Here is a 57,671-nt window from a genome sequence, read left to right on the forward strand (position 1 = left end):
AATCTTCTGGAAATGCTGCCATCCAAAGATTTCGCACAGGTCAACAAAAAAGAGATTATTGCCCTGTCTTCCATCAAAGTATTTTCAACCAACGAAATTATTACAACCATTCCTTCGGAAGACCATACTTTTCTGAAACTCCAGATCGGAGATGCCTACAAAAATTCTCTGATGGAGCGATTTGGGAAATAAACATTTCTTCAGATATTCTCTGTTTCATTACAGAATATCCTCACTTCATTACAGCTCAACTTTTTCAATATACAATCCGGTTACTTTTGCAGAGAATTAACTGATTTTATAATGAAAAATTGTTTCTATGCTGCAGGAATCCTCATATCCGGATTGTGTTTTTCCCAGGAGACTTCTTCAAAATTTAAGGCTTCTTTTTTGACGGAATAGCCGCTGCCGGATATGTAGACCATGGTGCGTTTATCAACTTCACAGGCCCGAATCTGAACTTTACTTACAAAAATGCAAAATTTATACTGGGAATGCTTCCTTCGCTAAGAATTAAAGAAGACAGATCTTCCGGAACCCAAAACAGTCCCATTATGCCTACTCTGGGAGCTGGACTGACAATGGTTTATAAAAAGATTGCCGTTCAGATCCCTGCTTATTATAATTCAAAAACGGCAGATCAGAATGGCAGCTGGAAAATAGGAATTGGGCTTGGCTGCTCTTTCAGATAGATTTTATTACATTTTTTGGAACATTCATTACATTTTAAAAAAAAGAGTATTTAACATAACTATATTCTTATGAACTTTGCATCAAAATTGGAATCATGAATTTGGGGAAATACAAAAATTTAATTTTCTATATTACGACCATTGCAGTCTTTTCCGGACTGATGTATTACTTCATTATAGAAGGACAGACGCTGGAGGTAAAGGAAAATATCGTTGCCAGCACCAGCAGTGGCTCTACCTGGGAAAATTTCCTGGAATCATTCAAGACCAATCTCCACCATCCGCTTGCCTTATTACTGGCACAAATTGTCACGATTATTATGACCGCAAGGCTTTTTGGATGGATTTGTATGAAAATAAAACAGCCTACGGTAATCGGGGAAATGATTGCAGGGATTGTACTGGGGCCGTCGCTTGTCGGAATGTACTTTCCTGAATTTTCAGCATTTCTTTTCCCGAAAGAATCTTTAGGCAACCTGCAGTTTCTGAGTCAGATAGGTCTTATCCTTTTCATGTACATTGTAGGAATGGAACTGGATCTGAGCGTATTAAGAAAAAAAGCTCATGATGCCGTGGTCATCAGCCATGCCAGTATTATTATTCCTTTTGCACTGGGAATAGGTCTTTCCTATTTTGTGTACCAGGAATTTGCCCCGGACGGTATTCAGTTTACTTCTTTTGCTTTATTCATAGCCATTTCTATGAGTATTACTGCGTTTCCGGTACTCGCAAGAATCGTACAGGAAAGAAATCTTCAGAAAACCAAACTGGGAACCATTGTTATTACCTGCGCTGCCGCAGATGACATTACGGCATGGTGTATTCTTGCGGCCGTAATTGCGATTGTAAAAGCAGGGTCTTTTGCCAGCTCTATTTATGTGATTATCATGGCTATTGCCTATGTATTTCTGATGATTAAAATTGTAAGACCTTTCCTGAAAAGGGTTGGAGACCTTCAGGCAGGAAAAAATACCATCAGCAAACCAATGGTGGCTATTTTCTTCCTGACATTGATCTTATCCGCATATGCTACTGAGGTCATTGGTATTCACGCTTTATTCGGTGCTTTTATGGCGGGAGCTATTATGCCGGAAAATGCAAAGTTCCGTACTCTTTTTATTGATAAAGTAGAAGATGTGGCTTTAGTACTTCTGCTGCCGTTATTCTTTGTATTTACAGGTCTTCGTACACAGATCGGTCTGCTTAATGACAGCCATCTGTGGATGACCGCAGGATTTATTATTCTGACAGCCGTTCTCGGAAAATTTGCAGGAAGTGCCCTTACAGCAAGGTTTGTAGGTATCAACTGGAAAGAAAGCTTAACCATCGGAGCCCTGATGAATACTAGAGGGCTTATGGAACTTATTGTACTGAACATCGGGTATGACCTTGGTGTTTTAAGCCCCGAAATATTTGCTATGCTTGTGATCATGGCTCTTTTTACAACTTTTATGACGGGTCCTGCTCTTGACTTTATTAATTTCATTTTTAAATCTAAAAAAAATCAGGACGATCCTATTCAGGATAATGATTCCAAGTACCGTGTTCTGCTCTCATTTGATAAGCCTGAATCAGGAAGTACCCTTTTAAAACTGGCCCACAACTTTACCCATAAAATGAATGGCAATAAAAGCATCACAGCCATGAACATTGCACCGGTAGATGAGATGCATGCCTATGATAGTAATGAATATGAAAATTCACAGTTTCAGAATGTAATTGAAACCTCCCAGGATCTTAATCTGGAAGTCACCACCCTCTTCAAAGCGTCTACTGATATTGAAAGTGACCTTACCAGCATTACCAATAAAGGACACTATGACCTTCTGCTGATCATGCTTGGTAAATCTATGTATGAAGGAAGTTTATTAGGAAGGTTATTAGGTTTTACAACCAAAATCATTAATCCTGAAAAACTGCTGAACACAGTAAAAGGTAAAGGAAATATATTCAATAATTCTCCTTTTGACGATTTTACCCTTCAGATTCTAGACAAAACGAATATTCCTGTGGGAGTTCTGGTGGAAAAGGATTTTAAAGCAGCAGACAAAGTATTTGTCCCGATCTTCAATCTGAGTGATTTTTATCTTCTGGAATATGCGAAAAGGCTGATCAATAACAATAACTCCCAGATTATCATTCTGGATGCTGCAGGACAGATCAGAAATAATATTGAAGTAAAAGAACTTATCAGAAGTATTGAACAGGTGGCTCCCAATCATATCACGTTGTACAATGAGAAAAAAATTGAGAAAGAATTCCTTAATGCTCAGGACCTGATGCTGATCAGCAGTAAAAGCTGGAAAAACCTGATCGATACAAAGAGTCTTTGGCTGTCTGATATCCCGTCTACATTAATAATTTCAAACCCTTAGACCAAAATAACACACCGATATTTCTATTTCTACAGGAAGCTGTAAATATTATCCGTTGTCTGTAAAGAAAAAACGGGTATATTTATGGCTTCAATTTTTGGGACATGCTGATTAACAGTGAAAATGGAGTTATAGAACTGGAAGCCTTTGCTACCAGTCTTTATAAGGGAATGGGTCTTGACCGGCTGAAGCAGTCTGATTTTTATAAAGAAAAGTACTCTGATATGTGGGATGTAAAAACCGGGTATTTCTGGTATTATTTTAAGAATATAGAGGCACAGGGATACCAGTTATCTTTCAGTCTGTGTTTTTTTAAAGATCAGCTGGACACTATCCATATGAACACATGGGAAAATGGTGATGCCAAAGACTGGAATGAATGGACGGAGGAAAAAGAAATGAATGTCTTTCACCGGAACAACACTTTTCTGACAAAGGTTTTGAACAGGTCTCCCACCCAAAAAAAGAAAACCCCTTATCCCAGCTGCACCTTCAGATTTTCCTGGGGAAATGTATGGTCGGTCTACGATCCGCGAAGTGCCGGCAGCTTTATGGGAATTAATTTTAATGAAGAAAAAACAAATAACTTATAACCAAAGATTAAGATTGTAATATGTGCCGATATGCCATGATGGTTTACAAAGGTCATTATGCCTGTTTCAACTGCCGGAAAACATTCAAACGCCGCCACCTTAAAGATGTGGACCGGGACGCTCTGGTTTCGGTGGAAGCCAAATGCCCCGAATGCGGAAATCTGATGGCTAATATGGGACTCGACTTCAAATCACCACCCAAAAATGATGATAAGCAATGGGCCCATATCCGGGATTTGTATACCGTCGGGATTACTTTTCATTCGTGTGGATGCTCCGGCCCCGGTTATATACCGCAGGACCGGAAAGCAATTATTGAATATCTGGAAAAAATCAGATCAGAATATATGAAATCTCTCGTATTCTGGAGATACCGTATTGAGCCTGAAACAAAAAAAGAAAGGGAACTGGATTATCAGAAGAACAGCTCGCATTTATGGGCCGTCAACCGTAATGCGTTTAAGGAAACCGTCACGAATCAGGAAGGAATCAATTATTGGCTCAAAAGAATCAATGAGGTTGAGGAGAGACTGAATATCATTAAGGCTGATCAACCATAACGCTACTCCTCTACTTTACAAGCTTCAGAAGCTTTTTAAAATCTTCTTGGATCTCTTTCTCCTGCTCAGCCGGATAATCCGCACTGATACCTGATCCGTGTAAGTCATTATTGCTGATCAGAATGATATTTCCGTTTTCAAAATAATTGCGGGTCATTGTAATCTTTGATTTTTTCAAATCAAAGGCTTCCATGTCATTATTTTCTTTCATTGTTTTAGCATCATAGAAAAGCGGTCGGTTATACCTATACTCTTTCCCGAAAACAAAAGAAAGCTGTCCGTTAAGAAGATAATATTCTGTCAGCTTCTGCCCCATTTCGCCATAATGTTTCGCAATTACTTTTTGCAGACCTTTATCTGTGTAATAAAATGTGGCTTCCCCGCCTTCTGCAGATTCTCCTTCAATATCTTTCTTTTTGACAGAAGCCCATTTTGTCACGGAATTGATACTTTTAAAATTAGCCTGAATAGGTTTTATCTTATTTTTTAAACTCTTGCTGCCCGTAGTATCTTTGTCGATCAATGTTTCTCCAATCTTTACAGTATCCTGCGCTTTGGTATTGAAAAAAACAGACGCCTGATCGCCGGACTTCTGAGGATATGCAAAACTCAAACTGATCAATATTATGAAAACTCCGTGCAAGAATCTATTCTTCATATTTTGTTTTTTATAGCTTTAAAATTAATAATAACTTTTGGTTGTACTGCATATAATGAAACCACAAAAGTCACAAAAGTTTTTTTGGGGTTGTTTTAAGTCACAACTAACTGTTTTAGCTTTGAAACCCTTATAACAGCTTAGATTCCTGCGGAATGAAACAATCGGAGTGATTGTCTTACCATACAGTTTGTCATTCCGTAGCAATCATCCACATTAAACCGACAAGAAAAGCATCAACAAAAACTCCAATCCTTACCAGCATCAACTGAAGACGCAATATTCCCCTCGTCCTGAGGTGGCGAAAATTCAAAGAATTTTTGACGGGGTGGTTTTCTATGCTTCATCAATTCATGTCGTAATTCTACTACAATTTTTAAAATTTCACTCCAAAAATTAATTTCAAATACAGTTTTTTAATAGCTTTATAGGATAATTCACTTTGGATGGAAATTGATTTCTTACAATATCAGGTACGGAATGGAGATACGCTGACCTCTATCGCTTCCCGGCTAGGCATGACCGGTGAGGAACTGAAGCTGTTTCATAATTCCCACTGCGAAAAAATGGACAGGGTTTGGTTTGAAAATCTTAATAAAGTGAAAACGATCTTTGTCCCTATACATCATAAAACAGAGGCACAAAAAGACCAGGAAAGGAAAAATACCCTTCCGTCACAATTCTCCCCTTCCTTTTTTGCCACAACATATACTGTTTATGAAAGTTTTGAAAGTCCGTTTGAAACTCCGGTTAACATCGGTTATACGATTGATCTTAATCTTCACAAAGAAAGAAAAACAGGACAATATATTGTAAGTTATGTCCAAAAAGATTTTACGTCTGATGGAAACGCGCCTGATGATAAAGTAAGCAGTCTTTCCATTGCCTGCATGAAAAGTATTATGCCCCTTGAATTTATTATGAATGAAAAAGGCAATATCACAGGGTTTGCAGATCATAAAAAAATCACTGACACTTTTATCCATCAGCGAAAAGATCTTGAAGAGTTCTATGTAGGCGAAGTCTCTCAAAATTATATGAACATTTTTGAAAGAAATATTAAAGATGAATCATTTTTATTACAGCAGTTTCAGAGCACACTCCTGTTTCAGACACTGTTTCCTGGAATAGACTGGTTTCAGAAGAAAGCAAAGTGGAAAGAACCTTTTTATTTTTTACAGAATTCTTTTCCGGTACAATGTGAAATCAATATAGAACAGGAAAATGAGGATGAAAACGCAGTCTCAACCATTTTAAATGGCAAAATCAGGGAATTATGTACTTCACAGGAGATCCTGCGTGGGATTAAGCTTAAAGAAAAGACGTCGGAACCTGCCTCAGGCAATATTGTATTAGAATACACCACCAACATAAAAAATAAAAATCTTCTACAGGCAAAAGCTTCGGTTTCACTGAGCCATGAAGGGGTATTGATACACCAACACCATATCAACATAACACAAGGATAATATGAAAAATTATGTCATACAAAAAGGCGATACGTTCAGTTCACTCGCCGGGCAGTTTAAACTGAAAGATGAAGGTATTTTAAAAACCTACCACAATCTTCACTGCCCGCCGGAAGATGTTATGCAGGAACCTGTTCCCGGAAAAACGATTTTAATTCCGGAAGATCCACAGCTTATGACTGAAGAAACAGAACTTCAAAATACCGCTTCATCTTCTGGAGAAGAGTCTACAGAAAATACCGCTTCCGGGGAAGAAAATCCGGCAGGAGAACAGTCTCAGAATGAAGAACAGCCATCTGAAGAAGCTGAAAAATCCAATAAAGAACAAAAAAACGAAGAGCATAAGGAAGACAGTGGTTCTACTCCTCATGAAGGAAAATATTTCGTTGTACAGAAAGGAACCGTACAATGTAATCAGGGATTTAAATTTCCAAAATTTAAGGTAACAAGCCACAAGAAGCATTACTGGAATGATGAAGAAGGAAATGCTGATTATCTGGCTGTAACGGAAGATGATCTGCAGCTTGATCCGGCAGCACAACCGTTCGGACAATGTAAACTTAAACCGACTTCAGGAGGCTATCTTCCCTGCGCTTACGCTCCTGCCGGAAAATGGCAGAAAACCTATGAAAAGGTAAAAGTGATGGGAAAAAGCTGTCTTACTGAAATTTCAGAACTGATGTGCAGCACGGGAGGGAAAATTACCATTCTCAAGCACGGACAGCAAAGTGAAACGGGCAAAAGCCATGTAACCCAAGCCAATACGCAGGAACAGCAGGTTTATAACCCCGTTGTTGATTTTGATGAATTCAAGGAAGATACAAAAGGAACAGACGAACTTTATTACAGCTAAGCCATGACAGGAAATATTATCGGAAATCAGAATCCTTTGGCAGGAACAACTTATTCCTACGAAGTAAAACCTTCCCTCCTATCATTCGGACTGAAAGGTGAATATGAATGGTATCTTTACAAGAAACAGAAAAACGGAACCTGGAAAGACATCACCGGAAAGCCTAAAACCGGTGAAAAGGTAACTTACCGGTTTGGAGAAATAGCCGTAGGAATAGAGTTTCAAATGAAAGTCTATGAGATTAAAAAAGGTATTTTACCAGGGCTTCCTGCCAGCAAGGAATTGGCTGGCACTCTTATCCTTATTCCAACCAGCAACAAAGTTTCAAAAATAGATAAAGTAGTTCTCTTCAACCGCGGAGCAGCTAACGTCAATAAAGCCAGTTATCGTGATACTCTTATTGCCCAGGCTCATTGTATTGGCATGTTTAATAAGGAGATCGAATTCCATCTCTGGGAAGATGATGCACCGGGAAAAGGCCACGACCCTGTTATTAATAAAAACAACCGTCATCCCCGCAGCTACAAAGCTCTGGTTAATGCAAAGGGTATTGCAGAAGTACAAATTCCCCTGATGTCTGATGAAAAAATCCTTCGCCAGATGGCCAATCAGTTTATGATGAAAGGTGACAAAAATGAAGGAGCCAATCATGAGTATTATGTTACAGCAAGTTATTCGGGTCAAATTCAGGGAGCAAGCCAGGTCAACGTAGATGTAGCTAATCCGGATTATAAGGGACAATCTCAAAATCAAACTAAACCGCAGCCTCAAGGAAATACTCCAAAGTTCACACCAGGACAAAAAGCTCCCAAACAGCCGGATCCTAAAGGCAATATTATAGAAGCTGTTTTCATTGATGATAAAGGAAATGAACTTTCCAAAGTTGCTGTAGGAGATAAAGTAAGGGTAAGAATCCACTCCAAAAATATGGTGGGAAAACATATTCAGTATGTGGTTTGGGAATATGATACCACCTCCAATGATGAAGTTTACAGAAGCGGAAACATTAAAATTCCTGCCGATGTATGTGACACATCAGGGTTTGTCATTACAAAAGCTATTTTTGAAAAAGGAATAGACTCTCCTGTTGGCGATCCGGATTCGGATAAACAAAACTATTTTATTGAAATTATTTCTAAGGATCTTTCTGCAGAATCTCAGAAATTCGGGGTAAATCCGGAAGGTCTGATGCAGGTGGAGAAATTGAAGAGTGCGGCGGTGGTGCAAAATCAGCCGGAACCTGCAGTTCCAAAAACCGGGAAATGTTTTTGTAATAGAGATTTCACACCAGAAGAGTTTGAGAAAATAATTCATGGGCTTCGTGATAGCGAAAAGCGAGTCAAACAAAGTAGCGGATATAATTTATTTAATGCTCCAAATTGCAATATTAAAGCAGAAGATAGAACCATCGAAAAACTGCGATCCCAAATAAATAATATTTTCAATAAATATGGTATCAATACCTGCCTTAGAAAATTACATTTCTTATCACAAATTTATCACGAAACTGATCGTCTAAGAACTGCAAAAGAATATGCTGATGGAATTAAGTATGACCCAGGTAAACATCCAGATGCAATAACAAGTGGAAATACAACAATAGGAGATGGTGAAAAATACAAAGGTAGAGGGTTAATGCAATTGACATGGAAAAACAACTATAAAATATATAAATATTATTCCGGAATTGATGTAGTAACAAATTACCAAAAGGTTTCCGACACTTTATCAATCGCCTGTGAATCAGCCGGCTGGTATTGGAAACAAGGAAAAATATTAAGTGTTGGTACAAGATGGAAAGGTCCCGCAGATGCACCATCCTATGTAAAAACCCACAAACCTGACTACCCTAAAGATACAATTATATGGGAAGAGAATGGCAAAAAAAAGAAATACGGAACGGTAAATATGGGATTGATAGCTGATGATGATAAAGTAGATTTAATAAGCTACTTAGTAAATGGAGGAGCAAATGGATTACAAGAAAGGAGGAACTATGTAATTACATTAAAAGCTTTATTTGAATATCCACAAAAATGTGTAAATAAAACCCAAGTCTCACCACCTGTAAATAATGGATCAGCTAGTTCTGTAACGATAAGATTAGTTAGGAAGTGGCAAACTAAAAAATCAACAATTGGAGAATTCACTATTGACAATACCCAGATCAAAGGTTTCATCCTTGAAGAAAAAGGGCCGGATACAACTGAGTCAGGTAAAGAGCAACGTGTTCCTATTGGGACATATAATCTAGAATGGCATTCGGGTACAAAAATTAAAAAAGGCCTCAAGCTATTCAATGATGTTGTATCTAAGGACAGAGCAATATTAATTCATTCTGGTAATACAGCAGATGATACTGAAGGATGTTTATTACCCGGAACAACCCGATCTACAGATTTTGTTGGTGGTAGTAAAGATAAATTAAAAGAAATATTTACCTATGTGGAAGAAATAGGAATTAAAAACGCTAAAATTATAATTACTCAGGCATATGAATAAATTACTTTTATTAATACTAGCTATATTAATATCGTGCAAGAGCCCTTCGCAAGAGGGTAAAAGCATTAATGTTACAAATCTTGAACAGTCATTTTCAAATAAAAATGAAAAGGAGTTCTTAGAAAATTTTCCAAAGGATTTTCAAACCTTTAAAAATACATTTGGCTGGAACGATGAAAAAGATTCAGCTGAAATCCTTTATAAACAAGCCACTCCATACATTGATTACTGGTTTTCTCTAATCCAAAAACCTCAATATAAAAAATATGAAAACTCAATAACAGAAATTTCAAAAAATGGAAAATGGGAAGCCGATGCTGTTAATTATTTTAAAATAAAGTCAATAGAATATATTAAAAAAAATAAAAAATATGATCTGATCAACTCTTTATCAAAAGATGATGCAAAATCAGTTTTAACATTTTTGCTTGATTCTCCTCATTCAAAACCTGATGATACATTATTAGCCAATTTAACAGCTGAAAAACAAAACTTAGCAAAAGAAATATTATCTGCGAATCCTTCAAGCGAAACTAAAAGAAGCTCGTTTGAAACCTATGTCAACAATGAAGATTATTTCATAAAAACCTTTGATGTCAATAAGGATGGCATCTCTGACAAAATTGTAAGTAACAAACCTTATCAAGGAGAAAATTTATTTGTTTTTTTAGGGGATAAACAGGGTAAATACATATTAGCACTGGAAACAAGAAACTTCTCTGAGGATGGAGGTAATATTATCAATGATATCATTCCAATCTCTGGAAACAAAGGATTCACTATAAAAACATCATTCCCAGATCGTGGATACTATGAAAAAGAATATAATATTGTCTTAGAGAATAATACCTGGCTTCTTAAAAATATTATCTATAAAACAATGTCAGATACTTCTCAGGATGCAGTAAAATATATTTGCGATGTTCCCCAAAATATTGATATCCAAAAATCCGGATGGACAGATAAAATAATACCCATTCCTGAAGAAAATGTAAGAGCCAAAAAATGCAGAGTAGAGAAAAGTCAAAATAAAACTGCTTTTTACATTCAGGACAGTGATGGTTTTACCAACCTCAGAAAGGAGAAAAACTCTTCTTCCCAAATCCTGCAAAAAATCAACACAGGTGAACAAGTTGAGGTTTTAGATCAAAACGGAGATTGGTGGTTAGTAGTTTCTAAAGAAGGTAAAAAGGGATATGTTCATAAAAGCAGGATAAAACCTGAATAATAACCCTCTGATTGACACAAAAAAACAACTTGCTAAAATATGAAGCCTACCACCAACTATTAATCCCATGTATACAAATTTAAAAAAGAAAATTTCATTTCATTTAAAAAATATTTATACCTTTGCTCTGTGATTTTTAACAACGGAACATATTATTATAGAATTTTTACCTCAGCTCTGGGATAGGATTCTTATGAATATAATTTAAAACCTCGTCCTAGGGACGAGGTTTTTTTATTTTAAAAAATGTAAAAAGATGAAAATAAGTATTATTGGAGTGGGATTGATCGGAGGTTCGATGGCTTTGAAATTAAGAGAGAAAAACCTGGCCAGCTTCATCTACGGAATCGATAACAATACACAGCATATCAGTGAAGCATTGGATCTTAAGATCATTGATGCCGGAACAAACCTTGAAGAGGGAATTAGAAATTCGGATCTGATTATTCTTGCTATTCCTGTAGATGCTGCCCGAAAACTGTTGCCTTCTGTTCTGGATCTTGTGTCTGATCAGCAGACGGTAATGGATGCAGGCTCTACTAAAGCAGGCATTGTACATGCGGTAAAAAACCACCCAAAACGTGCAAGATTTGTAGCGTTTCACCCGATGTGGGGAACAGAAAACAATGGTCCGAAATCCGCTATTGCAGAGAGTTTCTCGGGAAAAGCAGGCGTGATATGCAACAAAGAAGAATCGGCAGACGATGCTTTGGCTACCGTTGAAAAAGTAGTCAATGCTCTGGATATGCACATGATTTATATGAATGCAGAAGATCATGATGTTCACACTGCTTACATTTCTCATATCTCCCATATTACATCTTACGCTCTTGCCAATACCGTCTTAGAAAAAGAACGTGAAGAAGAAACGATTTTCCAGCTTGCCAGTTCCGGGTTTTCAAGTACTGTCCGTCTTGCCAAGTCGCATCCGGAAATGTGGGTTCCTATATTTAAACAAAACAAAGAAAATGTGCTGGACGTTCTGAACGAACATATCACTCAGCTCAGAAAATTCAAATCTGCGCTTGAAAAAGAAAACTATGAATATCTGGAAGAATTGATTTCCAATGCCAACAGAATCAGAGGAATTTTAAGATAGGTATTATTTAAGATACTAAAAGCCTCAACAGCTTTTACTTTTATTTTATTAAGAAACCCTTAGTCAGTAATGCCTAAGGGTTTTATATTTTGAAATAAAATGATTTCTATTAACATTCCGGAACATTGACTGCAATGGCCAGGCCTCCTTCCGAAGTTTCTTTAAAACGGTCACTCATCGACTGAGCGGTCTCCCACATGGTCAGAATCACTTCATCCAATGTTACTTTTGCTTTCGTAGGATCACTTTCCAGTGCAATATTGGCTGCCGTAATGGCTTTCATAGCACCCATCGTATTTCTTTCAATACATGGAATCTGCACCAGCCCTTTAATTGGATCGCAGGTTAAGCCAAGATGATGCTCCATCGCAATTTCTGCCGCCATCAATACCTGCCCTACACTTCCCCCTAAGATTTCTGTAAGTCCGGCAGCTGCCATTGCAGAAGATACTCCGATTTCCGCCTGACAGCCTCCCATCGCTGCAGAAATAGTCGCGTTTTTCTTGAATAACGTCCCGATTTCTCCAGCTACAAGCAGGAATCTTACAATATCCTCCTCACTCGTAAATGGTGTAAATGCCTGAGAGTACATCAGTACCGCCGGAATAACTCCACTCGCACCATTGGTAGGTGCGGTAATAATCCTTCCGAAACTTGCATTCTCCTCATTTACTGCCAGGGCAAAGCAGGCAATCCATTTGTTGATATTCGTGAAGTTCTCTTCAGCATCTACCACCTGCTGAAACCATTCATCTTTATTTTTATAGATTTTATCTCCCAGAAGCTTTCTGTTGATTCCTGCAGCTCTCCGGGAAACATTCAGTCCGCCCGGAAGAACCCCTTCCTTATTCACCCCTTTATAAATACATTCTTTAATCTGCTGCCAGATATAAAGTGCTTCTTTCCTCGTTTCTTCCTGAGTTCTCCAGCTTTCTTCGTTGATCAGAATCAGGTCAGACATTTTATTAAGCCCAAGTTTCTCACAGTATTTTGCGATATCAGAAGCTTTATGGCAAGGATACAAGGTTCGTACACACTGCTTTTGGATAGAATTTTTTTCCTGGCTGGCTATGAAACCGCCTCCTACAGAATAAAAATCCTGCACAAGCTCTGTTCCATCCTCAAAAACGGCTCTGAAGATCATCCCGTTCGGATGAAAATCAAGGCTTTTTTTCATGTTTAAAACCAAATGGTGCCCGTAGATAAACGGAATTACCTTTTCACCGCCAAGGTTAATAGTTTGAGTGCTTTTAATGTAGTTTATTTTCTCATCAATTTTTGAAGTATTGATCGTTTTAAAATCCTCTCCGTTCAAACCAAGCATTCCCGCAATATCAGTTCCGTGCCCAATCCCCGTTTTTGCGAGTGAGCCAAAAAATTCAAGAAAAACCTCTTTTACTTCTTCTATTGATCTTTCTCTTTTTATAATCCTGATAAATGCAGCAGCGGCATTCCAGGGTCCCATTGTGTGCGAACTGGACGGGCCAATTCCTACTTTAATAATTTCAAAAACCGATATTGATTCCATAAATGATTCGTCATTTTCCTCAAAAACAAAGATACATGATAAATCCCAAAATCAATCTTCAAATCTTTAACGAAATTGACATCTGAATAGAATATAAAAGCTACTGCAGGCATTCCTCATGCTGGGAAAGATCAAGGCCTTTATTTTCAGACTCTTCGGAAACCCTTAGAGTGATCATAGCGTTCGTAATTTTATACAAAAGCAGCGAACCAAAGAAAGTGAAAACAGAAACAAGAACCAGGGCAGCCATATGATGGAGAAAGACCTCAATTCCGCCATGAAGCAGACTTGCCTTTTCACCATGGGCAAAAACAGCAGTAAGGATCATCCCCATAATTCCTCCTACTCCATGGCAGGCAAAGACATCCAGTGTATCATCTACTTTCTTTAAAGCCTTCCAGTTAACCATTATATTGGAAACAATTGCTGTAATAAATCCGATAAAAAGACTTTCCTGAATACTTACAAAACCACATCCGGGAGTAATCGCCACGAGCCCTACTACAGCACCGATACAGGCTCCCAAAGCAGAAACACTTCTCCCGTTGATTCTGTCGAAAAAAATCCATGTCATCATTGCTGAAGCAGAGGCAATAGTAGTTGTACCAAAAGCTGTTGCGGCAGCAGCAGAAGCACTTAATGCTGAACCTGCATTAAATCCGAACCATCCAAACCATAACATTCCGGTTCCCAGCAGTACGTAGGGAATATTGGAAGGCTCATGGTGAGGATTTTTTCTGTTTCCAACTACCATAGCCCCTGCAAGGGCTGCAAAGCCTGCGCTCATATGCACTACTGTTCCACCGGCAAAATCTTTCACCCCGAAATATTTGTTTAAAAGACCATCAGGATGCCATACCATATGGCAAAGCGGTGTATAAATAAAAATACTGAAAAGAACAATAAATAATAAATAGGAAATAAAACGAACCCTTTCTGCAAAAGATCCTGTGATGATCGCAGGAGTAATCACTGCAAATTTCATCTGAAACAGGGCAAAGAGAATAAAAGGTATGGTGGGAGCCATTATTTTATGCGGCAGATTCCCTACTCCACAGAAAAACGGATAGCTTAACGGATTTCCGATAATACCGTAATGTTTTCCGCCAATGGTAATCCCCAGTGAATTTCCAAAAGATAAGGAAAAGCCTACAACTACCCATACCAAAGAGATAACACCCAGGGCAATAAAGCTCTGCAGCATGGTAGAAATCACGTTTTTCCTGCCAACCATTCCTCCATAAAAGAAGGACAACCCCGGTGTCATCAGCAGAACAAGGCCTGCCGCCGCCAGAATCCAGGCAACATCCGCGCCTACAATTTTATCTTCACTTAAAAATTCTCCTGTATCAGGAATATCGGCAACCGGATTCCAGAATAAACCTCCGATTGCAACCAGTGTGATGACAGAAAATGAAACGATCCATTTTAATCCTACTTTCATAAAATTTATATTTAACCCTATCAAATTTAAACATAAATTTCATAAAAATGACATTTTTCAAACAGTACCCCTATAAAAAAATACTATTTACAAGATAATATTTCTAATTTTCACAAAATACTTCCTTCAGTATTTTGGATACTTCTTTAGATTTGGTAGCAGGAAAAAGATGGGTTCCTCCCTTTACTACATAATCGGGCTTGGAATAACGGATGGGAAAAACGATATCTTTATCTCCTAATATCTGAATTACATTGGGATTTTCTTCAAACTTCCATTCAGCAACTTTTTCTACAGACCATTTCAGGTAATAAGGATCCCTTACTTTAAAATATTGCAGAAGTTTTGGATTTTTAGGATCAAAAAGTTTCCTGATAACAGCATATACATTGGCAGCCCTGTCATTGAATAATCCTACAGGTAATATTCTCGGGATTTTGGTAACCTCTCCTGTCCTTATAAATCTTGATTTTTCTTTGTCAGATTTGATACTTCCAAGGATTACTACCTTCTCCGCAGGTTTCAATTGATTGATCTCCTGCACAATAATTCCTCCGAAAGAATAACCCAGGAGACAGAATGGCTCTGAATCATCTATTTTCTCCGCCATTCTTTTAACGTAAGCATCGAAGGGCTCATTTTTTTCGGGGATGAGCCAGTCTATAAAAATCAGTTCACAGTGTTTGGGAAATTCTATTCTTTCAAGAACCTTGAAGTCTGCTCCCAGACCGCTTACGATATAAATTTTCATACCACTAATTTATAAAAAATACGAAAATAAAGAAATGCCCTCCTGATTTAACAGCACTAAAAAAGAGCAGCTCCTGAGAACTGCTCTTCTATATCAATAGAATATATTTTACTTTTTCTTTTTCGGAACTCTGTTCTCGTTATCCAGCATTTCTGTAGAAACTTTGAACTGAATATCCATTTCGTTCTTGATGAAATAATCTTTCAGTGAAGACTGATAGAATACTTTAAAGTCTCTTCTGTTCAGAGAGAACTTGGCAGATTCAATAGATGTGGTGAACTGAGTAACATATACATTCGCAGGGAATGAGATTGTTTTTCTTACACCTTTAAGGGTAAGATCACCATATACTGTAGAATTGTATTCACTGTTTGCTAAAGGAATGATTTTAGTCAAATGGAACTTTGCAATAGGGAATTTTTTCACTTCAAAAAAGTTCGAGCTTTTCAGATCATTAGTAAGCTTGATCTGATCTTCATCTGAAACATCTCCTGCCATCAGGCTTCTCATATCAATTATAAATTCTCCGTCTACAAGAACCGTATGGTCAAAGTTGAATTTTCCGCTTTTTAGCTTTACTGTTCCTGAGTGGGAAGTTTCCTGGGTTTTTACCACCTTATACCCCCACCATCTGATCTCTGATGAAGTCACCTTTGAAACCTTATCAAATTTCTTTTGGGCAGAAACAAATGATATGCTTGCGCACACCATAGCAAACAATAGTAATCTTTTCATTCTTTTTTATTTACAATTCAACAAAAATAAAAAAAAGTGTAGAACTTCTACACTTTTAATAATCTTTTTTTGATTAATTTATTGAGCAGTTACCTTTACAAGCATATCAATATCATCTTTCACAAAAACATCCTGCATGGTAGACTTGTAAGCAACATCAAACTTCTGTCTGTCGAAAGAGAATTTGTTGGAAACTAAACTTACTACTCCTTTGCTGTAAGAAATTTTGGCAGGGAAAGAAATAGGATTTGTTTTTCCTTTTACAGTAAGGTTTCCTGTTACAAGAGAGTTGTAGATCTTATCGTTGTTTTTCTTTACTCCTGTAATTTTGAAAGTTGCCGTAGGGAATTTTTCAACTTCAAAGAAGTCACCATTCTTAAGGTGTCCGTTTAATTTTTGCTGATATTCTCCTGTAAGGTCAGTAGAGCTGATGGAAGTCATGTCCAATACGAAGCTTCCACCTACCAGTTGGTTTCCTTTCATTACCATATCACCAGACTTTACTTTTACAGTACCGTCATGAGAGCTGGCCTCAGATTTTGCTACTTTGTATCCCCACCAGTGTACATCAGACGCTACTACTTTTTTTGACTGTCCGAAAGCTAGACCACCAGCTAAAACTGCTAATAAAAATATTTTTTTCATTGAATAGAGTTATTTACTTATTTAACGATACAAATGTAGGTATCTTCTTCAATAGATTTCATTGATGTATATCAATAAATTTTATTATTTTCATGAATAATATCATCCCATAAAAAACTCCGAATTTCTTCGGAGCCTTTATTTATACCTGATAGTACGCTGTATAAAGCGCTATACCATTTAGTGCCGTATGATTTTGCTTGACCAGATAAATAGGAATATTTTTAAGCATTTCTTCCATTTTGTCACTGATCTTGAATTTTTCGTAGAATTTTCCTTTGTCGATATACTCTCTTACAGTCTGTGCAATATCTCCGGCAATCAGCAATCCTCCGGTAGCTTTGAGCTTTAGTGTAAGGTTGTTCGCTTCTCTTGCCAGGAATTCAAGGAAAGTATCCAAAGCTATTCTGCAGATAAGTACATTTTCTTCCACAGCTGCTTTATACAATTCTTCTACGAAGTTTCCCTGTGCAAGGCGTTCTCCCAGCCATTCCGGCTCAGGATGCCTTTTCACATCTCTCAGGAATCTGTAAATATTGAATAATCCTGACTTTGAAAGTACGTTTTCCCAGCTTACAATACCATAGATATTATTCAGAAACTGGTAAAACTCAACTTCTACATTGGTTCTTGGTGAAAACTCTGAGTGTCCGCCTTCTGTTGCGAAAGGTCTCAGGTATTTTCCGTCAAAGAAATATCCGGCCTCACCCAATCCGTTTCCGGGAGCAAGAACGGCTACATTTCCTTTTTCAAGGTGTCCGCTGGTGTAGATCGCTTCAAGATCATTATCTTCCAACAGAGACATTCCGTAAGCGGAAGCTTCAAGGTCATTCAGCATGTCTACTTTTTCAAACCCGAAATCGCGGGCATATTCAGCAACATCTAAGTGCCATCCCAATCTTGCAGGGCTGCTCTTCCCGTCCAGTACAGGACCTGGTACAGCCATTCCCAGACGTTTTACATTCTGCAATTGATTATCCTGGATAAACTTCTTCAGAATATCTGAAAAAGAAGAATATTCCTTGGTTGCATATGTATTTTCTAATTTTATCTCAAGACCTCCGTTCCCGGAAACGAAATAGCCTAAGATTGTTATATCTTCACGGAGGCTTGCTCCAATGATAGAAACATTATCATTATTACTGTTCTCTACTCCTGGTAAATAAAGTGGAAATTTTGGATTCAGAATCATAACCTCAAATTTTACCAAATATAATAATTGTTTTTGTAAATCCTGCACAGAACAAAAAAACCTTTCCACTTTCGTGAAAAGGTTTTGGTTAATAATTGTTTATATATTAAATCTAACTACTTTCCTAATGGAATATTGTAACCGAATCCTACCCCGATATTCCCCACATTATAATCCTGACCTGGCAAATCTCCTTTTGTTCCTACAAAAACCTTTTGGTATTGTACAAAGAAGTTCCAGTCTCTGTTGTGGTATCCGATCTCCGGTTTAAGGTAAAAACCTCCGTCTGCTCTTTCAACATTGGTATTTGATGCCACTGCTTTATCCCCAACCAGGAAACCGTATCCTAAGTCTGTTCCGAAATAGAACCCGGTTTGTTTTGGATAAATTCTGATTAAAGCAGCTACAGGAATTACTCCCACATCATTATTTTTATATCCGTTATTGTCTTTTCCAAAATAGTGAGTATATCCTGATGCGATACCTAGCCCAAACCCTGGTGTAATCAGGTTCTGATAAGATACATCCACTCCTACTGCAGCGGAAAGATTATCTGCGGGAACTGCTAAACCAACATTCGCACCTACTTTGATCATATTGTTCATTTGAGCACTTTGGGCGCTTGCTATACCTGCTGTTAAAATACCAGCCAGTACTATTGCTTGTTTAAACATTTTCATAACTCTAATTTTTAAATTTTACTAAACAAAAGGATGTAAAAATCATGCCAAGCAAGGCTTTCTCTTTGATTTTAACAGTCAAACAAAACATAAAACAATGAATATCAACTCATTAATTTTAACAAAATTTAAATGTTTGTTTAACAAAAATTATCAAAAAATGATCCCGAAAAGTGAATTAAAGAAAGGAAGCCAGAAGATGGAGGCTGGAAGCAATATTCGAAAACCAATTCAATTTTATCTCCTTTAATAACTCCCAACTTCATTCTTCCGGCTTCCAGCCCACATAACAATATTAACAATCCTTAACCCGTTACTATTTTAACCTTCTTCTTTGAAATACATCAAAAAAATAAATTCTCCATGATGGCTGATTCATTAATAAAAAACAAACATCTTCTCTGGCGTGCGGGTTTTGGTGTGGGTATTAATCAAATTGATGATTTGAAAAATAAAAACATTAAAACGATAATGAATGAATTATTTAAAGAAGACAGCTTTAGTGAGATTACCTATGATACTCCTGATCCTGATTTGGCAGCAGACTACATGAACAGCACAGCTCCTGCTGAAAAGAAAAAAGAAATGCAGCGTATCAGCAGGGAACAAAACAATGAGCTGAACCTAAATTTTTTGAATACCATCGTCAACAGCAAAGAGCAGATGAGGGAAAAGATGGCATTTTTCTGGCATGGGCATTTCGCTTCAAGAGTGATCAACCCGAAGTTCAACAGACAGCTTTTAAATACTATCAGGAAGAATGCACTGGGAAATTTCAAAGATCTGCTTTTTGAGGTAAGTCAGTCACCGGCCATGCTTAATTTTCTTAACAATCAACAGAATAAAAAGGATCATCCTAATGAGAATTTCGCCCGCGAAGTCATGGAGCTTTTTACCATGGGAAGAGGCAATTATACTGAACATGACGTGAGAGAAGGCGCCAGGGCATTCACAGGATGGAGTTATGATAAGGAAGGCAATTTCAAAGAAAGAAAAAATCTTCATGATGAAGGCAGCAAAACTTTTCTGGGAAAAACAGGCAACTTTGATGGAAATGACATCCTCAATATTATTCTGGAACAGAAGGCTACTGCACAGTTCATTACCACAAAGATTTATAAATTCTTTGTTAATGAAAAGCCAGATCAGGATATTGTAAACAGACTCAGCACAAATTTCTACAATTCAGGATATGATATTAAAAAACTGATGACTGAGATATTTTCCAGCACATGGTTTTATGATCAGAAGAATATCGGCAACCGGATAAAATCTCCGATAGAACTGATGGCTGGTATGATGAGGATCCTTCCGATGCATATTCAGAATCCCGAAAACCTTATCGTGTACCAGAAATTACTGGGCCAGATGCTCCTTTATCCTCCTAATGTTGCAGGATGGCCCAATGGAAAATCCTGGATCGACAGTTCCACACTTATGCTGAGACTCCAGGTTCCGCAGATCTGGTCCGGGCTCCGCCCTTTAGAATACAGCCCCCGCCAGGATGATGATATCGATATGGGAATGAAATCCCGGGAAACTGCTTTGAACAAAAGCTTTAAAAATCCTAATATTACCATCGACTGGGACCGGATCGAGAAAATTTTTACCAATAAAAACTGTGAAGATTATCTTTTACAGAATACTCAGAGCCTTGATATGAACTCCGTAAAGAATTTTTCTGACAAGAGTATCAAAATGAATGTCATCAACCTGATGTCTACTCCGGAATACCAGCTAATGTAGGGAGAAGGTTTTAGGTTGCAGGTAGCAGGTAAGCTGTCGCAGTATAACTTGCCTATCCATGATTTATTTTACTGCTATAAATAAAATGCAGCCAGCCCTATAACTTACAACCTTCTGCCTGCAACCTATCATCTGCCACCTTAAAACCCTAAAAACGAAATTATGCTAATCAAAAGAAGAGAATTTCTCAAAATAAGTTCACTGGCTACAGCCTCTATGCTGATGCCTAATTTCTTAAAAGCTATGACGCTGGATGAAGCTTTGAATCCCAGTCAGAATATCCTGGTCGTTCTTCAGTTTACGGGTGGAAATGACGGGCTGAATACTATTATTCCGGCTAAAAATGACATTTATTTCAGGGAAAGGAAAACACTGGCTGTTCAGGATTCAATACCTTTAACAGATGAGGCGGGGATCAATCCGTCTCTCTCCTATTTTAAAGAGCTTTTTGATAATGGAGAGCTTTCTGTGATGAATAATGTAGGATATCCCAATCCGGACAAATCTCATTTCCGAAGCATGGATATCTGGCAGTCAGCCAGCAGAAGTGATCAGTTTCTGGAAACAGGATGGCTGGGACGTTTCCTGGACGAAGAATGCTACCGGTGCGACCATCCTACCCAGGCACTTGAGGTGGATGATATGCTCAGTCTTGCCCTGAAAGGGCAAAATAACAAAGCTTTCGCATTTAAAGATCCTAAAAGGCTCTACCAGACGAGTCAGGAAAAATATTTCAAGTCTCTTTATGACCACCATCATGATGATGAAACAGTGTCCTATCTTTATCAGACTTTAGGCTCCACCATCAATAATGCCGATTATATTTTTGAAAAAAGCAAAGCTAAAAAGACAGAGCAGACTTATCCGAATTCCCAGTTGGGAAAAGACTTTAAGACTGTAGCTTCTTTAATAAAGTCAGATATCAATACTCAGGTTTACTATCTTTCAATAGGAAGTTTTGATACTCACGTGAATCAGAATGACCGGCAGAAAAAATTGTTCAATGATATCAATGAGGCGGTAAAATCTTTCGTTGCCGATATGAAAAGCAATGGACTCTTCAAGAATATTTTACTGATGACATTTTCTGAATTCGGACGCCGTGTGGCTCAGAATGCCAGCAACGGAACTGATCACGGAACAGCCAACCAGATGTTCTTTATCGGCGGAAGCCTTAAGAAGAAGGGACTGTTAAACACCCTTCCCGATCTGCAGAATCTGAATGAAGGCGATCTGATCTACAAAGAAGACTTCAGGAAAGTATATGCTACGATCCTAAAAAACTGGCTAAACGCAGACTCCTCCAAAGTATTGGGATGGAAAGACGGGATTTATGATTTTGTGTAAACAAACCGCAAAGTCACAAAAGCTTTTTTAAACGCTTAAGTTGTTTCAGATACTATTAAATGCTTGAGAAGTGCACTTAAGCTTTTGAAACCTTACATTCACATAATTAATAAACAATTTGGATTCCTGCGGAATGACATACTGTGTGAATAGGCCATCATTACAATTGTGTCATTCCGTAGAAATCCAGCCACAATCTCGCAAAAAATTACAATTCTGACCAATAACTCAACTGAAACATAAGAATTCCCCTCCTCTGGAGGGGTGGCAAAAATTCATAGAATTTTTGACGGGGTGGTTCTCAGCGTTCATCAAAAAAGTCCATTAACAATAAAAAAAGAGACTGTACCTAGTTATGACAGTCTCTTTTCAATAATTTTAAATTTTAACTACTTTACGTTTAAGCCGTAATCTGCTTTGGTTCTTTTTCTTTCTGATCTTCTTTTTTATCAAGTTTCTCAGATATTTTTTTAACAATATATTCTATTGCTATGGGTGCTATGATTGCAATTAATGCTTTAAATATTCTTGATTTCATACATATAATTTTGTGATTATAAATAATGCAATTTCCAAGCCAAGATGGAATAAAGAAACAAACACATCTTTATAACCTGATGATAATAAAGCATTTAAATCAATCAGATTTCTTCAGGGATGATCAGGTTCTGATAATTTTTATATCCAGCACTGAACTTTTCCTCCATTTTCAGCCTTAATTTCTTTGGCTTATGCACAATCAGAGAATCTCCGAACCCTAATAACAGTCTTTCCAGCTCAAAATTGATCTGGACACAGATTTTAAAAAGTGTACCCTCATGGTCTTCTCTGATAACCTCCTGACTTTTATGCAGCGGCTTGGTTTTCACATACGGTGCATTTCCTGCATCTACCCAGAAGATCACGTTTCTCGGATCCATTGATTCTGATACGGTAACTCCTACAATATCTTTGAAATATTCATCCCCATCCAGGTTTTTATCAATATACCGGAGATTGTCATCCACTTCAATACTTTCCATTCTGTCCAGTGCCAGATTGTACATTTTCTGTTTGTAAAGACAGATCAGGAACCAACGATTGTTAAATTCCTTCAGCAGCTGAGGATGGACGGTATATATACTGGATTCCCTTGCCGTAAAACTTTTATAAAGAATCTTCAAAACCTTTTTATTAGCAATACTGTCGTACAGAATATCAATATGTTCCAAGCCTTTCAGCTGTTCATTTTTATCCAGATGAATAATTGATTTCTGGCTGGTTGCATGAATAGAGTCTTCCAGCTTCTGAATGACCCCGTTCATCTCTTTGAACATGGAGAAGTCCTTGAACTGTTTCAGGATCTGAACTGCATTATTCATCGCTTTCAGATCACTTTCATTCACCGAAATATTGTGAATACTGTATTCAGGATCACTGTAACGGTAGTATTTTCTTTCGTAAACCTCAATAGGAGCCTCATATCCGAATTTTTCACTCCGCATATTCTGAAGATCCAGCTGAACTGTACGTTTACTTACATAGGATTCTTTCCCTTCAAATTCAAACAATGCTTCCGAACATTCATCAATGAGATCCTCCAGCGTATATTTCCTGTATTTGTTTTTAAGACATTTATCTAATGTTTTATACCGGATCAGAGCATTTTTATTGGATGACATACCTTAGTGTTTAATGATTGGGTGTTTTTAAATGAAATTTGCTTTTTTCTGCTCTTTCTTAAAATTATTTTTCTTTTAAAGCATTGTCATCAAAGGTAATTCCATCCCAGCCGAATTTCATAAAGTTCCGGATATTCTGATGGTCAGTTCCTTCGGGATTTTTCAAAACATCTTCTCTGTAAAACTCACCAAACAGCCAAAGAGTTTCTTCTTTTGTAAGATCCTGCATGCTGGCAAAGCTGAAAACCTTGCATGAACCATTGTTTTGCCCGGCCTGATTGGTAGTATCTCCGTTTTGAAAAGCAGTAGGTGTAAACTCATAATGTTCGTCAATATAAGCGACAACATCACTAAACTGAATGGTTTCAGGGAAATGTTTTAATTGTTCTAATAGTACCATAGATATCGGTTTTATTATTTTTTATTTATTTCATACAGATTTCCACCCTGGATGATCTGATTTTTAATTTTTGTAAAAATAATTAAAATTTCTTTATCTACGCAAAACTATTGCGTAATAAGGTTGTTACTTTGCATCATCAAAATGAAACAACAATGGAATTTAATGGAAATCATTTAATCGAATTAGGATATAGACCTGGAAAATGGTTTAAAGATGCCATTAGCTATATCAATGAGAATAAACTGAATGAACAGCAGATCACAGAATATCTGGCTCAGTTCACCCAGCCGGAGCTTATTCCGCTTCACGAGACAGCTAAAGATTTTATGATCAACATCCGGGCTGAGCATGAAAGTGAGAATGATAATGTAGATAAAGTAATCAAAACAATGGGTGTTCTGATGAAAACCCCTACTCTGATTGGCGGAGCTTTAATGCCGGATGCCTGCCCTACCGGTCCTGAAGGTCAGATTCCGGTAGGTGGCGTGGTGATTGCGCAAAATGCTATTCACCCGGGATTCCATAGCGCTGATATCTGCTGTTCTGTGATGCTGACGGATTTTGGAAAAGCCAATCCAAAAGATGTTCTGGATGCTGCGCATTCTGTAACACACTTCGGGTATGGAGGAAGACCAAGAGGAGAACAGATGCCGATGTCCCAGGAACTGATGGAGGCTTTCAGAGAAAATGAATTCTTAAATGATGAAAAGCTGATCAGCATTGCCCGTTCTCATATGGGAACCCAGGGAGACGGAAACCACTTCCTTTTTGTCGGAATTTCCAAAAATACAGGAAATACCATGATGGTAACCCATCACGGATCAAGAGCCCCGGGAGCTGCTTTATATGATAAAGGAATGAAGGTGGCCAACCGTTTCAGACAGGAAATTTCTCCCGAAACATTGAGAGAAAATGCCTGGATTCCTTATGATACGGAAGAAGGTAAATCCTATTGGGAAGCGCTTCAGCTGATCAGACAATGGACTAAAGAAAACCATACTTCCATCCATGATGCTGTTCTGAACAAGCTTGAAATGGAAAAGGAAAACAGATACTGGAACGAACATAATTTCGTTTTCAAGGATGGAGACCTGTTCTACCATGCCAAAGGAGCAACTCCGCTGGATGATAAATTTATGCCTGATATTACGGGACCAAGACTGATTCCATTGAATATGGCTGAACCGGTACTGATTGTTCAGGGAACAACTAACGAAAGAAACTTAGGTTTTGCACCGCATGGAGCAGGAAGAAACTTCAGCAGAAGCCAGCATAAAAAGTCTCTGGCTCATAAAACGACTGAGGAAATCTTCAATGAGGAAACCGCCGGATTGGATATCCGTTTCTATTCCAATGAAATTGATATTTCTGAACTTCCAAGCGCTTATAAAAGTGCCAAGAATGTAAGAGCGCAGATTGAAGAGTACGGACTTTGTGAAGTTCTGGATGAAGTAATGCCTTACGGATGTATCATGGCCGGAGATGTGCAGAAAAATGCACCATGGAAGAAAAAGAAGAAATATAGAAAAGCATAATTTTTAAAAGTGTACTCAAACCTTACGGGTTTTAGAAACCCGTAAGGTTTAAATAAAAACAACCCAAGTTTCTCAGCACTAAAAAATTATTTTAAAGAAAAAACTCAGGCACAGAAAGTTCCTATAAGGTTAAAATTACTTTCCGCCTTTTTATACATTATAAGGCAAAGAGAGTTCCTATATTTTTTGGATAAATTACTCCCCGCTTTTTATAAACTATAGGTAAAAGGAGTTCCTATACCCTTCACTTTTAATGAAATTACTCCTCACTTATTTTTTAAACTTAAAACAATGAAAACACTACAATTATTCAATGCTGTACTGGCTAAAGAATCGAATGCAAAGCCATTTATTTCCAATGACGGTTTTATCATTGAACCTGATGCTGTTTGGGCAAAAAATGAAATCATATCCTTCTATGCCAAGGAAAAACTGAACGGAAATGACCTGAATAAAACCTTCCATAAATCATGGGAGAAAATAAAGAATACCTCCAGATATGATTTATTAATTGAACAGATCACCCATTATGTTTCAACCTATGGAAGTGATTTTCAGAACGAAATTTATATTCCTGCTGAAATACTGAATGTCCCGGATATGAAGATGGTTTTTAAAGTCATCAAAGCGTATACTGTGGAAGAAATGCAGGAAAAATGTCTTTCTCTTTTAAAATCAGGAATGGCTTTAAAGGAAGAAACCATTGATGATTTGCTTGATATTCTGCATAACGAACTGGAATATGATTTTACAGGAAAAGAAAATATCAGAAATAAGGAAGCCATTATAAAAATAGCCGACCAGTACGATATTTACCCTGAAAATCCTGTTGAGTTTTTCCGTTATATTATTTATAAAACAACCAACACGACGCTTTTAATCAAAAATAATGATCTGATTAACCTGATCAAACAGAGTAATTTCAATCCAACCTATTTGTTTGAAAGCTTCGGTCTGGAAAAAATGGCAGAAATTTTCAATAGGTTCAAACCTTTATTCCTGGCTTACAAAAGCAGAGCTCCGAAAGCCGTCAATAAAATATCAAAGCTGTCTAAAGTGCATCATAAACCACTGATCACAAATCCGTTGAATAATGCCACCAATACATTGCTGGAAAACAGCGACTGGCACTGGCTGGAAAATGCGACACCGTTTGCATTGTTCAAAGCATTGTCAGCATGCTATTCAAGAATGTATGGGCAGGATACCTTTGTGTACAGAGTGCGAAACGGAAAATCATGGACTAAAAAAGGGAAGGAAACTTACGTGAATCAGTTCAATTATGATTTTATTCTGGATTTTCTGAAACTGAAGTATGAAAACCTATCCGGAAAGAAATTCTATTTCCCTGAGCATGTAGAATTTGCATTACCAACTTCTGAAAAGATGTTTGTAGGAAATATTCCTGCCGGAACCCGTTTTTATGCTGAAAGACTTGCTGTAGGGGTCTATTGGGAAGATCGTTGGGGTGCCCGTGACCTTGACCTTTCAGGATTGAATATTGCAGGAAAAATAGGCTGGAATGCTGCTTATAATCACGAAAACGGACAGCTGATGTACTCCGGAGATATGACTTCTGCACCCAATGGTGCCGTTGAATATCTTTACGCCAATAAAGGACATTGTGCACCAACACTTGTGATGAACAACGTTTTCAGTGGGAATGCGGATTCCGGATATAAAATCATTATCGGAAAAGGAGATAATATCTCTTATGACTATATGATGAATCCTAATAATCTGTTTGCTGAAGCCAGATGTAACGCTGTCCAGAAGCAAATGATTCTGGGAATGCTGGCCACAAAAAACGAAAAACAATGTTTCGTACTATTGAATTTCGGAGCAGGTCATTCTCATGTTTCAGGAAATAATCAGGTTTCTACGATGGCAACAACGGCATTATACCAGCAATGGTATGAAGCAATGTCCTTCAATGAGCTTGTAAAAGAGCTTGGGGCTGAGATCACCACAGAAAAAGCGGAAGCTGATTTTGATTTCTCGCTGGAAAGCCTGGAAAAAGATAGTTTTATCAGGATTTTTAAATAAATTCTAAGACGTCATCTGGTTGCATCAGGTGGCGTTTTTGTGAAATTTTGCTGGTAAACGCTGAAAACTACCCGTCAAAAATTCTTTGAATTTCCGCCACCCCTCCGAGGGAGGAGAATTTTCATGTTTCAGTTCAAATAGTATTCAGAATTGCAATTCCCAATTAATTTTACCTGATAACACCAACTGGATTTCTATGGAATGACACAATTGCAATGATAGTTTATCCATACAGTTTGTCATTCCGTAGAAATCCAGCCTCCAAAAATCAGAATTACCTAAATGTATTCTATTACAAACAGCTTAAGTTTCGGCTAAAGCCGTTTGAAAACTGTAATCTTATTAAACGGACTAAAGTCCGTTCCTATTGAATAAGAACAGCTATTATACATTCACCTTTTTTACGAAAAAAATCCCTTCATTCACATGAATAATCACTTTCTTTCCATAATCAATCTGAATAGTAAACATATTCTCCAGCGGAAACTGAAGCACAGTCTGAAGGATCAGACGAATGACTCCGGCATGAGTAATAATGAGTACTTTCTCCTTACTTTTTCTACCAATTAAATCCCGCCAGAAGCTGAGAACTCTGTTTTGCATTTCAAGAAGATTTTCTCCGCCGGCAGTTTTAATATTGACGAAATCTTTGTACCACGGAGTGATTTCTTCTTCCGGAATATCGGTCCATTTTTTCAGTTCCCAATTCCCGAAATTCATTTCACGGAGTCTTTCATCGGTGTGATAATTAAATTTAAAATAATCCGCTAACAAACGGCAGCGCTCAGAAGGACTGGAAATAATGACATCAAAACGACAATCAATATCCAGCGATTTAAAATCATCAATATAATTTTTCTTTAAAGGCATCTCTGCAAAACCATAACACAGATTTTCAGGATTTTCTACAGCGGTATGACGGATCAGATGAATTTCCATACGATGATTGTTCCTAGATAAAATAAAACTTCACAAACCTGCTGAACAGATCCCAGACAGTCTCCTGTGTAACCGCCGATATGTTTTTTAAAATACCAGCCCATATATATTTTACCAGCATAAGCCAAAGCAAAAGCGAAAATCAATCTCCAGTCCGGGATCAGGGCAAAAGCCACCAGAACACTAATAAATCCTACCAGCAAAGCTGTTCCATCCAGAGGCTTATTGGCCAGAGGCTTTGATTTACTGACATCGATATCCGTAACATATTGGTGGGTATAGATCATCGTTCCTGAAATAAACCGGCTCACCGTATGGGCCAGAATAATGATTCCCAGTACTCTGACCGGTTGATCACCGACACTACCCAACGCCTGAATACTGTAAAACTTTAAAGCAAAAAGCAGAATAATGCCTATGGTACCATATGCTCCTACCCGGCTGTCCTTCATAATGGTCAGGATTTTTTCTTTTCCGTATCCGCCCCCGAAACTGTCACACATATCTGTAAAACCATCTTCATGGAAAGCTCCTGTCAGCAAAACACCGGCAATCATCATTAAAACGATCCCAATCTCAAGGTTAAACAACATGGTAGAAAAAAAAAGCACCACTGCATTGATCAATCCTACCAAAAGACCTACCCACGCAAAATATTTCTGAGATTTATTCATAATCTCACTGGAATACGGAACAGTAAACGGAACCGGAATTCTGGTGAAGAACATGAGTGCTGTAGCAAAATAGATCAGTTCATTTTTGAGGATTTTCATTTTCTTTTTAGTCTAAAAAATTACTTAGTCAGTTCCTGTAAAATTAGGAAAGCTTTTAACAACGGTAAAGGGATCAGTTAAAAAAAAAAGAAACATGAATCTTATCACCTTAAGATTTACCTTTTGCATTCAGCATATTTTTTACTTTTGCCCCATTAATAACCATGAAAAAAGAACAAATGAAAAAAGCGTATTTCGTTGGATTATGTCTTATATCCATCGTAAGCTGTTCAGCTCCCGGTGATGAGCTGGACAATGTAAATGAAGCACAAGCCTTAAATGCATCCGGTAGTAACATGTTAGCAAAAGGAGGCTTCAGAGATACTCCGGACACCCCAACTCCTCCCCCTGCAGGAATCTGGTCAAAATCTTTTTATTTAACGAATCCTATTTACGGTTTCTACAGTAATCTGACCAAAAAGCACCTGTACAATACCTCTCCGTTACCGTCCGAACTTCCTAAATCCTATCCAGGACTGGACTATTACTTTCAGGAAAGTTTATTAGGTTCTGCAGACGGACCCGGCCCTGTCATTACAAGATGGTTTCACACAGGAACCAATGATCTGGTATTAACGACTAATCCTAATGAATTGGTGGGACAAAGCAATTGGGAGAAAAGAAATCTCGGCACCAGCTATAATGGTGATGAGCCTGGAAGTTTTCCTATTTACAGGTATTTCAACGGTGATAAAAAGACGCACTTTTACACCAGAGACAAAAATGAGCTGGGAGACGGAAAAGACGGCTATGAATATGAAGGAATCGCTTTCTACCTGAAAGATTCTGAACCCAAAGCATACCGTGTTCATGACGGACAGTTTTTCCAGGATAATGCGACAGGAACCCTTTATATCGTATTTGAAAGTACCCTGAGACGTATTGAATCTTTTGCAGTGATCAATAATCTGTTTGCTGTTCAGGGTAAAGCCTATCTGGTTTTTAAGGTAAATATAGAAGATTACACAGGAGAAAGAGGACCGGACATCACTTCAGGAACCCAGCTGGTACGAAACACCAATACCGGAAAACTTTATCTTGTAGATGATGGTTTATACAGGTATATCCCTACGATGCAGATATTTAATATCTATAAATTCAATGAGGATGCCATTCAAAATAAACCTGTAAGAATGATGTTTACAGGTAAAGATGTTGCACACACTTATTAATTATAATTGATTTTAAGATAAAAAGGGGCTTCATTGCCCCTTTCTTATTGTATGAAGTTAAGATGATTTATTAGAAATATGAGCATCTTCAAAGCTGGACATTTCATTCAGGAAATTAACGGCACTTTGAATAATCGGATAGGCTAAAGCACAGCCTGTTCCTTCTCCGAGGCGCAGATTCAGATTGAGAATAGCCTGTTCTCTCATCAGTCCCAATAACTGAGGATGGGCATTTTCATTGCTTACATGGCAGAAGATACAATTGTTCAGAATCTCAGGATTCTTTTTCCAGACTGTGGCTACCGCTACCGTGGCGATAAAACCATCTACCATGATCAGCATATTATGGTGATATGCTTCTTCTATGGCTCCGATCATTTGGGCAATTTCCAATCCGCCAAAGGTCTGGGCAATTTCATCTTCGGTCATTTCGGAAGGATATTTTTCAACCGCTTCCGTTAAGATATGGATCTTATTCTGCAGCTGATGGTCATTCAATCCGGTTCCACGTCCTACACAGTGGGTGACCGGAATATCAAAGAGCTTGCTCATCATCAAAGAAGAAGCAGATGTATTTCCTATTCCCATTTCTCCAAAACCTATAATATTGCAGCCTTTTTTCGCAATATCATTCACCACAGATTTTCCATTTTTAAGAGCCTGCCGGTATTCTTCAGGCGTCATGGCAGGTTCCTCCAGGATATTACGGCTGGATTTTCTTACCTTTTTATCAATCAGATTCAGTCCTTCCGGAAAATCGAAATTCACTCCGGCATCTACAATTTTGATTGTAATACCATTCTGTCTGCAAAAAACATTGATGGCGGCACCTCCTCCTAAGAAATTCATCACCATCTGATAGGTGACTTCCTGTGGATAGGCACTTACGCCTGCAGTGGCAATTCCATGATCGGCAGCAAAAACTACCATATGAGGATTCAGTAACTGTGGTGAAGTGGTTTTTTGTACCATTCCTATTTTATGGGCCAGATGTTCCAAATGCCCTAATGCGCCTAAAGGTTTTGTTTTAAAATCAATTTTATGCTGTAATTCTGATGATAACATGGATCTTTATAGTGATGTTAAATGGAAAAATGCAATATTAGTGAAATAGAGAGTATTTTGTATGGTTTGTCTGGAGTTTTTATAAGCTGGAAGCCAGAAGCCGGGAGCTGGAAGCTAAATATCCCTCAATTTCAAACTCTCTGACCTTATAACGCTCCCACTCTCAAACACTCTCACTCTCCTACTCTCAAACCCGAAACCCGGATCCCGCAACAAAAAAAAACAACGTAAGAACATTGCGCACTTCGCTCTTTACTTTGCAGTATAAATCAAAAACAATGACACCCAAAATACTTGAAAAAATAAAAGAAATAGAAGCAGCACGGGGCGTGGAAGTCCTTCTTGCAGTAGAATCAGGAAGCAGAGCCTGGGGTTTTGCATCTCCTGACAGTGATTATGATATCCGTTTTATATACCGTCATGAAAAAGACTGGTACCTTTCTCCCTGGGATAAAGATGAAACAATAGAATTTATGACAGAAGATGATCTGGACGGCTCCGGTTGGGACCTGCGAAAGACGTTTCATCTCTTGTTAAAGTCGAATGCGGCTTTATTGAGCTGGTTCTATTCCCCTATCGTTTATAAAGCGGATGAAAAGTTTGTAGAACTGTTCAAACCTTTGGCAGATGCCTGTTTTTCTCCGGTTGCCATTTCTTACCATTATCTGAGCATGAGCAAGAAATACCTGGAAGCCTGCAGAAGTGATGAAGTCAAATTAAAAAGTTACTTTTATTGCTTACGAACCACGTTAACAGGAAAATGGATCATAGAAAAGGGAACAGTTCCTCCTGTATTATTCAGTGACCTGCTTGTTTTAACAGATGAAACCACCAGACGGAAAATAGAAGATCTTGTTGCCTTAAAAGCAACCAAAGGAGAATCCTATTACCACCCGAACGATTGGGAACTGTTTGATTTTCTGGAGAGAACAATCGCTGAAAATGAGGAAAAATCGAAAAGCTTATCGGGAGGAAAGGCGGATAAAGGGGAGATGGAGAGGGTTTTTAGGGAGGTATTAAGACATTAAAATTTAAATCCATGAAGAAAAAGAATTCTTTCATTGAACACTGCAGTACAATACAGTCAAAATACGGAATAATAATACCGGAAAACATCCGGAATTATTTTGCCACATTTCCTGAACAATCTGAAAATTTTTATTATCAGGCGCTCAAAAATGCTGATGATTATAAAATATTTTATACTAAGGAGTTTGTAGAGTTTGTTGTCACTAAATATATGGATGCCGATACAAATTTTGAATTTCTTCAAAATATCCTTGATGAAGGAAATTATGAGTATTCATTACTCGAAAAAAAATTTATTTCTGAAAGTATTGATTTTTCATTTTTGAATGAATGCCTTCAGAAATTTAAAACTACTGCTTTTTATATTGGGGTTTATACATTTGAAACGTGCGGAGGTGAAGAATTTCTGATTATAAATGGTGATAAAAAAGGATATATTGCAGGACGTTCCCATTATGGATTTGAAAAAAATGAGATTAACAATCTCATGATTAAATATCAAAAAATTGATTTTATCAAGAAATTACAATTTAAATAAAAATGACCATCCAAGACCTAAAAAACAAAAACCTCCTCCTCTTCGAAGCCATTTCCGGAAGCAGAGCTTTCGGGTTGGCGACGGAAAATTCTGATACGGATATCCGCGGGGTGTATTATCTGCCGAAGGAAGATTTCTTTGGGCTGAACTATATTCCGCAGATTTCCAATGAGACGAATGATATTACCTATTATGAAATCGGGAGGTTTATAGAACTGCTGCAGAAAAACAATCCTAATATCCTGGAAATTCTGGCCAGTCCGGAGGATTGTATGCTGTACAGACATCCGTTGATGGATCTGCTGAAAACGGAGGATTTCCTATCCAGACTCTGTAAAGGTACCTTTGCAGGTTATGCGGTTTCACAGATTAAAAAGGCCAAAGGACTCAATAAAAAAATTGTAAACCCTGTTGATAAAGAAAGGAAATCGATTCTGGATTTCTGCTTTATCCTTGACGGACAAGGTTCTGTTTCATTGAAAAACTGGCTGAATGAATTCCGATCCTCTGGAGGGGTGTCCGTAGGACGGGGTGGTCTCTCACAGGAAAATTGCGGATTGGTGAGCATTGATCATACAAAAGGAATGTATGCTTTATTTTACGATGAGTCGGGAATATTGGGATATAAAGGAATTATTCAGAATGAAGAGGCTAATCAGGTTTGCGTATCGTCCGTTCCTAAAAATGAAAAACCGGTCGCTTATATGTTCTGCAATCTTGATGCGTACTCTGTTTACTGTAAAGACTACAGGGAATACTGGAAATGGGTGGCTGAGCGTAATGAAGACCGTTACAATGTTAATCAGACCCACGGACAGAACTATGACAGCAAAAATATGATGCACACCATCCGGCTGCTGCAGTCATGTGAACAGATTTTTAAAACCGGTTCACTGACGATTCGTGTAGAAAACCGTGACGAACTTCTAGATATCAAAGCGGGCAACCAGTCGTATGAAAGCGTCATGCAAAAGGCTGAAAACCTGATACAATCCATAGAAGATCATTATTCTACTACCACTCTGCCCGACTTTCCGGATCTGGATAAAACAACAAAAATATTAATTCAGATCAGAGAAAAACTGTATAATAATGAGTGATGAATGGTGGGACTGTTGAATTGCCAATGCTCCCACTCTCAAACTCTTTCACCCTTAAACTCAACCACCCGCACCCCGAATCCCGAATCCCGCACCACTCACTTCTTCGAGACCTTCGCCATCGGATTATAATCAAGGCAGATTTTGATCCAGTATTCAAAATCATCAGGCTTTTTGAAACCTGAAGGTTCTACGTAACAATATCCTTTAAGCTGCTTTCCTTTCATAATCATCGGCAAAAAGCCTTTCTTCTCCGAAACCTCATCTTCCAGTTCAGGATCGTAACGGCACATCAGATTTTCATGGCTGATGTTGATACACATCTTCCCGTTCACCAGAAAAGACAATCCGCTGAACATTTTCTTTTCTTCAATCTCCATATTATTTTCCAGAGAAAGTCGTTCGCGTACCCGGTCGGCAAGTTCAGTACTGTAAGCCATTATTTTAATTTTTAGTTATTTAAAATTAACAAAAAACAGTGATGATCACGCTATTTCTTCTTTTTAGAAATGGATTCTAATTTCAAAGGATAAAATTTTATTTAAATTAATTATTGTTTTACGATAATTAATTATACATTTGCAATATCAATATGCGTATCATGAATCAGACTAAAATTATTGCAAGAATTCTATTTTATATCTGTTCCGTATTATCGGTGGGATATTTAATCACTGTGCTGTACTCTCTGATCTGCCTTATAACAGATTTTTCTGTTACGCCTTATGGAGACGGGAAATACCTTCATATCAATTATCCGTTTACAGAAAAACCTTTCCTGAATATTGACAACAGCTATCCGTATATCATCTTTTCATTTCTGTCTGTGCTTATCACATACGGAATCTTTTTCTGGTTGGCCGCCAGGGTTTTCAGAGTATTTTTTCAGCAGAAACTTTTTACACAGGATAATATACGGCAGCTGACGAGATTTTACCTGTATAATATTTTCATTCCTCTTCCGCTGGTGATTATCGCGAGTTTCTTTGTGGAAGTAGAAAGTATCATCTGGGGACTGGTGTTTATTCACTTTATGCTTGGAATTTTCTGCCTGTTTCTTGCGAATATCTTTAAGCAAGGACTACATTTGCAAAACGAACAAGACCTATTTATTTAACATGCCAATTATAGTCAACTTAGATGTGATGCTTGCCAAACGAAAAATGCAGAGTAAAGAATTGGCAGAAAAACTGGGTATCACACCCGTTAACCTTTCTATCCTGAAGACCGGTAAAGCCAAAGGCGTCCGTTTCGATACCCTTGAAGCGATCTGTAAAATCCTGGAATGCCAGCCGGGAGATATTCTTGAATTTAAAGAGTAGTTGGGATTCAGAATGCGTGTTGCGAGGTTTGAGAGTCAGAGTGTTTGAGAGTGGAGTATAAAGTTCACTTCTAACTTCTAGCATCCAGCTTCCAGCCATAAACTTAAACTTTAAACTTTAAACCCAAAATTGCTGCCGAAAGGCCGCCTGTCCTTCTATTGCCCAAACACAACGCTATGAACACATTAACCATCAACAACCTTAGTCTTACCTATAAAAATGGTTTTCAAGCCATTAAGAACATTTCTCTTGATATCAAAAACGGAATGTTCGGGCTGCTTGGTCCGAACGGAGCCGGTAAATCCTCTCTGATGAAAACCATTGTCGGACTTCAGAAACCCACTTCCGGAACGCTGCTTTTCAATGATGTGGATATCGTTAAAAACCCTGATTATATTAAACAGAATCTGGGATTTCTTCCCCAGGATTTTGGCGTGTATCCGAAAGTGTCCGCGTATGATTTGTTAGAACATATTGCCATTCTGAAAGGCATTAACAATAAGAATCAACGTAAAACCCAAATTCTGGGTCTGCTTGAAAAAGTCAATCTTTCTGATTTTGCAAAAAAAGAAGTCCATACTTTTTCAGGCGGAATGAAACAGCGTTTTGGGGTGGCACAGGCCCTGTTAGGTGATCCGAAAATTATCATTGTCGATGAGCCTACTGCAGGACTGGATCCTGAAGAACGCAACCGTTTCAATACTTTGCTCAACGATATCAGTCAGGAAGTGATTGTTATTTTGTCTACCCATCTCGTGGAAGATGTCAGAAATCTCTGTTCGGAAATGGCAGTGATGAATCATGGACAGATCCTTAGAAAAGGAAACCCGGGAACATTGATGGCTGAACTGGAAAACAAAATATGGTCAAAACCTATCTACAAAAACGAGCTGGAAACTTATGGTTCCAATTATGAGATCATCAGCAGACAATTGCTGGAAAGAGAACTTCACATCACCGTATTTTCTGAAGAGTCCCCGAAAGACTTTATCTCCGTAACCCCTTTACTGGAACACGTTTATTTCCATACGCTTATTCAAAAACCTTAACCATGAACACTTTATTTATATTCGAAGCCAGACGTAGCACCTACCACTGGCCTGCCTATCTTGTGGCTTTACTTTTAACAGGAATAGGTATCTTCTGCGGCAGCCAGTTCAATCTTTCAGCCGGGGAAGGAATTTATCTGAACTCACCTTACACTATCGGTTTTATGACCGGAATGCTAAGCCTTGCCGTTATTTTTTTTGCTATCATTTATGCGTTACAACTGTTGTTCAGGGATCAGGATTCAAAATTTGACAGCATTCTGTTTTCTTTTCCTTTTTCAAAATACACTTATCTGAAAGGGAAATTTTATGCGTATTTCCTTCAGACTTTTTTAAGTTTTACATTTTTAATGACGGGCTTCCTCCTCGGGCAGCTGATGCGTACAGGAAGTGAAATGCAGGAGTATTTTAATATCCTGTATTACCTGTACCCATTATTGATCTTCGGGTTAATCAACAGTTTCTTTGTCTGCAGCTTTCTGTTCCTTATTTCATTTACAGTAAAGAAAAAACTGATGGTGGTAGCGGGCGGGCTGCTTCTGTATGTATTGTATATGATCATTTTACTGTTTTCCAATTCCCCGTTTATGGCAGGAAGTCTCCCTCAGTCATTGGAAACACAGCAGCTTTCGGCTTTGATCGATCCGTTTGGATTATCGGCTTATTTTTTGCAGGCCGGCGATCTTACAGTTCATCAGAAAAATATCCAGCTGGTCCCTTTCACGGGCTATATTCTGTTCAACAGAATCTTATTTTTACTGCTTTCTTTTGGATTTTTATTGCTATCCTTTACATTATTTTCTTTCTCCAATACATCAGGACAGAAAGTAAAAACACAGGAAAACCTTCAATCATTCTCTGAAATAGGTACATTGGAATATTCTATTGTTGCTCCAGACTTTAACTGGTGGTGTTCAATCCGGTCCGTATTTTCTTTCGTAAAAACGGACCTTACCTATCTGTTCAAGAGCATTGCTGTTCCTGCGGTTTCTATTCTGCTGCTATTCTCAGTCGGAATGGAAATGTATGCTGAAATTGAAAAAGGAATCCGCCTTCCGCAGAAGTATGCAAGCTCCGGACTGATGGCAGCAACCATCTCAGAGAATTTTCATCTGCTTGGCCTGCTGATTACGGCTTATTTTCTGAATGATATTTACTGGAGAAGCCAATCTTCCGGATTCAACCTGATTGAAAACAGTACTTTCTTTGCAAAAAACCGGTTAACTGGTCATTTTGTTTCGGTCAGTTTACTGCTGTTCTTCTTTACCGGGATTTTAATGGTTCAGGGAATTATTTTCCAGGCAGCTTATCAGTATTTTCATATTGATTGGAACGCCTATCTCGGTGTTTTTCTTTTCAATACTTTTCCTTTGATCTTATTTTCAGGATTTATCCTGTTGATAAATGACAGAATTCCCAATAAATTTATAGGGCTGGGAATTTCCATTCTTGCTGTTTTCATGTTGTCAGGACCGGTTTCCGGGAAAATCATTTCTTACCCTCTTCTCAGAATATTTTCAGATTTCAAAGGGTCTTACAGTGATTTTAACGGGTATGGAATTTATGAAAAAGCTTTTGCAGAAAGACTTATATTCGGAGGAGGGATCATCAGTATGCTGTGGTTATTCAACAGTATTGTAAAGATTAAAAAAATACGTGTTTCCGCTTTGATTTTCACTATCTTTCTGCTGATCTCAGGGATCATTGCCGGAATATTCTTTATGGAAGGATACGTTCCTAAAAATGAACAGCAGAACATCTTAAGTTCCGTAGAATATGAAAAGAATTACCGGAAATATGAACATATTCCACAGCCTGATATCACCGGTATTACTACAGAAATTAAGCTGTATCCTTCGGAAAATACTTATCAGATCACCGGAAAATATATACTTACCAACCTAACCAATCAACCCATTAATAAGATCCTTATCAATTTTAATAAAGACTTACAGCTTGAATCTGCTGTAATGACATCAGGAAATGAAAAAACAGAGATTCTTCAAAACATCACGGAAGTTATAGTAAAACAACCTCTTCTGCCGGGAAAAACTGCTTTTCTTGATTTTACATTATCATATCAATGGTTTGCTGTAAACGGACATCAGCCTTTTAATGCTGTCATAAAAAACGGATCATTTATGAGAATCAGCAGGTATTATCCTGTGATTGGTTATCAAAAAGATTATGAAATCCACGATCAGAAACAGCGCGATCATTTCAAACTGGGAAAGCGCACAGGATTGAAAGAACCAGAAGCTCCTGAAGTGGAAAAAAAAGATTTTATCGACCTCAATATGATTGTTTCCACCGAGAGGGATCAAACAGCCATAGGTACCGGAGATCTGATAAAAAAATGGACAAAATCCGGACGAAATTATTCCGAATATAAAGCAGAGCAGATTCCTTTCCGGTTTGCTGTTTCTTCTGCAGAATATAAAGTAAAAAGCATGAATTATAAAGGGATAGCCGTTACTATCTTTTATCATCAAAAACATTCTGAAAACGTCAGCCATCTTCTTGAAAATGCTAAGCTTACCTTGGATTATTGTCAGCAGAATTTTGGGCCATATCCTTTTAAAACCATCAGTTTTGCTGAAATTTCTTCTTTTACCCGGGGCTTTGCCGCCACTGCCTATCCTTCTGTGGTCTTTATGCCGGAAGATATGATTTTTCATGCCAATATACAGGCAGACAAGAAGCAGGATGTCATCAATGAACTGGCCGGGCATGAGCTTTCCCATCTCTGGTGGGGAAACAGCCGGGTTGATCCGGATGACCGGAAAGGCTCTGTAATGCTTACTGAAACGTTAGCGATGTATACGGAAATGATGCTGTATAAAAAAATGCATGGCAAAGAAAAAATGATGGAAAGAATCAAGGTACACCAGCAGATCTACGATAATGAAAAAGGACTGTCTGAGAATGTACCTATTTATAAAGCTACGGGAAATGTTCCTCACATTTCTTATTCCAAAGGTGCGATTGCCATGGTACAGTTGAGCAACCTGATAGGTGAAGATCATGTGAATACAGCCTTAAAAAACTTTCTCAACAATAACCGGTATCCAAAGAAACCCGCTTCATCAGACCTGATCCGTGAGTTTTACAAAGTTGCTCCTGACGCCTCAACCCGAAAACAGATTGACAGGTTATTTAAAACTACAGAAGATATCATTTTTACTTCCGGTCCTGATACGGCTTCCACAGAGGCAAAACTAAAGGAACCGATTGACGGGTTTTAATTTTTTCTGAAAATATTTTTCAGGAACTGTAACAAAATAAAATGATGATTTACTAATTAATTGACATATCAATAATTGACTTATCATTTTAAAACTGAAAATATGGAAAAATTAAATTCAATCATATTCTACAACATAGACAAAGCGATCAGAGCCTACAGAAACTATGCCCAGCGACAGCTTAAAGCGCATGGTTTCACGATTACGATCGATCAGTGGCTTATCATCAAAGCAATTCTGGAAAACCCGGGAATTACCCAGAATGAAATTGGTGATCTTGTTTTTAAGGATAATGCTTCTGTCACAAGAATTATTGATTTAATGGTAAAATCCGGATACATAATCAGAAACGTTCATCCTGAAGACCGCCGAAAAACCAATCTGGAAGTGACAGATTCCGGGATAAAGGTAATTAAGGAGGTTCAGAATATCGTAGAAAAGAACCGTAAAACGGCTTTGAAGGGTATCAGTAATAAAGAACTTGAAATCATGTATTCGGCTTTATTGAAAATTTCAGGAAACTGTCTTACCCCTAAAAAGTAAAACGCTATGACCAGAATACTCTCACTTATGATCGCCTGCATGCTGATATTGTTCAGCAGCAGAATTTCCGCCCAGCAGACAATGCAGAGCTTGTCTTTGTCTGGAAATATAAACTCCGGCAAAACAGAGCAGATGGAGATCAACCTTTTTGATGCAGATAATAAATTAATCAAAACAGAAATTGCCGATGCCAATGGTAAGTTTAGTTTCAATGATCTGAAAGGAGGAACTTATATGGTAAAAATCAACAGAAATGGTTCTGAAATATATCATTCGGAAAAAATCTCTCTGACTGAAAATACTACCCTTCCGTCTATTGACCTGAATGTAAAATCTATTGAAGCTGTTACGATTACCAAAACCAAACCTCTTATCGAAAGACAGGATGGAAAAATGATTATGAATGTTGAAAACAGTATCGCCAGCACGGGAAATTCTGCTTTTGAAGTACTGGAGAAAGCTCCGGGAGTGAATATTGACAGTAATGACAATATCAGTCTTCGCGGAAAGGGAAATCTCCTGGTTCAGATTGACGGAAAGAATACTCCTATGACAGGAAGCGATCTTGCCAATTACCTTAAAGGAATTCCCTCTTCTACCATTGAAAAGATAGAGTTTATCACGAATCCTTCTTCCAAATATGATGCAGCAGGATCTGCAATCATCAATATTAAGCTTAAAAAGGAACAGAGAAAAGGGACTAACGGAAGTATTTCCACATCTTTAGGAACGGGTAAGTATGTAAAAAACAACAACAGTTTCAGTATTAACCACCGGAATAAAAAAATCAATATTTTTGGTAACTACAGCTTCGCCTACAGGGAAGCTTATAACGGCCTTGTACTGGACAGGAACTTCTATGAAGAAAATAATTTTAAAAAAGCATATGTGCAGGACAACTATCTGAAATTTAAATTCAACAGCCATGTTGCCAAAGCAGGAATGGATTATTATCTGAATGACAAGAACATACTGGGCTTTTCTGCAGGTTTGGTTTCCAACAAATTCAATGTAAACGGAGATAACTCCAATGTAACGTTAGGCAGTAACTATCTTCCGGAAAGTACATTTACAACAGTCAACAGATCGAATGACCGCTGGACCAATCTTTCATTTAACCTTAATCATAAATACACGATAGATTCCCTGGGATCTGAAATTTCTACCGATTTCGACTATATCAATTATGCCAATTCATCTTTACAGAGTTTTGATACCAGTACCCATGATATTTCCAGTGGTACAGATAACCTTGATATTATTAAAGGAGATATGGATGGCAAGTTAAATATTTATTCTTTAAAGTCTGATCTTACGAAAAATTTCAGTAACGACTGGAAGCTTGAAAGCGGAGTGAAAACCAGTTTTGTAAAAACAGATAATGATCTGAAATTCTTCAACGCAAGCTCTGGTATTCCTGTTCCGGATCTAAGTAAAACCAATCATTTCATTTATAAGGAAAACATCAATGCCGTTTACGGAAATGTGTCTAAAAAATGGGAAAAATTTAAAGCCACGGCAGGGTTAAGGCTTGAAAATACGAATGTAAAAGGAACTCAGATTACAACCAATCAGATCAACAAGAGAAATTATACCCAGCTGTTTCCAAGCGCTGTTTTCAGCTATGACCTGACGGATAAAAGTAATCTTGAAATCAATCTCAGCAGAAGGATTACAAGACCAAGCTATAACCAGCTGAATCCCTTTAAATTCTATCTTGATCCTACCACCCTGAAGGCCGGAAACCCGGATCTTAATCCACAGATTACGATGAATTATGAACTGGCCTACAGTCTGAGCAATAAATATTTTGCCACATTAAGCTACAGCAAAACTTCTGACAACATTACAGATATCTTAAAGCCTGTAACTGAAAATGGACAGGTGGTAACGGTACAAACGATTGAAAACCTGAGCTCTGCCTCTTATTTCGGATTAAACCTGATTGCCCCTGTAAAAGTGACGAAATGGTGGGAGATGAATAACAGTGCCAATTTCTATTATGGTTCATACACAGGAAATGTTTCAGGAACGCAGATCAATAACCAGGGAAATTTTACATTCAGCATCAACAGTATTAATTCTTTTAAACTGGGGAACGGTTTTACGGCAGAACTTACCGGAAATTACAAAGCAAGAGAAGTGTATGCTTACCTGAATATGAGACCGAACTGGTACCTGAATATCGGGGCACAAAAGAAGTTTAACAATAACAGTGTTCTGAAACTTTCTTTCACCGATGTATTCTTTACGAGTAATCTCAAAGGGCAGACCGTTTATAATGATTACCTCGAAAACTTCGCAGTAAAAAGAGATACGCGTGTAGCCACAATCTCCTATACCTACAATTTCGGTTCTTCTAAGAACGGACAGCCCAGAAAAACGGGAGGTGCTGAGGATCTGAAGGAAAGAGTGGGAAGTTAATAACTACAGCCATTGCGAGGCGAAGCAATCTTACCTTTGAAAATTTAATTAATGAAATTATTTCAATGCTTTGCAATGACATAAAAGCAAAAATCCCTCAGTTTGAGGGATTTTTTATATTAAGAATGAATCTTATTATGCTTCGTTAGAAGGAGTCTGATTTTCCACCGGCTTTTCGCTTTGTGGTCTCTCACCTTGCGGCTTTTGTCCTTCAGGTCTTCTCTGTCCTTCCGGTCTGCCCTGTCCTTCGTGTCTTGGTTTTCCTTCAGGCTTCGGAGGTCTTGGTAAAAGCACTTTGCGGGAAAGCTTCATTTTCTTACGGTCATCATATCCCATGAACTTCACCTCTACCTCATCACCTTCTGCATATGGAACTTTGTCAAGACGGGCCCACTCGATTTCAGAAATGTGAAGAAGCCCTTCTGTTCCTTTAGCAATCGCTACAAATGCTCCGAAATCCATTACTTTTACTACTTTACCTTTGTAAACTTCGCCTACAACCGGTACGAAAGTAATTTCATTGATCTTGGCAATAGCAGCATTGATTTTTTCTCTGTCTGTTCCTGCAATTTCGATACGTCCGATTTCTCCGATTTCCTCAATTGCAATAACAGTATCTGTATCTTTCTGTAACTGCTGAATAATTTTTCCACCAGGCCCGATAACAGCACCGATAAAGTCTTTCGGAATTTCCATTACCACCATTTTCGGAGCGTGAGGCTTCACGTCTGCTCTTGGCTGGGAAATCGTTTCCGTGATTTTATTCAGGATGTGTAATCTTCCGTCTTTAGCCTGCATCAAAGCTTTTTCCATGATGTCCATAGAAAGTCCCTGGATTTTGATATCCATCTGGCAAGCTGTGATACCGTCTGCAGTACCTGTTACTTTGAAGTCCATATCTCCAAGGTGGTCCTCATCTCCTAAAATGTCAGAAAGCACCGTCCATTTTCCTGATTTTTTATCAGTGATAAGCCCCATTGCAATTCCTGAAACAGGTTTTGTAATCTGAACCCCTGCATCCATCAATGCCAATGTACCTGCACAAACAGTCGCCATTGAAGAAGATCCGTTAGATTCCAGGATATCGGAAACAATTCTGATTGTATATGGATTTTCTGCAGGAATTACTGCTGTTAAAGCTCTCTGAGCTAAGTTCCCGTGTCCTACTTCTCTTCTTGAAGTACCTCTTAAAGGTCTTGCTTCACCGGTTGAGAACGGAGGGAAGTTATAGTGTAAAAAGAATCTTTCATCATGCTGCGTGATTACGCTGTCGATCATGTTGGCATCTTTTACCGAACCTAGAGTTACTGCTGTCAACGACTGAGTTTCACCTCTTGTAAAGATCGCGGAACCGTGAGCTCCCGGAAGATAATCAATTTCTGACCAGATCGGACGGATCGTCTGTGGGTCACGGCCATCAAGACGGATATTGTCTTCAAGGATCATCTGACGCATCGCTTCTTTCTCTACATCATGATAATATACTTTTACGAAAGGAGTTACTCTTGCCAGTTCTTCTTCGTTATCAGCGTACTGGGCTAAGAACTCTTCAAGAACCGCTTTGAATTTTTCTCCTCTTTCTTCTTTATTGGATGGAGTTTTCGCTACTTCATATACTTTATCATAGCACTCTTTCCATACTTTTTCACGAATTTCTTCATCGTGTTCTTCGTGATTGTATTCTCTTTTAGGGAAAGCTTTTCCAACTTTAGCGGCCAATCTCTCCTGTGCTTCGATCTGCTTTTTGATCTCCACGTGAGCGAAATTGATTGCTTCAATCATTTCCTGCTCAGAAATCTCCTTCATTTCCCCTTCTACCATTACGATGGAGTCTTTAGTAGCTCCAACCATAATGTCGATATCAGCTTTCAGTAAGTTTTCATAGCTAGGATTAACTGATAATTCTCCGTCAATTCTTACTACTCTTGCTTCAGACATTGGCCCGTTAAAAGGAATATCTGTAATCGCAATGGCTGCAGAAGCTGCCAGACCTGCCAATGCTTCAGGCATTACTGCTTTGTCGTAAGAAATCAATGAGATCATCACCTGTACTTCCGCGTGGAAATCTTCAGGAAAAAGAGGACGTAATACTCTGTCCACCAATCTCATGGTAAGCACTTCATCATCAGATGGCTTTGCTTCTCTACGGAAGAAATTCCCTGGAATTCTTCCACCTGCATAGAACTTTTCTCTGTAATCTACCGTTAATGGTAAAAAATCTACACCAGGATTTGCTTCTTTGTTGGCTACAACTGTTGCTAAAAGCATTGTTCCGCCGCATTTCACCACTACAGATCCGTCAGCCTGCTTAGCCAGCTTTCCCGTTTCGATAGTGATTTCCCTGCCGTCTGCAAGGGTAATCGTTTCTGTAAACGCTTGAGGTATACTCATAAATTTGCTTCTTTATACTCCGTATTGAGTATGATTAATATTTAAACTCTTTAAATTTTCGTCTGCAAAGGTACTATATAATAATGAAATATTAAATTTTTCGATTGCATAAATAGGCTCTTAAAATACAAAAAATTGGCTATCAATGATTGAAGATTTTACTATTTATATCTGAAATCCCGTCTTATTCATGATTTATGAAAATAAAAATCAGTTTTTTTGAAGATAATGTATTGAAAAACCCTGCTGTTTTTGTATTATTGTCTCAAAAAATGAAAATAAGGATCCGGATTTAAAAAAAATCCGTTTTATTATAAAAACCAGTAAAAATTATTGCAAAGACATAGGCTGATGCCTATATTTGCCCTACTTCACCAATTACAATGCTGTAGGCTAAAAAAGTTAAGGAATTATCCTTATACAGATAAATACATGTTTATGATTAATAAAGAAGTACAATCCAAAGGCAGGAATTATACGGTTCCATTGATTACCATCACCCTGCTGTTTTTTATGTGGGGGTTCATCACCTGTATGAATGACATCCTGATCCCCTATCTGAAGCAACTTTTCAGTCTTACCTTTTTCGAATCCATGCTGGTACAGTTCTGTTTCTTCGGGGCTTACTTTATCGGATCTCTGATTTATTTTCTGATCTCGATCACGAAAGGAGATCCCATCAATAAATTGGGGTATAAAAAAGGGATTCTTTTCGGAATTTTCCTGGCGGCGCTGGGCTGTGTACTGTTCTATCCGGCAGCTACATTTTCGTATTATCCGCTGTTTCTGGGAGCCTTGTTTATTTTAGGACTGGGCTTTACCGTACTGCAGATTACTGCCAACGCATATGTTTCACTATTAGGAAGTGAAGAATCTGCCTCAAGCCGGCTGAATATGACACAGGCATTCAATGCATTCGGGACAACCATTGCACCAGTGCTTGGGGGGCATCTTATTTTTGAATTTTTCTCTTCTCCGGATGGGTCCTTCAGTGCGGTAGCCACAAGAATTCCTTACCTTATTTTCGCAGGAATCCTTTTGCTGGTAGCTTTATTGATTTCAAGGGTTAAGCTGCCTTCATTCCAGATGGGTGAAGAAGAAGTGGTAAAAGGCTGGGGAGCACTTGAGTTCAGTCACCTGAAATTCGGGGTATTTGCAATGTTCTGCTATGTGGGCGGAGAAGTTGCTGTGGGAAGTTTTATCATCAGTTTCCTGGAACAGCCACAGATTATGGGCTTTAATGAAATCATCAGTAAAAATTATCTTTCTCTATATTGGGGAGGTGCTATGATCGGGCGTTTTCTTGGCGCCATCTCTTTGAATCAATCTTTAAGCCAGCAAAAAAAGGCAGTTTATATGCTTGGGGCAGCAGGAGCTGTTTTCCTTGTCATCTTCAGTATTGTGAACCTTACTTTTTCCCAGATCAGCTTTTTCCTGGTATTCATCGTTCTTAATTTCATTGCATTTTTTGTGGGTAAAGCGGCTCCTGCAAGAACGTTATCCATTTTTGCAGCGGTCAATGTTGCTTTATTGATTTCCGCGATGATGAATCATGGTGAACTGGCCATGTACAGTATTCTGGGAATCGGAATTTTCAACTCCATTATGTTTTCCAATATTTATACACTGGCTATTTCAGGATTGGGTAAATATACCAGTCAGGGATCTTCATTAGTGGTGATGGCCATTTTAGGAGGAGCTATTGTCCCTATTTTCCAGGGATATCTCGCAGACCAGTTTGGGGTACAGCATTCATTTATTATTCCTGTATTCTGCTATCTGGTTATTCTGATCTTCGGAGCATATTGTACCAAATATCTTGGTCATGTGGAAAGTACTGAAGCCAAAGCAGGTCATTAAAATCAACTGTATTAAAATATATAAGCGGAATATCTCAAAAGTATTCCGCTTTATTTTTTCATACTCCGCAATGTAACTTTCCCATCAGAAAAATGACTCATCTTACAGAACAGTATTATAATGAAAACACAATTACAGCTTGAATACGCAGCATTTCTATTGTTAGGAATCTATGCTTTTGCCCAGACAGGATATTCCTGGTGGTGGTTTGCCGGATTATTCCTTGCACCGGACATTTCCATGTTGGGTTATACGGTCAATAATAAAACGGGTGCTTTCTTTTACAATCTGTTCCATCATTTTGGAGCTGCCATTATCATTTACCTTGCAGGTACAGCGCTATCCCTCTCCTATATACAAGTGGCTGGGGCCATCTTGTTTTCCCATTCTGCTTTTGACAGAATTTTAGGATACGGTTTGAAATATCCGGACAGCTTTCAGAATACGCATTTGGGAAAAATTGGTAAGAAGGCTGAGTAGTTTAGGGTATAAAATCACCCCGTCAAAAATTCTTTGAATTTTTGACACCCCTCCGGAAGAGAGAATTATTCCCCCTTCAGTTGGAATATTTGATCTGTATTTAATACTCTAACTATTTCGACTGGATTCTACGGAATGACAAACTGCATGGATAGATCACGTTACAATTCAATTGTGAAAATCAAAGATTTTAAGAAACTTAAGTGGTTGGTTTTCTCAACCATTCAGGAAAAATCCCTTGTCGTATAAAAACAAAAAAGCAACCTCTTTCGAAGTTGCTTTTTGTTTTTGAAAATCTTTATAGATTATTTTCTTAAACCTAGTTCAGCGATGATCGCTCTGTATCTTGCGATATCTTTATTTTTAAGGTAATCTAGTAATCTTTTTCTTTTACCTACCAATTTAACCAAAGATTTTTCAGTGTTGAAATCTTTGTGATTGCTCTTTAAGTGAGCAGAAAGGTGGTTAATTCTGAAAGTGAAAAGTGCAATCTGTCCTTCAGCACTTCCTGTGTCCTGTGCAGATTTTCCGTGTTTTGCGAAAATTTCCTGCTTTTTGTCTGTTGTTAAGTACATTCCAATATTGTTTAATGATTATTATGTAACGGGTGCAAAATTACGACTATTTTTTGATTCTGCAAACATTATTGATTTCATGAATCAAATTTGATAGAAAAAAATGTTAAAAAAATCTTAATAAATTGTATGCAATCCAACGAAAAGGCAGTAATTTTGCATTCGAATTACAAATGAAAAAAATTATATTCTTTGCAGCGGTCACTACTTTTTTATTCATCGGATTTACTTCGGTAAAAGCCCAGAAAAATGCTGATGACAAAATTAAAAAAGTTCTTTACTTCAATCCCGAAGTAGAGCCGGATATTGATGAAATAAAAGATCCCACCAACAATGCATTCTTTGATGCTGTTACCGATAATTTCAGCGGCAGAAAAAATAAGATGCTTCGTGCCGAAGTTCAGATTCCCTTTGACAGCATAGACAAACAGACTATTGTAGACTATTGCCTCAATAATGATGCTGATTTTGCCATTGTTTCCAAAGTAAGATATTTCAAAGTAGGTTTTGGCAAATATGTTTTTTCCAATCAGGTAGTGGTAAGCATGAAATTATTTGGCGCTGATGGCAACCTGGTCGCTGAAACGGATCACGATACCTACCGGAAAAATATGCGTCTTCTCGGCTCTACCGTGAATTCAGTTAAAATAGGAACTGAAGGCGCTATAAAAGGAATCATCAAAAAACTGAGAAAACTGAAACCTACGGAAGCCGGGCTTTAAGGTTTAAAGTTTAAGATTGGAATATACAGCCTTTCATCATCCATGGTGAATTTTGTTAGGGAGATTCATGGACTTACCGGACAAATTTATCATTTATCATCATCCTTATATTCTCATTTATATCTTCCTAAAGTAGTTTCCCTTACCCTGAATTATAAAAATTTTCACATTATATAAAAGCACTTATTCGCACTTACGGATAAGTGTTTTTCATTTAAAATACACCATAAATTACTGATTAACAATTAAATATTTTCACTAAATAAGGAATTATTAAATATTTTTTACTATTTTAGTTCAACATTAAACTAAAATCATATGAAAAATCTAAAGAAACTCAGTAGAGAAAAAGCAAAACAAATCAACGGAGGATCAATGGAAAGATGCAGTGACACTAATCCATGTACTGTAGGATGGTGCTGTTTTGGTGTTTGCTCACCATTCATCTGCCTGGAGTAAAAAAACTTTTAACGAACTCACTTAAAATCAAATCACATGAAAAATCTTAAAAAGCTCAACAGACAAGAGCAAAAGGAAATCAAAGGCAGCGGGCCTTTCAAAAGATGTACAGAACATTTCGAATGTCCGGGCGGATCATGTTGCCACAACATCTGTGTTGTCAATCCATGTCCTCTGGAATAATATATGATCATTACAGACACCTGCATTTGTAGGTGTTTTTATTTACATCATCAATAAAACATTGGTTTACAATAAAATATTTTCACCCACAATTGAATAATATAGAAATATTTATTATTTTAGTCTGACATTAATCTAAACTATAACTATATGAAAAATCTAAAAAAACTAAGCAGAAATGCTGCCAAAGAAATCAATGGCGGCCTCGGACCGTTCAGATGCAGCATAACAAGACCCTGCTCTGTTGGATATTGCTGTAACGGGGAATGTCTGGATCATGACTGCATGATAGAGCCTTAACTAATCTCTTCATCATTATGAAAAAATCACATCTTAAAAGACTCAACAGGCAGGAACAAAAAGGAATCATCGGAGGCGCAATAAAAAAATGTGGCGACGATTCGGATTGCGGACCTTACAATTGCTGTGTAAACAGCGTCTGCACCTTCATTCCTACTTCAGAATGCGGACCAATTTAAAAGAATATTGGACTTTAAATTTAATTTTTGAACATCTGCCCAGGCAGATGTTTTTGTCTTATACAGAAGCATTAAAGTTTAATTAATCCTTAATTTTGCCACTTTATTGCTTAGTCTTAAAAATTTGAATTATTTTTGCATATCCAAAAAATTTCACGTTTTGAATTCTAGAGACGAACTTATCTTCAACCCTGCCGATATTGCCGAAACTCTCAGCGAACTTCCTGCTGATGAGAGGCTGCTCGCGTTCCTGAAGGTTCCGAAAGAGTACAAAGCAGAAGTTTTTTCACACCTTGATCCTGATTTCCAGGAAGATACCATAAGAAGTATCGGAAGCGATGAAGTTTCTGAAATCCTGAATGCAATGACTCCGGATGACAGAACGGCTCTTTTCGAGGATTTTCCGGATGAGCTGATCAAGTATTCCATCAACCATCTTAACCCGCAGGAAAGAAGAATTGCTTTAAAGCTTCTTGGGTATAACTCAGATTCTATTGCCCGTCTGATGACTCCTTATTATATTCAGATCCGTAAGGAATGGACGGTAAAAAGATGCCTGCAGCAGATCAAAAAGGTAGGAAAAAGAGTGGAAACCATGAACTACCTGTATGTGGTAGATGAAAGAAACCGCTTAATTGATGACCTTGCCATCGGAACTTTACTACTGGAAGAAGAAGACACCCTGGTTTCTGATATTACAGACAATCATTTCGTAGCGATTACCACTACAACTTCAAAAGAAGATGCGGTAACGTATTTCGAAAAGTATGACCGCGGTGCCCTTCCTATTATTACGGAAGCCGGTGTTCTTGTAGGAATTGTAACGATTGACGACATTCTCGATCAGATTGAGCAGCAGAACACGGAAGATATCCAGAAGTTCGGGGGATTGGAAGCACTGGACCTTCCCTATACGCAGACATCATGGACCGAAATGATTAAAAAGAGAGCAACCTGGCTGATCATTCTGTTTGTTTCTGAAATGCTGACCGCTTCTGCGATGGGATATTTTGATAAAGAAATTGAGAAAGCTGTTGTGCTGGCTTTATTTGTTCCGTTGATCATTTCCAGCGGAGGAAATTCCGGATCACAGGCTGCAACGTTGATCATCCGTGCCATGGCGCTTCAGGAAATCAATCTGAAGGACTGGTGGTACGTCATGAGAAAGGAGATCATTTCCGGATTATGCCTGGGGGCAATTCTGGGAGTTATCGGATTTATACGAATCATGCTCTGGCAGCAGATTGGTCTTTTTGATTACGGCCAATACTGGGTATATGTAGGATTAAGTGTCTCTGTTTCCCTGATTGCCATTGTTTTATGGGGTACATTATCAGGTTCTATGATCCCGTTTGTCTTAAAGAAATTAAATCTTGACCCTGCCACTTCTTCTGCTCCGTTCGTAGCGACATTGGTGGATGTTACAGGACTTATCATCTATTTTACGGTAGCCGGACTTTTCTTAACCGGAAAACTTTTGTAATTTTAGGCATCATCTAACATGCCAATATGAAAATCGTTTCACTTGTACCTTCTATTACGGAGGCATTATTTGACCTCGGACTTACCGAAAATGAAGTGGTAGGAAGAACAAAATTCTGTATTCATCCTCAGGAAAAAATAAAAAATGTATCGGTAATCGGCGGGACAAAAAACATCAATATTGAGAAAATTAAAGCCCTGCAGCCGGACCTTATCATTGCCAATAAGGAGGAAAACGTAAAAGACCAGGTGGAAGCTTTAATGGATGATTATAAAGTAATGGTGACTACTATTGACACCATTGAAGACAATTATTACCTTCTTAAAAATCTTGGAAAACTTTTTGGGAAAGAGGAAAAAGCCCAGCTTTACAATCTTAAAATTTATGACGTCCTGAATCAGGCCAAGCTTGACAGTCCTGTTAAAACAGCATATCTTATATGGAAAAATCCCTACATGACGATTGGTTCTGATACTTTTATTCACAGGATCTTATCGGAAATAGGTTTTCAGAATATTTTCAGGGACAAAACCCGTTATCCTCAGATCACTACTGAAGATCTGGCGGATGCTGATGTCATTATGCTTTCCTCTGAACCTTTTCCCTTTAAAGAAAAACATATTGAGGAACTGAAGGCTTCCTACCCTGATAAGAAGATCATGATTGTAGACGGAGAGGCATTTTCCTGGTATGGAACCCATATCGCAAAATGTGAGCAGTATTTTAAAGAATTACTGGCAGAAATTCATATGATGCAGCAAAGCTGATTATTTTTAACCTTAAAAAATTTTAACCCCGCATATGTCTGATACCATTATATTATCTGAAGGAGCAGAATTTGATCACGTTATAGAGGAAGTTTCCAAATGCATACACCTGTATGTGATGGCTTTTGAAAAAGAAGAAAGAACCGTCACGCGGGTAGATAAGCGCGAAAATATGTATGGCGGAAAAGGAACGGTATATATGATCCAGATGTTTGATCAGAAAGAACTGGCCAATAACCGTCTGGCCGCCTATATGGTTTTGTTGAACAAAGGAGATGAATCCGGGTTTCATACCCATAATCTAAGAAATGAACAGGAGCTGTATGTAGTTGTTCATGGAACCGGAGAATATCGTGAAAGGACCGGAACAGAAGGACCCATCCGAAAGAAAATTCTTCACAAAGGAGATATTACGGCTATCAGTTCGATAGGATACCATTCTATAGAAAACACAGGAGATGAACCTTTAATTATGTTTGTAATTACGACCAATAATCCATAAAAAACTCCGGCTTGAGAGCCGGAGTTTATCTTATATCATTTTGAAACTGAATTACAAAATTTTGGCGACTTCGCCACACAGCCATTCCAGCAATTCACGGTCTTCGTTGGTGAACGGATCAATGGTATGGGAATCAATATCGATCTGACCGATATTTTTTCCATCCTTAAAAATAGGAACTACAATTTCCGCCTTTGTATCGATAGAGCAGCTTAAATAATTGCTTTCTTCATGCACATCCGGAACCACAAAAGTCTCATTGGAAACCGCAACCTGGCCGCAAATTCCTTTTCCGTAAGGGATGATGGTATGATCTGTAGGTGCGCCTACGTAAGGGCCTAAAATCAACTCGTCCTTATCTCCGTTTTTGAAATAGAAACCTGTCCAGTTGAAGTAGGAAATCTCCTGATCCAACAGGTGGCATACCTTTTCAAGCTTTTCTTCTGTATTATGTTTAGGACTTTCAAGAATTGAGGAAAGTCTTTTCTTTAATTCTGACATTGTATATATATTTTAAGAGAATTGTTTTAGGGAAAGCTCTTCTTTGTATCCGAACATTCCACGCTCTTTAATCATTTCTGCTACGCCTTCCGGAACCTGAGTTTCCCAGCCTTTCACACAACATGCAATTTTTCTCAGTATCTCCCTGGAATAAATTTCCAGAAACTCCGGATTATAGTTGGTGATATCCACAATACGGTTGTTGTGTTTGAAATATTTGTATAATTCTTTCAGGTTCTCTTCTACTTTCAGGTTTGAAGAATCCAGCAGCTGATGTGTTTCCGGATCTTTATAAGGATACAGGTAAACCCTCATCCCGTTTCTGAAAAATTTCCCGAATGCTTCCAGAATTCCTCCTGACAGATTTTTATAATATTTCTCATCGAATACCATCAGCAGGTTATTTACTCCCATTGCTACCCCGATATCCCCGCTTGTATAAGAAGCGAAATAATCAATCAGTCTGTAGTATTCAGAGAAGTTTGAAATAATAACGGTATATCCCAGTTTGCCTAAAATATCCACTCTGTCAAGGAAATCCCTTTCATCAATATCTCCATCTGCCCTCAGGTTGGAAATCGTGATTTCGATAAGGACTTCTGTTTCTTCATGGGTACAGGTAGCATCTTTGAAGAACATATCCATACCGTTTTTAAGCATGTCAATATTTACTTTCGTTACCGGCCTGAAACTTCCTCTTACCGCGAAAATATTTTTCTTGTACAGTACGTCTGCCGGCAGCATATTATTCCCCTGTGAATTGAAAATTACAGCATCAGTCATTCCGTTTTTCACCAGCTGAAGAGACATCAGCCTGTTATCTACATAAGCAAAAGCAGGCCCGCTGAAATCGATCATATCAATCTCCAGGTTATCTTTTGCGATATCGTCGTATAGAGATTCTACTAAAGTTCTTGGGTTATCAAAGTAATTGAAAGCTCCGAAAATAAGGTTTACACCAAGGTTTCCTAAAGTTTCCTGCTGAAGAGTAGCATCATTTTCCTTAAATTTTACATGGATAACGATCTCATTGTAATCTTCATTTTCTTTGGTCTGAAAACGGATTCCTACCCAGCCGTGGCCTTTTACAGTTTTATCAAAGTTGATGGTTGTTACTGTATTGGCGTAAGAAAAGAATTTTCTATCCGGATTATTATCCCTTGAAATTCTCTCTTCAATCAAAGCGACTTCATACCGAAGCATTTTACGAAGTCTGTTCTGGGTAACGTACCTGTTTTTTACTTCTTTTCCGTAGATGGCATCACTAAAATCTTTGTCATAAGCAGACATTGCCTTAGCAATCGTACCGGAAGCTCCCCCTGCTCTAAAAAAGTGGCGAACAGTCTCCTGCCCTGCTCCAATTTCTGCGAAAGTACCATAAATAGTAGGATCTAGATTAATTGTTAATGCTTTTTGTTTAGGAGTTAGTTTCTGATACATTAGGACATGAAATTTTTTGTAAATTTACCAAAATTAAACCAACCTCAAAACAAAATGAAGTTGAAATTTTTAGGAACCGGTACTTCTCAAGGTGTACCTGTTATAGGCTGCACATGTGAAGTGTGTACTTCAGAAAATCCCAAAGATAAACGTTTACGTTCTTCCGTGATGGTTACTACGGAGGAAAATAAAAAAATACTGATCGACTGCGGTCCGGATTTCAGGCAGCAAATGCTTACCAACCACGAACACACTGTAGACATTGCATTGATTACCCACGAGCACAATGATCACGTCATCGGACTGGATGATATGCGGCCACTGATTTTTAAAAGCGGAAAAGATGTTCCGCTCTACTGCTATTCCAGGGTGGCTCACGAAATAAAAAACAGATTTCCATACGCTTTTGCTGATGTGAGGTATCCCGGAGCACCCGCTTTTGAACTTCACGAGATTGAAAATAAGCCTTTTGAAGTATTGGATACGGAAATCACTCCTGTAGAAGTGATCCATTATAAAATTACCGTCTTTGGGTATAAGTTTAAAAAACTGGCTTATATTACGGATGCCGGTTTTATTTCTGAAACAGAGAAAGAAAAACTGAAAGATCTGGATGTTCTGATCTTAAACTGTATCAGAAAATTTGATCCCCACCCTGCCCATTTTATTCTTCCGGATGTTATTCAATTGTTTGAAGAGCTAAAACCTAAAAAATTATTTCTAACCCACATCAGCCATCACCTGGGACTGCATGACATTGAAGATAAGGAGCTTCCGGCCGGAATACACCTTGCCTACGATGGTCTGGAACTCAATTTTTAAAATTTTTCTTCAAAAACCTTTTGAACATTGAAAAAAGTTCCTATATTTGCACACCAATTTGAAACAAACATTACGTTTGAAATCAACATCAAGCCCAGGTGGCGGAATTGGTAGACGCGCTGGTCTCAAACACCAGTTCTTAGGAGTACCGGTTCGATCCCGGTCCTGGGTACAAAAAAACCTCTGAAATCATTTGATTTTCAGAGGTTTTTGATTTTTAGGGTGGCCAAAAAGGTGGCCAAAAAAAATTATCTTTCATATTAATTTAAATAGACATCCTATCTATAGCATCCCTTCGTTATCCCCAATCCTTCCACATAATCTTTTATATTGTATACTGCAAACACTAGAAACAAAAGCTCATATTTTAATTAACAACTATTATCAGCCAAAGAAAACAACATAAAATCTAAAATTTTAAACATAACGATAAAAAAATCGCTAAAAATTTTGACGATAAAAAAAATGTTATATCTTTGACGAGAAATAAATCGTCATATGAACCAAGATCTATTATTAAGAAACAACACAGGAATAAAATCCAAAGTAAATTTAATTGAAGGGTTTGTCGTAAGAACCAATCAATTTGAATTACTAAAGGAAAACCTGCTTAAAACCTCAGAACCCAGCAATGTCATTATTATTGGTCAAAGAGGTGCTGGTAAAACCACGCTTATACATAGACTTAACTATGAAATTATCGATGATGCCGTGCTTCGCAAGAAATATATTCCAATAATGTTTAGTGAAGAACAGTATAGTTTATCTGATTTAACAAATTTATGGGAAACTATTGCAACAACAATAGAAGACAGCTTCTATCAGGAGTCTTTATCTGAAACAATTGCAAATATCATTGATAAAGAAAAGGATTTTGAGCAAAAATCATATGATTTTTTAAGAAACTTCCTAATCGAAAAAAATAAAACGGCAATCCTTTTCATTGAGAATTTTAATTTTTTCTTGAAGAAAATATCAGACAATGAAAAGAAAAAGCTATTCAGAATTTTAGAATCCGATTCGAATTTTAAAGTCATTGGCACATCAACAACTTTTAATGACGGAAATATCGATTTTCAAGAAGATGAATATAAATTTTTAAAAATTATTGAGCTTGACAGTTTAAATAAGGCAGATTGTGAAAAACTACTTATAAAGATAGGTCAACAATATGGAGAAGAGCAGCAAATTCGTAACATCATAGAGCAGCATCCAGGAAGAGTTGAAGCTTTGAGACGCTTGACTGGAGGTGTTCCTAGAACAATGTCATATTTATTCCAGATTTTCATGGACAATGAAAATGGAAGAGCTATAAAAGATCTATATTTATTGATTGATACACTGACACTCCTGTATAAGTCAGAACTCGACCAATTATCAACACAACAACAGAAGGTCGTTGATGCTATAGCTAGAAAATGGGATGCAATTTCGGTTAAAGAAATTGCAAAAAAAACCAGATTAGAAAGTAAAAATATTTCCTCCATTTTATCTTATCTGGAAAAAAATCAATTTATCGAAAAAATACCAACAAATACAAAAAATCACCTTTACAGAATTAAGGAGAGATTTATGAATATTTGGTATTTAATGAGATTTGGTCGTAAAAATGACAAAGATAATGTTGTGTGGCTCGTTAGATTTTTTGATGCTTGGTGTGACGAATCAGAATTAACCAAACGTGTAAAAAAACATATCAACAATCTTAAAGGAGGAAATTACGACATCAATGCAGCAATTGATATGGGCAATACATTTTTGTCTTGTGAAAACTTACCAGAAACTCTAAAAGAAGAATTGATTAAAACCACCAACTCAATTCTTCCGGATCGTTTATTAAAAAATACGAAAATATCCGAATCAGGATTATTAGACAAAATAAAAAACCTGATCAAAAAGAATAAGTTTGAAGAAGCTGAAAATCTATTAGAGGACATCAAAATCAAAGATGCAAACTATTATACAGTAGCGACATCACTTTATATATTTAGTAATCAGATCAAAAAAGCAAGGGAATCTGCCAAAGAGGCCTGGGCATTAGATAATCAAAATGCTCAGATGGCAAT

55 protein-coding genes and 1 tRNA gene (2 of these 56 cut by a window edge) are annotated in these 57,671 nt (G+C 37.8%); 37 read left to right on the top strand and 19 right to left on the bottom strand.

The window, feature by feature from the left end; all coding sequences use genetic code 11:
• From ACR1PO_RS13455 to ACR1PO_RS13475, 5 genes are all read left to right on the top strand, one after another.
• Nucleotides 1-192, top strand: partial view of a LytR/AlgR family response regulator transcription factor gene (locus ACR1PO_RS13455; protein ID WP_433987080.1) — the 3' end only. Its footprint begins 519 nt before the window's first position; the window shows 192 of its 711 coding nt (coding positions 520-711); its start codon lies beyond the left edge, outside the window; it ends in the stop codon at nucleotides 190-192.
• Nucleotides 193-494: 302 nt separating this feature from the next.
• A complete protein-coding gene (locus ACR1PO_RS13460; protein ID WP_332389074.1) occupies nucleotides 495-692 on the top strand; it encodes a hypothetical protein in 198 nt (65 codons plus the stop codon).
• A 95-nt stretch (nucleotides 693-787) separates the two neighbouring features.
• On the top strand, nucleotides 788-3,067 hold the full coding sequence (locus ACR1PO_RS13465) for a cation:proton antiporter (RefSeq protein WP_433987081.1): 2,280 nt from the start codon (nucleotides 788-790) through the stop codon (nucleotides 3,065-3,067).
• A 104-nt stretch (nucleotides 3,068-3,171) separates the two neighbouring features.
• Complete coding sequence (locus ACR1PO_RS13470) at nucleotides 3,172-3,660, top strand: hypothetical protein (RefSeq protein WP_433987082.1); 489 nt, start codon at nucleotides 3,172-3,174, stop codon at nucleotides 3,658-3,660.
• A 35-nt stretch (nucleotides 3,661-3,695) separates the two neighbouring features.
• Nucleotides 3,696-4,220, top strand: a complete 525-nt coding sequence (locus tag ACR1PO_RS13475; RefSeq protein ID WP_433987083.1) for a hypothetical protein — start codon at nucleotides 3,696-3,698, stop codon at nucleotides 4,218-4,220.
• Nucleotides 4,221-4,230: 10 nt separating this feature from the next.
• On the opposite strand, the gene ACR1PO_RS13480 is transcribed toward ACR1PO_RS13475, so the two are convergent.
• The gene (locus tag ACR1PO_RS13480) at nucleotides 4,231-4,878 is read right to left on the bottom strand and encodes a hypothetical protein (protein ID WP_433987084.1); all 648 of its coding nucleotides are present in this window, start codon (nucleotides 4,876-4,878) and stop codon (nucleotides 4,231-4,233) included.
• 446 nt (nucleotides 4,879-5,324) lie between these two features.
• Between ACR1PO_RS13480 and ACR1PO_RS13485 the strand changes: the two genes are divergently transcribed.
• The 5 genes from ACR1PO_RS13485 to ACR1PO_RS13505 all read left to right on the top strand — a co-directional run bounded on the left by ACR1PO_RS13485 (nucleotide 5,325) and on the right by ACR1PO_RS13505 (nucleotide 12,029).
• On the top strand, nucleotides 5,325-6,347 hold the full coding sequence (locus tag ACR1PO_RS13485; protein ID WP_433987085.1) for a LysM peptidoglycan-binding domain-containing protein: 1,023 nt from the start codon (nucleotides 5,325-5,327) through the stop codon (nucleotides 6,345-6,347).
• 1 nt (nucleotide 6,348) lies between these two features.
• On the top strand, nucleotides 6,349-7,200 hold the full coding sequence (locus ACR1PO_RS13490) for a DUF4280 domain-containing protein (RefSeq protein WP_332389069.1): 852 nt from the start codon (nucleotides 6,349-6,351) through the stop codon (nucleotides 7,198-7,200).
• A 36-nt stretch (nucleotides 7,201-7,236) separates the two neighbouring features.
• Complete coding sequence (locus ACR1PO_RS13495; RefSeq protein WP_433987086.1) at nucleotides 7,237-9,702, top strand: DUF5675 family protein; 2,466 nt, start codon at nucleotides 7,237-7,239, stop codon at nucleotides 9,700-9,702.
• Nucleotides 9,695-10,930 (top strand): SH3 domain-containing protein, encoded by a 1,236-nt coding sequence (locus tag ACR1PO_RS13500; RefSeq protein WP_433987087.1) that lies wholly within the window; start codon nucleotides 9,695-9,697, stop codon nucleotides 10,928-10,930. Before ACR1PO_RS13495 ends, ACR1PO_RS13500 begins: the two co-directional genes overlap by 8 nt.
• Before the next feature lie 256 nt (nucleotides 10,931-11,186).
• Nucleotides 11,187-12,029 (top strand): prephenate dehydrogenase, encoded by an 843-nt coding sequence (locus ACR1PO_RS13505; protein WP_433987088.1) that lies wholly within the window; start codon nucleotides 11,187-11,189, stop codon nucleotides 12,027-12,029.
• Between the two features lie 109 nt (nucleotides 12,030-12,138).
• Here ACR1PO_RS13505 and ACR1PO_RS13510 read toward each other — a convergent pair whose 3' ends face one another.
• The 7 genes from ACR1PO_RS13510 to ACR1PO_RS13540 form a co-directional block, all read right to left on the bottom strand.
• Nucleotides 12,139-13,557: an L-serine ammonia-lyase gene (locus ACR1PO_RS13510; protein WP_433987089.1), complete on the bottom strand. Its 1,419-nt coding sequence runs from the start codon at nucleotides 13,555-13,557 to the stop codon at nucleotides 12,139-12,141.
• A 100-nt stretch (nucleotides 13,558-13,657) separates the two neighbouring features.
• A complete protein-coding gene (locus tag ACR1PO_RS13515) occupies nucleotides 13,658-15,001 on the bottom strand; it encodes an ammonium transporter (RefSeq protein ID WP_433987090.1) in 1,344 nt (447 codons plus the stop codon).
• A 103-nt stretch (nucleotides 15,002-15,104) separates the two neighbouring features.
• The gene (locus ACR1PO_RS13520) at nucleotides 15,105-15,752 is read right to left on the bottom strand and encodes an alpha/beta hydrolase (protein ID WP_433987091.1); all 648 of its coding nucleotides are present in this window, start codon (nucleotides 15,750-15,752) and stop codon (nucleotides 15,105-15,107) included.
• A 108-nt stretch (nucleotides 15,753-15,860) separates the two neighbouring features.
• Nucleotides 15,861-16,487, bottom strand: coding sequence for a YceI family protein (locus tag ACR1PO_RS13525; RefSeq protein WP_002980882.1), 627 nt, complete (start codon nucleotides 16,485-16,487; stop codon nucleotides 15,861-15,863).
• Between the two features lie 78 nt (nucleotides 16,488-16,565).
• The gene (locus tag ACR1PO_RS13530) at nucleotides 16,566-17,132 is read right to left on the bottom strand and encodes a YceI family protein (RefSeq protein ID WP_142725928.1); all 567 of its coding nucleotides are present in this window, start codon (nucleotides 17,130-17,132) and stop codon (nucleotides 16,566-16,568) included.
• 142 nt (nucleotides 17,133-17,274) lie between these two features.
• Nucleotides 17,275-18,324 (bottom strand): glucokinase, encoded by a 1,050-nt coding sequence (locus tag ACR1PO_RS13535; RefSeq protein ID WP_433987092.1) that lies wholly within the window; start codon nucleotides 18,322-18,324, stop codon nucleotides 17,275-17,277.
• A 116-nt stretch (nucleotides 18,325-18,440) separates the two neighbouring features.
• Nucleotides 18,441-19,004 (bottom strand): hypothetical protein, encoded by a 564-nt coding sequence (locus ACR1PO_RS13540; protein ID WP_332389061.1) that lies wholly within the window; start codon nucleotides 19,002-19,004, stop codon nucleotides 18,441-18,443.
• A gap of 366 nt (nucleotides 19,005-19,370) precedes the next feature.
• Between ACR1PO_RS13540 and ACR1PO_RS13545 the strand changes: the two genes are divergently transcribed.
• Both ACR1PO_RS13545 and ACR1PO_RS13550 read left to right on the top strand, forming a co-directional pair.
• Nucleotides 19,371-20,750, top strand: coding sequence for a DUF1800 domain-containing protein (locus tag ACR1PO_RS13545; protein WP_433987176.1), 1,380 nt, complete (start codon nucleotides 19,371-19,373; stop codon nucleotides 20,748-20,750).
• 162 nt (nucleotides 20,751-20,912) lie between these two features.
• Nucleotides 20,913-22,097, top strand: a complete 1,185-nt coding sequence (locus ACR1PO_RS13550) for a DUF1501 domain-containing protein (protein ID WP_433987093.1) — start codon at nucleotides 20,913-20,915, stop codon at nucleotides 22,095-22,097.
• A gap of 400 nt (nucleotides 22,098-22,497) precedes the next feature.
• Here ACR1PO_RS13550 and ACR1PO_RS13555 read toward each other — a convergent pair whose 3' ends face one another.
• From ACR1PO_RS13555 to ACR1PO_RS13565, 3 genes are all read right to left on the bottom strand, one after another.
• Entirely contained in the window at nucleotides 22,498-22,635 is a 138-nt protein-coding gene (locus tag ACR1PO_RS13555) for a hypothetical protein (RefSeq protein WP_002980888.1), read from the bottom strand.
• Between the two features lie 103 nt (nucleotides 22,636-22,738).
• On the bottom strand, nucleotides 22,739-23,758 hold the full coding sequence (locus tag ACR1PO_RS13560) for a helix-turn-helix transcriptional regulator (protein ID WP_433987094.1): 1,020 nt from the start codon (nucleotides 23,756-23,758) through the stop codon (nucleotides 22,739-22,741).
• Between the two features lie 64 nt (nucleotides 23,759-23,822).
• Nucleotides 23,823-24,158, bottom strand: a complete 336-nt coding sequence (locus ACR1PO_RS13565; protein WP_332389055.1) for a HopJ type III effector protein — start codon at nucleotides 24,156-24,158, stop codon at nucleotides 23,823-23,825.
• Nucleotides 24,159-24,895: 737 nt separating this feature from the next.
• Here ACR1PO_RS13565 and ACR1PO_RS13570 point away from each other — a divergent pair.
• Complete coding sequence (locus ACR1PO_RS13570; RefSeq protein ID WP_376779110.1) at nucleotides 24,896-25,696, top strand: RtcB family protein; 801 nt, start codon at nucleotides 24,896-24,898, stop codon at nucleotides 25,694-25,696.
• 291 nt (nucleotides 25,697-25,987) lie between these two features.
• A complete protein-coding gene (locus tag ACR1PO_RS13575) occupies nucleotides 25,988-27,742 on the top strand; it encodes a hypothetical protein (protein ID WP_433987095.1) in 1,755 nt (584 codons plus the stop codon).
• Between the two features lie 384 nt (nucleotides 27,743-28,126).
• On the opposite strand, the gene cobC is transcribed toward ACR1PO_RS13575, so the two are convergent.
• Together cobC and ACR1PO_RS13585 are read right to left on the bottom strand one after the other, a co-directional pair.
• On the bottom strand, nucleotides 28,127-28,681 hold the full coding sequence (gene cobC, locus ACR1PO_RS13580) for an alpha-ribazole phosphatase family protein (protein WP_433987096.1): 555 nt from the start codon (nucleotides 28,679-28,681) through the stop codon (nucleotides 28,127-28,129).
• Nucleotides 28,666-29,454, bottom strand: a complete 789-nt coding sequence (locus ACR1PO_RS13585; protein WP_433987097.1) for an adenosylcobinamide-GDP ribazoletransferase — start codon at nucleotides 29,452-29,454, stop codon at nucleotides 28,666-28,668. The genes cobC and ACR1PO_RS13585 overlap by 16 nt, the downstream gene beginning before the upstream one ends.
• Before the next feature lie 164 nt (nucleotides 29,455-29,618).
• On the opposite strand from ACR1PO_RS13585, the gene ACR1PO_RS13590 reads away from it, so the two are divergent.
• Entirely contained in the window at nucleotides 29,619-30,626 is a 1,008-nt protein-coding gene (locus ACR1PO_RS13590) for a hypothetical protein (protein ID WP_433987098.1), read from the top strand.
• Nucleotides 30,627-30,683: 57 nt separating this feature from the next.
• Here ACR1PO_RS13590 and cobT read toward each other — a convergent pair whose 3' ends face one another.
• Nucleotides 30,684-31,691, bottom strand: coding sequence for a nicotinate-nucleotide--dimethylbenzimidazole phosphoribosyltransferase (gene cobT, locus ACR1PO_RS13595; protein ID WP_433987099.1), 1,008 nt, complete (start codon nucleotides 31,689-31,691; stop codon nucleotides 30,684-30,686).
• Between the two features lie 278 nt (nucleotides 31,692-31,969).
• On the opposite strand from cobT, the gene ACR1PO_RS13600 reads away from it, so the two are divergent.
• Genes ACR1PO_RS13600 through ACR1PO_RS13610 form a run of 3 tightly spaced genes read left to right on the top strand, consistent with a single transcriptional unit; the run spans nucleotide 31,970 to nucleotide 34,358 of the window.
• Nucleotides 31,970-32,719, top strand: coding sequence for a nucleotidyltransferase domain-containing protein (locus ACR1PO_RS13600; RefSeq protein ID WP_433987100.1), 750 nt, complete (start codon nucleotides 31,970-31,972; stop codon nucleotides 32,717-32,719).
• Between the two features lie 11 nt (nucleotides 32,720-32,730).
• The gene (locus ACR1PO_RS13605) at nucleotides 32,731-33,258 is read left to right on the top strand and encodes a hypothetical protein (RefSeq protein ID WP_433987101.1); all 528 of its coding nucleotides are present in this window, start codon (nucleotides 32,731-32,733) and stop codon (nucleotides 33,256-33,258) included.
• Nucleotides 33,259-33,260: 2 nt separating this feature from the next.
• Entirely contained in the window at nucleotides 33,261-34,358 is a 1,098-nt protein-coding gene (locus ACR1PO_RS13610) for a nucleotidyltransferase domain-containing protein (RefSeq protein ID WP_332389045.1), read from the top strand.
• Between the two features lie 98 nt (nucleotides 34,359-34,456).
• Here ACR1PO_RS13610 and ACR1PO_RS13615 read toward each other — a convergent pair whose 3' ends face one another.
• The gene (locus ACR1PO_RS13615) at nucleotides 34,457-34,798 is read right to left on the bottom strand and encodes a TfoX/Sxy family protein (RefSeq protein ID WP_433987102.1); all 342 of its coding nucleotides are present in this window, start codon (nucleotides 34,796-34,798) and stop codon (nucleotides 34,457-34,459) included.
• Nucleotides 34,799-34,959: 161 nt separating this feature from the next.
• Here ACR1PO_RS13615 and ACR1PO_RS13620 point away from each other — a divergent pair, with 161 nt between their 5' ends.
• The 6 genes from ACR1PO_RS13620 to ACR1PO_RS13645 all read left to right on the top strand — a co-directional run bounded on the left by ACR1PO_RS13620 (nucleotide 34,960) and on the right by ACR1PO_RS13645 (nucleotide 42,941).
• Nucleotides 34,960-35,475, top strand: a complete 516-nt coding sequence (locus tag ACR1PO_RS13620; RefSeq protein ID WP_433987103.1) for a DUF2975 domain-containing protein — start codon at nucleotides 34,960-34,962, stop codon at nucleotides 35,473-35,475.
• 1 nt (nucleotide 35,476) lies between these two features.
• Nucleotides 35,477-35,680: a helix-turn-helix domain-containing protein gene (locus tag ACR1PO_RS13625; RefSeq protein WP_002980904.1), complete on the top strand. Its 204-nt coding sequence runs from the start codon at nucleotides 35,477-35,479 to the stop codon at nucleotides 35,678-35,680.
• A gap of 176 nt (nucleotides 35,681-35,856) precedes the next feature.
• Nucleotides 35,857-36,729, top strand: a complete 873-nt coding sequence (locus tag ACR1PO_RS13630; protein ID WP_433987104.1) for an ABC transporter ATP-binding protein — start codon at nucleotides 35,857-35,859, stop codon at nucleotides 36,727-36,729.
• Between the two features lie 2 nt (nucleotides 36,730-36,731).
• On the top strand, nucleotides 36,732-39,974 hold the full coding sequence (locus ACR1PO_RS13635; RefSeq protein WP_433987105.1) for an ABC transporter permease/M1 family aminopeptidase: 3,243 nt from the start codon (nucleotides 36,732-36,734) through the stop codon (nucleotides 39,972-39,974).
• Nucleotides 39,975-40,076: 102 nt separating this feature from the next.
• Nucleotides 40,077-40,517, top strand: a complete 441-nt coding sequence (locus tag ACR1PO_RS13640) for a MarR family winged helix-turn-helix transcriptional regulator (RefSeq protein ID WP_332389039.1) — start codon at nucleotides 40,077-40,079, stop codon at nucleotides 40,515-40,517.
• A gap of 6 nt (nucleotides 40,518-40,523) precedes the next feature.
• On the top strand, nucleotides 40,524-42,941 hold the full coding sequence (locus ACR1PO_RS13645) for a TonB-dependent receptor domain-containing protein (RefSeq protein WP_433987106.1): 2,418 nt from the start codon (nucleotides 40,524-40,526) through the stop codon (nucleotides 42,939-42,941).
• 135 nt (nucleotides 42,942-43,076) lie between these two features.
• Here the strand turns inward: ACR1PO_RS13645 and ACR1PO_RS13650 are convergent, their stop codons facing one another.
• Entirely contained in the window at nucleotides 43,077-45,332 is a 2,256-nt protein-coding gene (locus ACR1PO_RS13650; RefSeq protein ID WP_332389037.1) for a polyribonucleotide nucleotidyltransferase, read from the bottom strand.
• Nucleotides 45,333-45,770: 438 nt separating this feature from the next.
• Here ACR1PO_RS13650 and ACR1PO_RS13655 point away from each other — a divergent pair, with 438 nt between their 5' ends.
• A complete protein-coding gene (locus ACR1PO_RS13655) occupies nucleotides 45,771-47,192 on the top strand; it encodes a sugar MFS transporter (RefSeq protein ID WP_433987107.1) in 1,422 nt (473 codons plus the stop codon).
• A gap of 120 nt (nucleotides 47,193-47,312) precedes the next feature.
• A complete protein-coding gene (locus tag ACR1PO_RS13660; protein ID WP_433987108.1) occupies nucleotides 47,313-47,672 on the top strand; it encodes a DUF4260 domain-containing protein in 360 nt (119 codons plus the stop codon).
• A 305-nt stretch (nucleotides 47,673-47,977) separates the two neighbouring features.
• Here the strand turns inward: ACR1PO_RS13660 and rpsO are convergent, their stop codons facing one another.
• Nucleotides 47,978-48,247 carry a 30S ribosomal protein S15 gene (gene rpsO, locus ACR1PO_RS13665; RefSeq protein WP_002980912.1) on the bottom strand — a complete coding sequence of 90 codons (270 nt, stop codon included), beginning with the start codon at nucleotides 48,245-48,247 and terminating at the stop codon, nucleotides 47,978-47,980.
• A 173-nt stretch (nucleotides 48,248-48,420) separates the two neighbouring features.
• Here rpsO and ACR1PO_RS13670 point away from each other — a divergent pair, with 173 nt between their 5' ends.
• The 8 genes from ACR1PO_RS13670 to ACR1PO_RS13705 all read left to right on the top strand — a co-directional run bounded on the left by ACR1PO_RS13670 (nucleotide 48,421) and on the right by ACR1PO_RS13705 (nucleotide 52,842).
• Nucleotides 48,421-48,969, top strand: a complete 549-nt coding sequence (locus tag ACR1PO_RS13670) for a pyruvate decarboxylase (protein ID WP_433987109.1) — start codon at nucleotides 48,421-48,423, stop codon at nucleotides 48,967-48,969.
• A gap of 318 nt (nucleotides 48,970-49,287) precedes the next feature.
• Nucleotides 49,288-49,428 carry a bacteriocin-like protein gene (locus ACR1PO_RS13675; protein ID WP_433987110.1) on the top strand — a complete coding sequence of 47 codons (141 nt, stop codon included), beginning with the start codon at nucleotides 49,288-49,290 and terminating at the stop codon, nucleotides 49,426-49,428.
• A 36-nt stretch (nucleotides 49,429-49,464) separates the two neighbouring features.
• Nucleotides 49,465-49,611, top strand: coding sequence for a bacteriocin-like protein (locus tag ACR1PO_RS13680; RefSeq protein WP_332389030.1), 147 nt, complete (start codon nucleotides 49,465-49,467; stop codon nucleotides 49,609-49,611).
• 150 nt (nucleotides 49,612-49,761) lie between these two features.
• Entirely contained in the window at nucleotides 49,762-49,911 is a 150-nt protein-coding gene (locus tag ACR1PO_RS13685; protein WP_002980915.1) for a bacteriocin-like protein, read from the top strand.
• Nucleotides 49,912-49,928: 17 nt separating this feature from the next.
• Nucleotides 49,929-50,090 carry a hypothetical protein gene (locus ACR1PO_RS13690; protein WP_002980916.1) on the top strand — a complete coding sequence of 54 codons (162 nt, stop codon included), beginning with the start codon at nucleotides 49,929-49,931 and terminating at the stop codon, nucleotides 50,088-50,090.
• Nucleotides 50,091-50,250: 160 nt separating this feature from the next.
• Nucleotides 50,251-51,573, top strand: coding sequence for a magnesium transporter (gene mgtE, locus ACR1PO_RS13695; protein WP_433987111.1), 1,323 nt, complete (start codon nucleotides 50,251-50,253; stop codon nucleotides 51,571-51,573).
• Nucleotides 51,574-51,599: 26 nt separating this feature from the next.
• On the top strand, nucleotides 51,600-52,340 hold the full coding sequence (locus ACR1PO_RS13700) for an ABC transporter substrate-binding protein (protein WP_332389029.1): 741 nt from the start codon (nucleotides 51,600-51,602) through the stop codon (nucleotides 52,338-52,340).
• A 34-nt stretch (nucleotides 52,341-52,374) separates the two neighbouring features.
• On the top strand, nucleotides 52,375-52,842 hold the full coding sequence (locus ACR1PO_RS13705; protein ID WP_433987112.1) for a cupin domain-containing protein: 468 nt from the start codon (nucleotides 52,375-52,377) through the stop codon (nucleotides 52,840-52,842).
• 51 nt (nucleotides 52,843-52,893) lie between these two features.
• Here ACR1PO_RS13705 and ACR1PO_RS13710 read toward each other — a convergent pair whose 3' ends face one another.
• On the bottom strand, nucleotides 52,894-53,343 hold the full coding sequence (locus tag ACR1PO_RS13710) for a GAF domain-containing protein (protein ID WP_002980921.1): 450 nt from the start codon (nucleotides 53,341-53,343) through the stop codon (nucleotides 52,894-52,896).
• Nucleotides 53,344-53,355: 12 nt separating this feature from the next.
• Nucleotides 53,356-54,783: a TonB-dependent receptor gene (locus tag ACR1PO_RS13715; protein ID WP_332389027.1), complete on the bottom strand. Its 1,428-nt coding sequence runs from the start codon at nucleotides 54,781-54,783 to the stop codon at nucleotides 53,356-53,358.
• 54 nt (nucleotides 54,784-54,837) lie between these two features.
• On the opposite strand from ACR1PO_RS13715, the gene ACR1PO_RS13720 reads away from it, so the two are divergent.
• The 3 genes from ACR1PO_RS13720 to ACR1PO_RS13730 form a co-directional block, all read left to right on the top strand.
• Entirely contained in the window at nucleotides 54,838-55,605 is a 768-nt protein-coding gene (locus ACR1PO_RS13720) for an MBL fold metallo-hydrolase (protein WP_433987113.1), read from the top strand.
• 92 nt (nucleotides 55,606-55,697) lie between these two features.
• A tRNA-Leu gene (locus ACR1PO_RS13725) sits at nucleotides 55,698-55,777 on the top strand.
• Nucleotides 55,778-56,103: 326 nt separating this feature from the next.
• Nucleotides 56,104-57,671 carry the 5' portion of a tetratricopeptide repeat protein gene (locus ACR1PO_RS13730; protein ID WP_433987114.1) on the top strand. 1,171 nt of this gene lie beyond the right edge of the window, so 1,568 of the gene's 2,739 nt are visible here — the first part of the coding sequence; the start codon lies at nucleotides 56,104-56,106; its stop codon lies off the right edge, out of view.

It is taken from the genome of Chryseobacterium amylolyticum, from assembly GCF_051011775.1.
GTDB lineage: Bacteria > Bacteroidota > Bacteroidia > Flavobacteriales > Weeksellaceae > Chryseobacterium.

Excerpts from the sequence above, each read along its gene's own strand:
- ACR1PO_RS13460 (WP_332389074.1), top strand. The coding sequence starts at position 495 with ATGCTTCCTTCGCTAAGAATTAAAGAAGACAGATCTTCCGGAACCCAA.
- ACR1PO_RS13465 (WP_433987081.1), top strand. The coding sequence starts at position 788 with ATGAATTTGGGGAAATACAAAAATTTAATTTTCTATATTACGACCATT.
- ACR1PO_RS13470 (WP_433987082.1), top strand. The coding sequence starts at position 3,172 with ATGCTGATTAACAGTGAAAATGGAGTTATAGAACTGGAAGCCTTTGCT.
- ACR1PO_RS13475 (WP_433987083.1), top strand. The coding sequence starts at position 3,696 with ATGATGGTTTACAAAGGTCATTATGCCTGTTTCAACTGCCGGAAAACA.
- ACR1PO_RS13480 (WP_433987084.1), bottom strand. The coding sequence starts at position 4,878 with ATGAAGAATAGATTCTTGCACGGAGTTTTCATAATATTGATCAGTTTG.
- ACR1PO_RS13485 (WP_433987085.1), top strand. The coding sequence starts at position 5,325 with ATGGAAATTGATTTCTTACAATATCAGGTACGGAATGGAGATACGCTG.
- ACR1PO_RS13490 (WP_332389069.1), top strand. The coding sequence starts at position 6,349 with ATGAAAAATTATGTCATACAAAAAGGCGATACGTTCAGTTCACTCGCC.
- ACR1PO_RS13500 (WP_433987087.1), top strand. The coding sequence starts at position 9,695 with ATGAATAAATTACTTTTATTAATACTAGCTATATTAATATCGTGCAAG.
- ACR1PO_RS13505 (WP_433987088.1), top strand. The coding sequence starts at position 11,187 with ATGAAAATAAGTATTATTGGAGTGGGATTGATCGGAGGTTCGATGGCT.
- ACR1PO_RS13510 (WP_433987089.1), bottom strand. The coding sequence starts at position 13,557 with ATGGAATCAATATCGGTTTTTGAAATTATTAAAGTAGGAATTGGCCCG.
- ACR1PO_RS13515 (WP_433987090.1), bottom strand. The coding sequence starts at position 15,001 with ATGAAAGTAGGATTAAAATGGATCGTTTCATTTTCTGTCATCACACTG.
- ACR1PO_RS13520 (WP_433987091.1), bottom strand. The coding sequence starts at position 15,752 with ATGAAAATTTATATCGTAAGCGGTCTGGGAGCAGACTTCAAGGTTCTT.
- ACR1PO_RS13525 (WP_002980882.1), bottom strand. The coding sequence starts at position 16,487 with ATGAAAAGATTACTATTGTTTGCTATGGTGTGCGCAAGCATATCATTT.
- ACR1PO_RS13530 (WP_142725928.1), bottom strand. The coding sequence starts at position 17,132 with ATGAAAAAAATATTTTTATTAGCAGTTTTAGCTGGTGGTCTAGCTTTC.
- ACR1PO_RS13535 (WP_433987092.1), bottom strand. The coding sequence starts at position 18,324 with ATGATTCTGAATCCAAAATTTCCACTTTATTTACCAGGAGTAGAGAAC.
- ACR1PO_RS13540 (WP_332389061.1), bottom strand. The coding sequence starts at position 19,004 with ATGAAAATGTTTAAACAAGCAATAGTACTGGCTGGTATTTTAACAGCA.
- ACR1PO_RS13545 (WP_433987176.1), top strand. The coding sequence starts at position 19,371 with ATGGCTGATTCATTAATAAAAAACAAACATCTTCTCTGGCGTGCGGGT.
- ACR1PO_RS13550 (WP_433987093.1), top strand. The coding sequence starts at position 20,913 with ATGCTAATCAAAAGAAGAGAATTTCTCAAAATAAGTTCACTGGCTACA.
- ACR1PO_RS13555 (WP_002980888.1), bottom strand. The coding sequence starts at position 22,635 with ATGAAATCAAGAATATTTAAAGCATTAATTGCAATCATAGCACCCATA.
- ACR1PO_RS13560 (WP_433987094.1), bottom strand. The coding sequence starts at position 23,758 with ATGTCATCCAATAAAAATGCTCTGATCCGGTATAAAACATTAGATAAA.
- ACR1PO_RS13565 (WP_332389055.1), bottom strand. The coding sequence starts at position 24,158 with ATGGTACTATTAGAACAATTAAAACATTTCCCTGAAACCATTCAGTTT.
- ACR1PO_RS13570 (WP_376779110.1), top strand. The coding sequence starts at position 24,896 with ATGGGAACCCAGGGAGACGGAAACCACTTCCTTTTTGTCGGAATTTCC.
- ACR1PO_RS13575 (WP_433987095.1), top strand. The coding sequence starts at position 25,988 with ATGAAAACACTACAATTATTCAATGCTGTACTGGCTAAAGAATCGAAT.
- cobC (WP_433987096.1), bottom strand. The coding sequence starts at position 28,681 with ATGGAAATTCATCTGATCCGTCATACCGCTGTAGAAAATCCTGAAAAT.
- ACR1PO_RS13585 (WP_433987097.1), bottom strand. The coding sequence starts at position 29,454 with ATGAAAATCCTCAAAAATGAACTGATCTATTTTGCTACAGCACTCATG.
- ACR1PO_RS13590 (WP_433987098.1), top strand. The coding sequence starts at position 29,619 with ATGAAAAAAGAACAAATGAAAAAAGCGTATTTCGTTGGATTATGTCTT.
- cobT (WP_433987099.1), bottom strand. The coding sequence starts at position 31,691 with ATGTTATCATCAGAATTACAGCATAAAATTGATTTTAAAACAAAACCT.
- ACR1PO_RS13600 (WP_433987100.1), top strand. The coding sequence starts at position 31,970 with ATGACACCCAAAATACTTGAAAAAATAAAAGAAATAGAAGCAGCACGG.
- ACR1PO_RS13605 (WP_433987101.1), top strand. The coding sequence starts at position 32,731 with ATGAAGAAAAAGAATTCTTTCATTGAACACTGCAGTACAATACAGTCA.
- ACR1PO_RS13610 (WP_332389045.1), top strand. The coding sequence starts at position 33,261 with ATGACCATCCAAGACCTAAAAAACAAAAACCTCCTCCTCTTCGAAGCC.
- ACR1PO_RS13615 (WP_433987102.1), bottom strand. The coding sequence starts at position 34,798 with ATGGCTTACAGTACTGAACTTGCCGACCGGGTACGCGAACGACTTTCT.
- ACR1PO_RS13620 (WP_433987103.1), top strand. The coding sequence starts at position 34,960 with ATGAATCAGACTAAAATTATTGCAAGAATTCTATTTTATATCTGTTCC.
- ACR1PO_RS13625 (WP_002980904.1), top strand. The coding sequence starts at position 35,477 with ATGCCAATTATAGTCAACTTAGATGTGATGCTTGCCAAACGAAAAATG.
- ACR1PO_RS13630 (WP_433987104.1), top strand. The coding sequence starts at position 35,857 with ATGAACACATTAACCATCAACAACCTTAGTCTTACCTATAAAAATGGT.
- ACR1PO_RS13635 (WP_433987105.1), top strand. The coding sequence starts at position 36,732 with ATGAACACTTTATTTATATTCGAAGCCAGACGTAGCACCTACCACTGG.
- ACR1PO_RS13640 (WP_332389039.1), top strand. The coding sequence starts at position 40,077 with ATGGAAAAATTAAATTCAATCATATTCTACAACATAGACAAAGCGATC.
- ACR1PO_RS13645 (WP_433987106.1), top strand. The coding sequence starts at position 40,524 with ATGACCAGAATACTCTCACTTATGATCGCCTGCATGCTGATATTGTTC.
- ACR1PO_RS13650 (WP_332389037.1), bottom strand. The coding sequence starts at position 45,332 with ATGAGTATACCTCAAGCGTTTACAGAAACGATTACCCTTGCAGACGGC.
- ACR1PO_RS13655 (WP_433987107.1), top strand. The coding sequence starts at position 45,771 with ATGATTAATAAAGAAGTACAATCCAAAGGCAGGAATTATACGGTTCCA.
- ACR1PO_RS13660 (WP_433987108.1), top strand. The coding sequence starts at position 47,313 with ATGAAAACACAATTACAGCTTGAATACGCAGCATTTCTATTGTTAGGA.
- rpsO (WP_002980912.1), bottom strand. The coding sequence starts at position 48,247 with ATGTACTTAACAACAGACAAAAAGCAGGAAATTTTCGCAAAACACGGA.
- ACR1PO_RS13670 (WP_433987109.1), top strand. The coding sequence starts at position 48,421 with ATGAAAAAAATTATATTCTTTGCAGCGGTCACTACTTTTTTATTCATC.
- ACR1PO_RS13675 (WP_433987110.1), top strand. The coding sequence starts at position 49,288 with ATGAAAAATCTAAAGAAACTCAGTAGAGAAAAAGCAAAACAAATCAAC.
- ACR1PO_RS13680 (WP_332389030.1), top strand. The coding sequence starts at position 49,465 with ATGAAAAATCTTAAAAAGCTCAACAGACAAGAGCAAAAGGAAATCAAA.
- ACR1PO_RS13685 (WP_002980915.1), top strand. The coding sequence starts at position 49,762 with ATGAAAAATCTAAAAAAACTAAGCAGAAATGCTGCCAAAGAAATCAAT.
- ACR1PO_RS13690 (WP_002980916.1), top strand. The coding sequence starts at position 49,929 with ATGAAAAAATCACATCTTAAAAGACTCAACAGGCAGGAACAAAAAGGA.
- ACR1PO_RS13700 (WP_332389029.1), top strand. The coding sequence starts at position 51,600 with ATGAAAATCGTTTCACTTGTACCTTCTATTACGGAGGCATTATTTGAC.
- ACR1PO_RS13705 (WP_433987112.1), top strand. The coding sequence starts at position 52,375 with ATGTCTGATACCATTATATTATCTGAAGGAGCAGAATTTGATCACGTT.
- ACR1PO_RS13710 (WP_002980921.1), bottom strand. The coding sequence starts at position 53,343 with ATGTCAGAATTAAAGAAAAGACTTTCCTCAATTCTTGAAAGTCCTAAA.
- ACR1PO_RS13715 (WP_332389027.1), bottom strand. The coding sequence starts at position 54,783 with ATGTATCAGAAACTAACTCCTAAACAAAAAGCATTAACAATTAATCTA.
- ACR1PO_RS13720 (WP_433987113.1), top strand. The coding sequence starts at position 54,838 with ATGAAGTTGAAATTTTTAGGAACCGGTACTTCTCAAGGTGTACCTGTT.